We start from the raw sequence: 57,671 nt of genomic DNA on the forward strand, positions 1-57,671 counted from the left end.
CATCATGTAGATCGAGTTGAAGCCCTGGTTCTCCTTTTCGAGGCGGCCCATGAGTGTCTCCGTGATCTGGTTGTTGATACGCGTCCAGATGTCGATAACCTGGTTGTAACGCTCGTTGTCAGTAATCAGACCCATCTGGTAGTTCTGGGTTACCGCTACCACGTCGGCCTGAGCCTGAGCGATAAGGGCATCCTTCTCCTTTGGAATCTGAATATCACCCAGACCCATCGACAAACCACCTTTGTAAGCCGACTGGAAGCCCAGCGTCTTGATGTCATCGAGGAACTGAGCCGTGCGGGCCATGCCCGTACGCTTAAACACGAGCGAGATGATCTGCTGAAGCTTCTTCTTAGTTAGCAGTTCGTCAACGAAGCCCACTTCCTCCGGAACCAGCTGGTTGAACAGAACACGACCGGCTACGGTCTCGATGATCTTGGTGACAAGTTCATCGTTCTCGTTCCGCACTTTCGTACGCACCTTAATAATAGCGTGCTTTGAAAGTTGACCTTCGTTGATAGCAATTACAACTTCTTCGTCCGAGTAGAAGATACGGCCTTCGCCTTGTACCTGCTCTTCATCAGTGCTGCGCTTGCCTTTAGTCACATAATACAAACCGAGTACCATGTCCTGCGACGGTACCGCGATGGGTGCGCCGTTGGCTGGGTTCAGAATGTTATGCGAAGCCAGCATCAGCGTTGAAGCTTCCAGGATAGCAGCCGGTCCGAGCGGAACGTGCACAGCCATCTGGTCACCGTCAAAGTCAGCGTTGAATGCTGTACAAACAAGTGGGTGCAGCTGAATAGCCTTACCCTCGATCAGACGAGGTTGGAATGCCTGGATGCCTAAGCGGTGCAAGGTAGGAGCACGGTTGAGCAGGACTGGATGACCTTTCAGCACGTTCTCCAGAATATCCCACACTACAGCATCCTTACGATCAACGATCTTCTTTGCTGATTTTACCGTCTTCACTATACCGCGCTCAATGAGCTTACGGATAATGAATGGCTTAAACAGCTCAGCTGCCATGTTCTTAGGCAGACCGCACTCATGCAGCTTCAACTCAGGACCAACTACAATAACCGAACGGCCAGAGTAGTCAACACGCTTACCGAGCAAGTTCTGACGGAAGCGGCCCTGCTTGCCTTTCAGCATATCGGACAGCGACTTCAGAGCCCGGTTACCTTCGGCGCGCACCGCATTAACCTTACGCGAGTTGTCGAAGAGCGAGTCCACAGCTTCCTGGAGCATGCGCTTCTCGTTCCGTAGAATCACCTCAGGAGCCTTAATTTCAATTAGGCGCTTGAGGCGGTTGTTACGGATAATAACGCGACGATACAGATCATTCAAGTCAGAGGTAGCAAAACGCCCCCCATCCAATGGAACAAGCGGACGCAGTTCCGGTGGAATCACTGGCACCATACGAATAACCATCCACTCAGGCTTGTTCTCGATACGAGTAGCTGCGTCGCGGAAAGCTTCTACTACCCGCAGACGCTTCAACGCATCAGCTTTACGCTGTTGTGAAGTCTCGTGGGCGGCAGAGTCACGTAGGCTATAGGAAAGCTCGTCGAGGTTAGTACGCTCCAACAGAAGTTGCAGCGCGTCAGCTCCCATACGGGCAATAAACTTATTAGGGTCCTCATTAGGCAACATCTGATTCTCCCGGGGAAGTTTATCGATGATGTCCAAGTACTCATCTTCGGTGAGAAAGTCAAGCTGTTGTACGCCTTCTTCAGCTAATACACCAGGCTGAACTACCACATAGCGCTCGTAGTAGATAATCTGATCAAGCTTCTTGGTAGGCAAGCCCAGCAAGTAACCGATTTTATTGGGCAGGGACTTGAAATACCAGATATGAGCAACAGGTACCACCAGCTCGATGTGACCCATCCGCTCCCGACGCACCTTCTTCTCAGTCACCTCCACGCCGCAACGGTCGCAGATAATGCCCTTGTAACGGATGCGCTTGTATTTGCCGCAGTGGCATTCCCAGTCCTTCACAGGACCGAAAATCCGCTCGCAAAATAGGCCGCCCATTTCAGGCTTGTACGTCCGGTAGTTGATCGTCTCGGGTTTCACTACTTCCCCATTCGACCGCTCCAGAATGGATTCGGGCGAGGCCAGAGAGATAGTGACTTTCGAGAAGTCCTGCACCAGTTTTTTATTCTTTGCAAACGCCATACTGTCGTTTTTCTAAAAACTATGTCAGAAGTAAAATGTGCTTTGCAGCCTATCGTAACACTAGAGCTGGCGCGGCCCGTTCCAATTGCTTGGAAGCGAACCGCGCCTTTTCTAATTAGTCAAGCGTGATTTCCAGTGCCAGACCACGTAGCTCATGAATGAGCACGTTGAATGACTCGGGGATATTTGGCTTGGGTAGCACGTCGCCCTTCACGATGGCTTCGTAAGCTTTGGCCCGGCCGACAACGTCGTCCGACTTCACCGTCAGAATTTCCTGCAGCACGTTCGACGCACCGAAGGCCTCCAACGCCCACACTTCCATTTCGCCGAAGCGCTGACCACCAAATTGCGCTTTACCACCCAGCGGCTGCTGCGTAATGAGCGAGTATGGTCCGATAGAGCGAGCGTGCATCTTATCATCCACTAAGTGACCCAGCTTCAGCATATAGATAACACCCACCGTTACTGGCTGGTCAAACTGTTGGCCAGTCAAACCATCGTGTAAGTAAGAGCGACCGAAGTGCGGCAACCCTGCTTCCGCCAACTCACGTGATACTTCCTCTTCGGTAGCACCATCGAAAATCGGGGTAGCATAGGTGCGACCTAGCTTCAAGCCAGCCCAACCAAGTACAGTCTCATAAATCTGACCGATGTTCATGCGGCTTGGTACACCGAGCGGGTTAAGCACTATGTCCATTGGCGTACCATCAGCCAAGAAAGGCATATCCTCATCGCGCACGATGCGGGCTACCACCCCCTTGTTACCGTGACGACCAGCCATTTTGTCCCCCACCTTCAGCTTACGCTTCTTGGCGATGTATACTTTGGCCAGCTGCACAATACCTGCGGGGAGTTCATCACCTACTTCCAAGGTAAACCGGTCGCGCTTGAAACGAGCCGTGATAGTGTTGCGACGCTTGGCGTAGTTCTTCACCAATTGCAGCAGCATGCTATTCACTTTCTCGTCAGCGGTCCAGTTCTCCAGGATCAGATCCTTGAACATATTTACCTCTTCCGGTACAGCGTAGTTGCTCTCATCCTTATAAGGGTTCTTCTCGGGGAAGAGCGCCTCAGTGACGTTCTTCTTACCAAACTTCACACCTTTAGACAAGATCTCATCGCCAAACTTGTGCTTCACACCCTGTGAGGTTTTGCCCTCCAGAAGCTGCACCAGTTTATCAACCATTACTGCCTTCACGCTACGAAGCTCTTGGGCGTAGCGGTCTTTCAACTCTTCTACTTCCTTCTTCGACTTAGCGCGCAGGTTCTTGTCTTTCTTAGGACGTGAGAATAGCTTAGTGCCAATAACAACACCATTCAAGGATGGCGGCGCCTTAAGCGAGGCGTCTTTCACATCACCAGCTTTGTCACCAAAGATGGCGCGAAGCAGCTTTTCTTCCGGCGTTGGATCAGTTTCGCCCTTAGGGGTAATCTTACCAATGAGGATATCCCCTTCTTTCACCTCTGCGCCCAAACGGATAATACCGTTGTCGTCGAGGTTACGGACAGCTTCTTCACTTACGTTTGGAATTTCAGACGTCAACTCTTCCTCCCCTCGCTTCGTCTCCCGAACTTCTAGCTCGAATTCCTCAATGTGGATAGAGGTGAAAATATCATCACGAACGACACGCTCCGAGATTACGATAGCATCCTCGAAGTTGTAACCCTGCCATGGCATAAAGGCCACCTGCATATTACGGCCGAGAGCTAGCTCACCCTTGTTCGTGCCATAGCCTTCACATAGCGGCTCGCCCTTCGTTACACGCTGGCCTTTCTTAACCAGCGGCGTAAGATTAATGCATGTGTCTTGGTTAGTACGACGGAACTTGATCAGGTCGTATGATACTCGCTCAGCATCGAAGCTTACAAGTACATCTTCAGCAGTCAAATCATAGCGAACGATGATCTTATTAGCGTCTACATAATCAATTTCACCGTCGCCTTCAGCTACAACTAGCGTGCGTGAGTCGATAGCCGTACGACCTTCCAGTCCCGTGCCCACGATAGGAGCCTCTGGGCGGAGCAATGGCACAGCCTGACGTTGCATGTTCGAACCCATCAGTGCACGGTTAGCATCATCGTGCTCCAGGAATGGAATCAACGAAGCAGCTACCGATACAATCTGGTTCGGTGCAACGTCCATGTAAGAGTACTCTGCTGGCTCAACCACTGGGAAGTCACCTTCGAAGCGGCCTTTTACCAATTCTGACAAGAAGTTACCCTTATCATCGATGCGGGCGTTAGCCTGCGCGATGTGGTGAGTATCTTCTTCTTCAGCGGTCAGGTACTTCACTTCATGGCTTACGTCTACTTTACCTTCTTTTACAGCACGGTAAGGCGTTTCGATAAAGCCCATGCCATTCACGCGAGCGTGAACGCACAGCGAAGAAATCAGACCGATGTTGGGTCCTTCCGGAGTTTCGATGGTACACAGACGCCCGTAGTGAGTGTAGTGTACGTCACGTACTTCGAAACCAGCACGCTCACGTGACAGACCTCCTGGCCCCAGTGCCGATACGCGACGCTTGTGCGTCACCTCGGCCAGCGGGTTGGTCTGGTCCATGAACTGAGAAAGCTGGTTGGTGCCGAAGAAGGAGTTGATAACTGACGACAGCGTACGCGCGTTGATCAAATCAACTGGCTTAAAGTCCTCGTTATCGCGCACGTTCATGCGCTCCTTAATCGTACGCGCCATACGAGCCAGACCTACGCCAAACTGAGCGTAAAGCTGTTCCCCTACCGTACGTACCCGACGATTCGATAAGTGGTCAATATCATCGACTACAGCCTTCGAGTTGATAAGACCGATCAGATATTTAACAATTAGAACAATGTCCTCATTAGTCAATACCCGTGCTTCCCAGTTCTTGTCGAGGCCAAGCTTCTTATTGATACGATAGCGACCAACGTCGCCGAGGTCGTAGCGCTTATCAGAGAAGAACAGTTTCTGGATGATGTCGCGAGCAGTTTCCTCGTCAGGAGCTTCCGTATTACGGAGCTGACGATATATTTGCTCCACAGCCTCCTTCTCCGAGTTGGAGTTGTCCTTCTGCAGTGTGTTATAAATAATGGCGAAGTCAGCGATGTTCACATTCTCCTTATGGAGAATGATAGACTTTGGACCCGCATTCAGGATTACATCTATGTCCTCCTCCTGGATAGTCGAGTCACGCTCTAATAGAACTTCGTTACGGTCGATTGAAACAACTTCACCGGTATCCTCGTCCACAAAGTCTTCAGTCCAGGTGCGTAGTACCCGAGCAGCCAACTTACGACCTACTGCTTTCTTTAAGCTCTTCTTCTCAGCCTTCACTTCCTCCGACAAACCGAACAAGTCTAGAATGTCTTTGTCAGTGCCGTAACCGATAGCACGAAGCAAGGTTGTAACTGGGAATTTCTTCTTTCGGTCTATGTAAGCATACATGACGTTGTTCACGTCCGTAGCAAACTCAATCCACGAACCTTTGAAAGGGATAATACGGGCTGAGTATAGCTTGGTACCATTGGTATGCTTGCTCTGAGCAAAGAATACACCTGGCGAACGGTGTAACTGAGATACAATTACACGCTCGGCACCATTGATAACGAAAGAGCCTTTTTCGGTCATGTAAGGGATATTTCCCAAAAACACTTCCTGCTCAATCGTCTCGAAATCCTCATTATCTGTATCGTTGCAGATAAGACGTAGCTTAGCCTTTAACGGTACTGAGTAAGTTAGGCCACGGTCAATGCACTCGTCGACCGAATATTTCGGCGGGTCGACGTGATAATCCATAAACTGCAGCACAAAATTCTCGCGCGAGTCCGATATTGGAAAGTTCTCCGCGAACACCTTGAATAGGCCTTCGTCGGCACGGCTTTCGGCCGCAGTTTCCAACTGAAAGAAATCTTGGAACGACTGCAACTGCACGTCCAAGAAGTCCGGATACTCGATAACTTTTTTAATCTTGGCGAAATTGATTCGCTCAACGGCTTTCTGCAAAGCCTCTGCTTTCGGTGTAGCCAATGCGTTTGGGTCTTAAGAAATGGACACTGAAGCTTACTAACTCTGGTCAACCTGACCATTCCCATCTACGTACCCGTAGGCACGAAAAGCCGCAATGCGGCGCTGGGGGGCATTTTATTAAAACTTATAGCCTACAAACAGGAAAAGACCTGGCTTAGTTGCCAGGCCTATCCAAGTTTATAGGAGAAAAAGCGGGCCGCAGCTTACTTAACTTCTACTTCAGCGCCGGCTTCTTCCAGTTGCTTCTTCAGCGTGTCGGCTTCGTCTTTGGTAACACCTTCTTTCAAAGGCTTAGGAGCACCGTCAACTAGTTCTTTAGCTTCTTTCAAGCCAAGACCAGTCAGGTCTTTTACCAATTTAACTACAGCCAGCTTAGCGCCGCCGGCAGCCTTCAGGATTACGTCGAACGAGGTTTTTTCCTCAGGAGCGTCAGCAGCAGCGCCACCGCCACCACCGGCCATCATTACTGGAGCAGCCGCAGCAGGCTCGATGCCATACTCGTCTTTCAGGATAGTAGCCAGTTCGTTTACTTCTTTCACCGTCAGGCTAACGAGCTGCTCAGCGAATGCTTTCAAATCTGCCATTTCTGTAGATTGTTAAAAAAAGGTTATTGAATCGTTTGGAAATTGAAAGTGAAAAAGATGAGCAGCGGTTAGCCTGCAACCTCTTCTTTTTCGGAAAGTGTCTTAAGGATACCAGCCAGCTTGCTGCCGCCGCTCGATAGGGCAGAGATAACATTCTTGGCAGGCGATTGCAGCAGGCCGACGATTTCGCCGAGGAGTTCCTGCTTGCCTTTAAGTGTGCTGAGCATTTCTAGCTTATCAACGCCAACGTAAACGCCGCTGTCGATAAATGCGCCCTTTAGGGCTGGCTTCGGAACTACAGTTTTAGCGTAGTTCTGCTGCTTGTAGAAATCCTTCAACAATTTGGCCGGTGCATTACCTGACTCTTTCGAGAACAGAATGCCTGATTGGCCTTTTAAAGCCTCATCCATCTCGGTAGTATCACCACCGAGGGTATCGAGAGCTTTACGGATCAACGTGTTCTTGTACACTTTGTACTCCATCCCGCGGTTAAAGCACAGGCGACGGAAATCGTTGATCTTCGCCACGGACATCGTAGATGCATCCGTGATATAGAACGCGTTGTGCGATTGAAACTTTTCGCTCAACTCGTTGACGAGGTCTTGTTTTTCTTCCCGGGTCATAGTTCGTCGTCAGTTAGTTAGGCGGAAGTTACCGTCGTGTCTACCGGAACAGCCGGGCTCATCGTGCTCGAAAGCGTGATGCTCTTGATGTAGGTACCTTTAGCTGACGAAGGCTTCAGACGTGTTAGCGTTTGAATTACTTCGAAAGCATTTTCGGCGAGCTTGTTGTCGTCGAAGGATACTTTGCCTACGCTGCAGTGAATGATACCAGTCTTGTCAACTTTAAAGTCGATTTTACCAGCTTTCACTTCCTGAACAGCTTTGGCTACGTCAGTAGTAACAGTACCCGACTTAGGGTTAGGCATCAGGCCACGGGGACCGAGCACACGACCTAAACGACCTACTTTAGCCATTACGGATGGCATCGTGATAATCACGTCGATGTCAGTCCAGCCCTTCTCGATTTTCGAGATGTAGTCATCAAGGCCAACAAAGTCAGCACCAGCAGCAGTTGCTTCGGCTTCTTTGTCGGGGGTTACTAGAGCTAGTACACGAACAGTTTTGCCGGTACCATGTGGCAACGTAGCTACGCCACGCACCATTTGGTCGGCTTTACGGGGATCAACGCCTAGACGCACGTCGATATCAACAGATGAGTCGAACTTAGTGTAGGTAATGTCCTTCACTATTTTCGCTGCCTCAACCAATGAACGTACTTGCGTCAGGTCGTGCTTGGCAAGGGCTTCCTTGCGTTTCTTGCTAACTTTTGCCATGAGCTTTTCTAGGTTTAAAAGTTAGTTGGCAAAGGGAGAATCGCCCTTGACGGTGATACCCATGCTACGGGCTGTACCAGCCACAAGCTTCATAGCCGACTCAATCTTGAATGCATTGAGGTCAGCCATTTTGGTTTCAGCAATATGGCGCACCTGATCCCAGGTAACAGAACCTACCTTGTTACGGTTAGGCTCCTTCGACCCGCTTTGGATCTTTGCAGCTTCGAGCAGCAATACCGGCGCGGGGGGCGTTTTCACCACAAAGTCAAAAGACTTGTCGGTGTACATGGTGATCAAAACGGGACATACTTGGCCGGCCTTATCCTGGGTGCGAGCATTGAACTGCTTGCAAAACTCCATGATGTTAAGGCCTTTGCTACCAAGTGCAGGTCCAACCGGCGGCGAAGGATTCGCAGCGCCTCCCTTTATCTGCAGTCGCAGATAACCTCTAATTTCTTTGGCCATTGGGGTTAAAAGGCTTCAGGCTTGCAGGTCGTAACACCGTGAGCCCTCAGTTTAAAATTTGCTTCGAAATACTATGTGGAAGCATCACTGGCTCGAAGCGACTAGCCAGCGACGATAAATTCTTACAACTATGATTCTTTCTCTACCTGAGTATAGCTCAACTCCATCGGAGTGCTACGACCGAATATCTTAACGATTACGTTGAGTTTCTTACGCTCTTCAAATACTTCTGAAACAGTACCAGAAAATCCACTAAACGCGCCATCAATCACTTTTACCAGCTCACCAGTAATGAAAGGAGTTTCTAGTGAAGCTGTTTGCTCTTCCTGTTCGTCTACAATACCTAGGATGCGGTTGACTTCCGAAATATGTAATGGAGCAGGTTTGCTAGAGGCTGTTTTGCTATCCTTATCACCTACCCAGCCAATAACTCCTGGGGTACTGGTGATAATATGATCGACTTCACCGTGGGTAAGGTCCGCGTGAATGATGATGTAGCCTGGATACAGATTACGCTCCCGAACGCGCTTCTTTCCATTACGCATCTCGAACACTTTCTCGATTGGAATCAGCACCTGTGGTACCATTTCCGTCAGATTGTGTCGGCCAAGCTCGGTTTCTAAATACTGCTTAGCTTTCTTCTCCTGTCCGCTTACAGAGCGAACTACATACCATTTCAATTCTCCCATTGATCAGCCGATTAACGGAATGAATTGTAAAAAGCCTCCAAGCCTGTATTGAACACTAAGTCCATCAGACCAACAACAGCAGCAAAGATGAGTGAGCCAAGTAGTACCAAACCGGCACTCTTCTGCAGTTCCTCAAAAGATGGCCACGTTACTTTGTAGCGCATCTCCTCAGTAGTCTCGCGGATGTAATTTGTCAGCTTACTCATGTCTGGAGCCAGGTTAGGCTTTAAGATTTGACCGCATAACGGTCCTTTCGCACGGGCGGAGAGATTCGAACTCCCATCAAAGGTTTTGGAGACCTCTATTCTACCCTTGAACTACGCCCGTAAAAAATGCACCCCATGAAACAAAAGCCTCAATTGGGAGTGCAAATGTAAGGTAATATAGGTTCAAAACAAATCCGCCCCCGAAAAATCGGAGGCGGATCGTATTGACTACTAATAATTAGTCGAGGATTTCAGTTACCTGACCAGCTCCTACGGTCCGGCCACCTTCGCGGATAGCGAAACGAAGACCTTTCTCCATAGCTACTTTGCTGATCAACTCCACTTGAATAGTGATGTTGTCGCCGGGCATTACCATTTCTACGCCTTCTGGCAGAGTGATGATACCAGTAACGTCAGTAGTACGCAGATAGAACTGAGGACGGTAGTTGTTGAAGAATGGTGTATGACGACCACCTTCTTCCTTCGACAGAACGTAAACCTCAGCCTTAAACTTCTGGTGAGGAGTTACAGAACCTGGCTTGCAAATAACCATACCGCGACGGATGGCTTCTTTTTCAATACCACGCAGCAACAGACCTACGTTGTCGCCAGCTTCTCCACGGTCAAGGATCTTGCGGAACATCTCCACACCAGTAACCGTCGACTTCAAGCCGGGGGCAGCGCCCATACCGAGGATATCAACCTGCTCACCAGAGTTAATGATACCACGCTCAATACGACCAGTTGCTACCGTACCACGACCTGTGATAGAGAACACGTCCTCTACAGGCATCAGGAAGGGCAGGTCGGTCAGACGAGCAGGAATCGGAATGAAGCTATCAACGGCAGCCATCAATTCCTCAATCTTAGGAACCCAAGCAGCATCACCATTCAGGCCACCCAGAGCAGAACCCTGAATAACTGGAATATTGTCGCCGTCGAAGTCATAGAAAGAGAGCAGCTCGCGGATTTCCATCTCAACGAGTTCGAGCAACTCAGGGTCGTCGACCATGTCGACTTTGTTCATGAACACTACCAACTGAGGTACACCAACCTGGCGAGCCAACAAGATGTGCTCACGGGTCTGAGGCATTGGGCCATCAGTAGCAGCTACAACTAGGATAGCACCGTCCATCTGAGCAGCACCCGTTACCATGTTCTTCACATAGTCAGCGTGACCAGGGCAGTCAACGTGTGCATAGTGACGGTTTTCGGTAGCGTACTCAACGTGAGCCGTGTTGATAGTGATACCACGCTCTTTTTCCTCAGGAGCATTGTCGATTGAGGAGAAGTCACGCTTAGCGGCCAAACCTTTGCCCGCCAATACCGTGGTGATAGCAGCGGTCAGGGTTGTTTTGCCGTGGTCGACGTGCCCGATGGTACCGATGTTCACGTGCGGTTTGGAACGATCAAAATTTTCTTTAGCCATTGTAATGAGATTAGAGAAATGTAGTGGTGATGAGAGGAAAACGCGACTGAGCTAACCTACAAGAAAGCGAAACGCAGCGCTATTTTTAAAGCATCTGCATGTCGCTTTATCTTGCTGACAGATCCAAACGGTGCAGTCGCGCTGCTCCGCCGGTATTAGTATTAGATATTGTGAGCCATTTATGGGATTTGAACCCATGACCTCTTCCTTACCAAGGAAGTGCTCTACCACTGAGCTAAAACGGCTTGGTATAAATGCTTTTCATCTTCCAGGAGACTTACCACAACTAAGCATTGAGGCAAGACTAATAAAGGACAAAGAGCGGGAGACGAGGTTCGAACTCGCGACCTACAGCTTGGAAGGCTGTCGCTCTACCAACTGAGCTACTCCCGCGATATTAAGCTTAGAAATTCGAGAATTGAACTGTTGAGGAAAGTGGCCTAATAGCCACCGTTCTAACAATTCAATTCTCACATTCCTGAACTTACTCTGTGGGGAGAGAAGGATTCGAACCTTCGAAAGCTTACGCTAACAGAGTTACAGTCTGTCCCATTTGGCCGCTCTGGAACCTCCCCAAGTGTATTTTCTCTACCATTTATAGAGAAGATTTTCCCTTTTAAAACAACCATCCTAAGTGGTAGGGTGGCAAAAGGAGTTGCAAAATTAACGGCTTTCTGATGTAAGTCAAGCTCACGAGCGAAAAGCTTTCAATATTTTTTCTTTGTGTGGGGGGCATTTTTCGAATATGCCCCCCACGGCACTGTAGCGTAACAGCTAATTTTAAAGTCAATTGCCTGCCTGAGAGTCACAAAGGATTACCTTCTCTTTATTGAAGCAATGTATACATGGTCTTCAGGTTGGGGTCTTTTTCTTTTGTGCGAATGTCCTGAAGTGTTGTTTTTAGAGCTGGCATGCTGGAAACCATGGTGCTTAATGCCTTGTAGGCACCGAGCCGAACAATGTCACGCGAGTGTGAGCGGGCATAGCTTTCTAAGCGCTGCACTCCTTTATCGCGCTCCACAGGAGGCATTCGCAACATGAAAGTGGCAAAGTTCTGCAAGTAAGATTCGTATAGATCTTCGTCGCTTACTTCGCTCATGCGGCCCAAATACCATTGGTATTGATCAACGCTACCATTGAGGGCGTAGTAATTTGACAAAGCGCCTAATAAGCTGGGGCTGGCTTTTTCCTGAAGCTTGTTTATTTGTGCTCTCGATTCGATTGTGGGGGCCTTGGCAAGAGCGTTGATAGCGGCACTAACCACCAGATTGGAGCTGTCAGCCAGAGCAACAGTGTATACAGACCCAAAATCCTCATTCTGAAAGGAGGATAGGCTTGCTAATGCAGCGGCCCGGACTTGGCTTTTCTTATCTGCAGTTGCTACACGTTGTAATTCCATTCGTACAGCATTTCCTTCCGGTCCTTTGTAGCGCCGGAGCGCTTCTGCTGCGGCTTGGCGCACGGCCCAAAAGCTATCATTCAGGGCGTTGCGCATCATCCCGCTCACCGCTAAGTCCGCGAGCTTTGGGCGCAGCTTTTCAATGGCTTCGTATTTCTGCAAGTAGTTGCGAGCGTGGTAGTACTGATAGAGCAACTCATCTTGCGTTAACTCCTCATCGATATCAGCTAATAATTGCCCCCCAGAATCAAATTTCACCAAGGCAGGACGCTGACTGGCGGGTAAATGAAAGGTTTGGTTGGCTTTCGTGACCACGATTCGATGGTCGGTAGCTTGATTGTTTGCCCACGTTGTGATGGTAATGGGCAAACGGTAGATAGGCGAGAAGGTAGAATCCTGTAATTGCTGAACACGTAACGCAATTTGCCCCCCAGCATAGCTATGGGTAACGCGCAACTCAGGATGGCCCCGTTGTAGAAACCACTGATCGAAGAACCACATTAAGTCTTCGCCGGTCACGTCCTCGAACGCCGTACGCAACTCGGATAGCTCAACAGAAGTGTATTTGTGTTGGGTTAAATAACGATTCAGAGAAGCGAAAAAGGCTTCATCACCGACATGCTTGCGCAACATATGCAGCACCCGCCCGCCCTTATTATAGGAATGACGGTCAAACATATCTTCTTGGCTGGCATACTGATAGCGCACAAGTGGCTCTCGCTTACTTCTTGCTTCGTCTAAATATTGACCTAAGCTCTTCTGCTGTACTAAAGCGGCGGCATCAGCACCATACTTGTGCTCTGCCCACAGAAACTCCGAATAATCTGCAAACGACTCATTAAGCGGCAGATTGGCCCACGACTCGCTCGTGACATAATCGCCGAACCAGTGATGGAACAACTCGTGGGTGATGGTTGACTCGGCGTCGTAAGTCATATCCTGAATGTCGCGGGCCGAGCGCTGCACAATAGACTGTTCGAACGTAACCGCCGTCGTGTTTTCCATTGCTCCCGACACGAAATCATGCACGGCAATCTGGGAATACTTCTCCCACGGAAAGTCTACGCCGAGTTTCTGGGAGTAGAACTCCATCATTTCGGGCGTATTCCCGAATACTGCCTTGGCCGTGCTTTGATACTGTGGATCGACATAATAGTCCACTGTTTTGCCTCTCCAACTGTCGCTCACTACGGCAAAATTGCCGACGGCCATCATGGTCAGGTAAGGAGCTGCGGGCAACGACTGCTTCCATACATCGGTGCGGGTGCCGTCGGAGTTCTTTTTAGAAGAAATCAGCAGACCATTCGAGAGCGTTTTGTATTGCGCCTCTACCGTCATGGCAATTTCCTGCGTCATCCGCTGATTTGGCTTATCGATGGTCGGAAACCAGCATGAATTAGCCTCAGTTTCTCCTTGTGTCCAGATTTGCTTGGGCTTGTTTTTCTCGGTGCCCAGCGGATTCACGAAGTATAAGCCCTTGTCGGAAGTAATGGCTGCGCTGCCATTGGCAGGCAATTCGTTGGGCTTAGCGACGTAGCTGATGCGAATCAGGTACGTCTCAGAGCGCGTGTATTGACGATCCAAATTGATTGTCAGCTTACGCTTGTCGTAGCCATAAGTAAGCGTTTTGTCTTTATTGCCCGTAACCAAACGCACGTTTTTGATATCGAAACCTTTGGCGTCAAGTACAACTTGGTTCTGGGTATAGAAGTGCGGGCGTAGCGTGAGCAAAGCGGTGCCAAGCAACTGTTGTTTGGCCCAATCAAACCGTACATCGAGTTTCGTATCGAGTACGTCGGTGAGGATGGTAGCCGATGGCTGTACGGGGTTACTGGGGGGCAACCAGGAAGGCACTACTAAAGGGGCAACTGGAGCCGATTGGGCAGCTGGTGAGGCAGCAGCAGCAGAAGCTTTTTTGCTTGTAGCAGCCTTATTCGTCGCCGGCTTATTGGATTTCACCGCCTGAGCCGGAGCCCCGAAGTGACATGTAAGGACCAGGCTAAGAGCGCCGAGGACCGAGTATTTCATGCTGGGTGGCAATAAGGAAAGGATGGCTAAAGTTCCGAAATTATTTCAGATTTGGCCTATCTTTAAGCCCCTTTCCGTCTTTTACCGCCCCTCCCCTATGTTGCAAGTACGCACCGGACCCAATCAAGTATGGGACATTGAGTACCAGACCAACGGCTCTATTACCGTAGATAATGCGCCCTTTAATTGGGATGTGGTACCGCTGGGCGCCGGCCGCTACCACATACTATATGAAGGCCGCTCCTACTCTGCCGAGCTAATCACTATTGATTACGCCGCCAAAGCACTTCAGTTAAAGCTGAACAATCGAATCGTTGATTTGCAGGCCAAAGACCGCTTCGACTTGCTGCTCGATAAGCTAGGTATGAGCAATGCCGCGACTAGTAAAGTGCACGAATTAAAAGCGCCGATGCCTGGTCTGATTGTGGATATTCGGGTAGAGACCGGCCAAACGGTACAAAAGGGTGACCCGCTTCTGGTATTGGAAGCAATGAAAATGGAGAACATTCTAAAAGCGCCCAGCGACGTTACGATTGGTGCCATTAAAATAAATCTGCGCGATAACGTGCAGAAGGGACAAGTGCTCGTACAGTTCACATAAAGGCGTTTGGAATGGGTAGTAGAAGCTACCCATTTTTTAAGCATCTCATTCACCAACTTCCACCACTTTGAAGTACAAACGAATTCTGCTCAAGCTAAGCGGTGAGGCGCTGATGGGCCAACAGCAATACGGTATCGACGCCACTCGACTGATGCAGTATGCTGAAGAAATAAAGGCTGTGGCGGCTACGGGCACCCAGCTGGCAGTAGTAATCGGTGGCGGCAATATCTTCCGGGGCGTACAAGCCGAAACCTTTGGTCTCGACCGGGTGCAGGGCGATTATATGGGTATGCTGGCTACGGTCATCAACTCTATGGCCTTGCAGAGCGCCCTCGAAAAGCTTGAGGTGAACACTCGCCTGCTTTCCGGCCTTACTATTCAGCAGGTATGCGAGCCGTACATCCGGCGGCGGGCGCTACGGCACTTAGAAAAAGGCCGCGTAGTTATTTTTGGGGCTGGTATAGGCTCGCCTTACTTTACCACCGATTCGGCCGCTTCATTGCGCGCCATCGAGATTGAGGCCGACGTGGTACTAAAAGGTACGCGGGTAGACGGCATATACTCGGCCGACCCGGAGAAAGATCCTTCCGCTGTGCGCTTCCCCGAAATCTCATTCGATGAGGTGATAGAGAAGAACCTGAACGTGATGGACATGACTGCTTTCACGCTCTGCAAGGAAAATAACCTGCCTATCGTGGTATTTGACATGAACAAAACCGGCAACCTGCAGCGGCTGATCGACGGCGAGAACATCGGTACGCGGGTATCGATGGAAGGCGCTGGGGGGCAAATTCTGGAGGCCAAGCACAGCAGTCTACAGCCTAACCTGAATTTACCCGCGTAATATTCGCACACCTAAAATCATGCGTTCTGAATAGTGGCCACTGGATTAATCAGCAGCCCTCTTCAGCACTCAACTTTTAACTTTCAATATTTCCACAATGGACGAAGAAATTCAGTTTTATCTGAGCGAGGCGGAGGAATCGATGGGGAAGGCCCTGCAACACACCAACTTAGAGCTGAGTCGCATACGGGCTGGAAAGGCTTCACCGGCTATGCTGGAAGGCTTGCGCGTAGACTACTACGGTACGCCTACTCCTATTAGCCAAGTAGCGAATATTTCCGCTCCCGATGCTCGTTCGCTCTATATCAAAGCCTGGGAAAAAAACATTGTAGGTGAGATCGTAAAGGCCATCAAGAACAGTGACTTAGGTCTGAATCCTCAGTCAGATGCGGAAGGTGTTCGCCTGAACATTCCCCCGATGACAGAGGAGCGCCGCCGCGACCTAGTGAAGCAGGTGAAAAACGAATCGGAAGGCGGTAAGGTACGCATCCGGGGTATTCGTAAAGACGTGAACGAGTCGTTGCGTAAGCTACTGAAGGAAGGTGCGGCTGAAGACGCAGTGAAGGATGCCGAAGCTAAAGTTCAGAAAGCCACTGACAGCTACATCACCAAGATTGACGATCTGATGAGTAAGAAGGAAGCCGAGATCATGACAGTTTGATTTTTGTTTTCCTTCATCAAAAAAGCCCCCCAGACTAGTCTGGGGGGCTTTTTTGATGTTACTGCCAATAACCGGCAGTCAGAATTCTTTTCTCTACTGAATCAGGAACTAGGTAGCGAATTGACTTGCCGCCTCGCACACAATCTCGGATAAACGTGGCAGAGATATCAAGCAAGGGAGCCTCTACTACGCGCACGCTGGGATGCGTTTTCAAGTTCGTGGAATCGACGTCGGGCCGGGGATACACATATACCTCGTGCTCGGCCAGAATACGGTCGGCCTGCTTCCAGCGCGGCAAATCAGGCAAATTGTCTTCGCCCATTAGCAGCACAAACCGATGCTGCGGATGAAGACGAACCAGCTCGTCGAGCGTATCGATGGTATAGCTGGGCTTAGGCATGTGCGCCTCAATATCGAGAGCCCGTAGCCGGTCATTGTCGGCAATTGCCAGCTCAACCAGCGCCAGCCGTTCTTCTTCGGGCAGCATTTCCTGGCCCACCTTAAATGGACTTTGGGGCGACACTACCAGCCATACCGCGTCCAGATCGGTGTGGGTAGCCATAAAATGCGCCAAAATGAGGTGGCCAGTATGAATAGGATTGAACGAGCCGAAAAGCAATCCTACCTTTTTATGCTCTCGCTCTGACGACGATGGGCCCGAAATCACAGAATGGCAGGTTCGGCCGTTATAAACTCACGTACCAGCTTTTGCGCTTGAGCCATGGCCTCATCAAGGTCGTCGTTGACGATGGTTACATCAAATCGGTCCTCAAACGTAAGCTCAAAGTTTGCCTTATACAGCCTGGCCGATATGCTGGCCGCTGAGTCGGTGGCACGCGATTTTAGTCGTTCTTCTAATACTTCCAGCGAGGGTGGTTTTACGAATACTGCTAATGCGCGGTCTTTGTAAAACTCTTTGATACTCAATCCACCTTTAACATCAACATCCAGGACGGCGTGCTTACCGCTCTCCCAGATGCGCTCAATTTCAGATTTGAGGGTACCATAAAAAGCCCCCTCATATACCTCTTCCCACTCGACAAACTCATCGTGGCGGATTTTCTCCTGAAATTCTTGAACGGAGATGAAATAATAGTCCTTGCCGTTGGCTTCAGTGCGACCGCGCCGATCGCGGGTGCAAGCCGAAATTGAAAAGCTTAGCTCTGGAACCCGCTCCAGCAGCCGATGGACTATAGTAGTTTTGCCGGCTCCGGAGGGGGCCGAAAACACGATGATTTTACCCTGCATGAAGCGAAATTAGGCCATTTCTGCCTGAACTCTCGCCATAATGGTGTGGGGAAGTGAAGAAGGGGCGCCCTTACGACCTACTTTCTCATTAAGGAAACCAACGAAAACCTGCTGTTTATCAATGCTATCGAAGCAAGGAGAGCAGTCTTCGGCGTGATGGATGAAATATTCTTCATCCTCCTCATTGGGATCCTGCCCCACGATAATTTGGTCGAGAATCGTGTTCACACGTTCGCAATCAGGACCAGAAGCGGCGACTTGCTGGTTGGGGGCTGTGGTAGAGGTAGTTTCCATAAGGGAGCCAGAAATATTGTTATTAATCTTCGTCTGTGAGGAGAGCGTCAGCGTCGTTTTCTTGTTCGTTGCCATAGCCCATTGATTTAGCGTATTTTTCTAATTTTTCTTTCAGGAAGTTACGAGCCCGGTGCAAACGAGAACGCACTGTACCGATAGGAATATCCAGCACCTTGGCCATTTCTTCATAAGTAAACCCTTCCAGATCACAGAGAATAATGACGGTGCGGAAATCTACGGGCAGCGAGTTGAGCGCGCTGGCTACCTCATCACCGATAAGGTCGCGCACAGACTGCTGCCGCATATCCGACGACGTGCTTCCCACGTCGCCCTCGGCTTCTACGTCTTCCGTATTGTAGTAACCCTCAATTTCGCTGTAGTCGACTTTGGCGGGTTGCTTACTCTTTTTTCGGAAGTCGTTGATGAACGAGTTTTTCAGGATGCGAAACAGCCACGCTTTCGCGTTGGTTCCCTGTTCGAAATACTCAAAGAACCGATAGGCCTTCAAATAGGTCTCCTGCACGAGGTCGTTGGCATCGTCTTCGTCGAGAGTAAGGCGGTAGGCAAAGTTGTAGAGCGGGTCGAGCACCGGCATCAGTTCGGCCTGAAACCGCCGGTCTTTTTCTTCCTTGCTCAGCTTGGGTACCCGTTCGGGAGAATCGCTCATGGAGGCTAAAAATTACGGCCGAATATCACCAAAAAAGGACAATCGGCCAAGAAACGTATACTACTATACCCGTTCGCTCAGGGAAGGTTCGCAACAGCCTCTTGGCTGTGTCGCTCACCAGCTACTACAAGAAAACTGTAAAGAAACACGAATAAGTTGAAGCCAATTTGTAGCTCCAACAGTGAATCAACCAGCATTCCGGTGCCCATTACGACCAGGAAATGTATCACGTACGGGTTTCTACGCAAACTAGGTTGCGCCAGCGGTCCAAGCAGAACCAGTAGCCAAAGAAATAATCCGATGACGCCCCCCCCTACTAGGTAGTGTAAGTATTGATTATGAATCATAACGCGGTTAGCGGGCTCCAGCCCGTAGTCGCGCCATTCGTACTGGCGCATCATTTCCACGCGCACATCGGCAAGGCCCACGCCCACCCACGGCCGGAAAGTGGTAATTACACGGGCCGTTTCCCAGGCAGCAAAGCGCTGCGATACCGAAAAATCATTGATATCCTGATCGGCTGAAAACTGGGCTATATCGTAGGCCGTGCCCAGCACCCGGTAGCGGAAAGAGGTGAGAAAATTATAAGTCAGGAATGGCACAATGAACAGGAAGGCCAGCAAAATGCCCCCCAGCAGAAAGCGCCGCTGCCTAACAATGAGCAGCACTCCATTTACCAGTAAAGCGGCATACAGTACCAGCAGCCCCGTTCGATAAGCCAACACGTGCAGCGCAACAGCCGAAGAAATGCCCCCCAGAACCAGCAGCACCCGCGCTACTTTCCCCGCATACTTGCTACCACTCAACAACAGGCCGAAGTAAGCAGCTAAGGCCAGCATCAAGCCGAAATGAATGTGAAAAATGCCCGTTACGGAAGGCGTATTCTGGCCCATCATTATCAGTTCGTTATTAGCTAGCGGATTAAGCAAATAACGAACAACCGTAGCGCCGCCTATAAGTGCTGCCCCAGCCACGAACAAACAACCCACTGCATAGCGCTGACGGCCACTTAGCGGCACAGCCAGGGCAAAGGCCAGCGGCACCCCTATCAGCGGAAGCTGCCGATACATCTGGTGCCGCCAAACTGACCAGTCTTCAGTGTACAAGCTACTTACTACCAACAGCAGGTACAAAAGAGCCAAGCTCCAAGCTGCTTTATTACGTAGCCATTGCGCCAAAACCAGCCGTGCATTGGGGTTGGCTACGGCGGCGGCTACGCCTACCAGCGGGCTCAGGGCTACCAATGCCCGTGAAGCAAAAAGGCCGGATACTCCAGCTACACAAGCCAGCAACAACAGGTATTGCGATATGCGACCTTGTTGCCAGGCTTGACGCAAACTTGGCAATAGGGAAATAGGAGGAGCAGAATGAGAGATTAACGCCAAAATATCAGGATGCAGAAATAGCTAACGGTTGCCACCCCGAAATACGTGCCAACACCTGCGCCGGCTGAATTGCACGCACACAAGTGCACGCCGCGGGCTGCGTCCGGCAATCGGTGCAGTTGGGACGGTCGAACACGATGTACTCAGCATGAGGCCCGAGCGGCGCCCATCGCCCGGGGTCGGTAGGCCGCAGGGGCGGATAAATGCCTAACGCATGTCGGCCCAGCGCGGCGGCCAGATGCAACGGGCCCGTACTGGCCGCTACCAAGCCATCGGAGGCGTGAATGAAAGCTAGAAGCTGAGGCAGAGAGAGTTGTCCGGTTAAGTCTGCGGTCAGAGCGGCGGCATGGGCAGTCAGCCACGGGCGCAGCATTTCGCCGTCGGCAGCCGTTCCGGTAATGAATACGCGATGCCCGGCTTGGTGTAGTAGTTGAGCTAAGCTCCCGAAATGATCGAGGCCCCATTCGCGGGCACTGCCGCGCGAGCTGGGATGCAGGATAACATTGAGCTGCCCGGCTTTACGAGTCTGAAGAAGCTGTCTGAAATTGCCCCCCAATGGTTCTGCGGGCTGTAAATTGCTTAGTGTTGCTACTTCAGCTAAGGGCAAATTGGCTTTAGGCGCACCTAACGGACGCAGCAATTGCAGATTCAGCTGAGCTTCGTGCAAGGGGGAGTGACGGCGGCTCAGTGCTACCAGCCGATTGCAAGTCAGCCAATGAAACCAGCGGTTGCGCGTGCCGATACGTACCGCAATACCTGCTTGCCGGGCTAGCCGGGCCAGTGCTTTATTGGGAAAAACATGAATAATAGCGGCGGCTTCCTCTGCCCTTAGCAACGCAATTTGTGCATTGGGGGGCATTTTCAGCAGCTCATCTACATTGATAAACGCATCAACCTGCGGACAGGCCTCTGCCACGGCTTGTGTGTACGTGCGGCCGATCAGGACTACCCGACAGCCCGGAAATAAGCGCTTCAACTGCCCGCAAACGGGCAAGGTCAACACCACGTCACCAATGGCGTCGGTCCGGCTTACCAGAAAGGTTTTCATTTAGCAGGAGGTATCGATTGGGTGCGCAGCTTGGCGTATTTCAGAAAAACGCCCCCCGCAGAAATGCTGGCAATGCACAGGCCGGCAAAACCATCTAGAAAGCCCAGACGCAGAAAATAACCGTGCACGAACTTCCAGATGGGCTTCAGCAGTAAATGAAAAAGCGTAGCATTTTGCTTACCACGCAGAGTCAGCTCCTCGGCGGCAATGCTGGTGAAACGGTTGAGCTGCGCAATGTGCTGGGTCACCGAGTCGTAGGAGTAATGGAGTAAGTCGCCCGCTAAAATGCCCACATTTTGCCCCTCAGCCACCTCGTAGCGCTCGTGCAGGAGCAAGCCAGTCCAGCGGCCCAGGCGGCGGTCGTAGAGGCGCAGCTTGCGGTCGGGGTACCAGCCGCCGTGGCGCACCCAGGTGCCGCAATAGTTGGTGAGGCGAGCCAGGGTGTAGCCCGCGCCCTGCCAGTTCTGCTTTGCCGCCCGGATACTTTGGCGCAGCTCATCCGTCAGCACTTCGTCGGCATCGAGCTGAAGCACATAATCGAAGCGAGCCTGGGCCGTGGCAAAGTTCTTCTGCTCCACGTAGCCGGCAAAGGCATGCTGAATAACCCGCGCCTGGCGACTCTGGCAGATGCTTACCGTCGCATCAGTCGAGAAAGAGTCGACCACTACTACCTCGTCGGCTATGTCGCCGAGCGCGTCCAGGCAGCGGCCGATGTTGCGCTCTTCATTGAAAGTAATAATGACGACGGACAGGGAAACTGGCATGGGGGGCAAATATCCAGAATTAAGACCAGCTTCTTATTCTGATTTAGTAGCCCAAGTATATTATTGGCCTCAGTTTCGCAACCTATAATTACCACTTCATTTACTCCCTTCCCTATTCCACAGCTTTATCAGATCATGCTCATTACCCAACAGTCGCAGACGCAGCAAGAATACGGCACCGCCAAAGGTTGGCGCCTATTTATGTACATCTTGGCTCCGCCACTCATCATTTTATTTCTATCTCTGCCCTTCTGGATAGGATGGAATGAAAAGCAAATAGGCTTCAGCATTGGGTTTTCTGCTCTCATGATAGCAATGGCTGGCTTATTCATTTACGGTCTACTAGAAACCATCAAAGCCAGACATATTATCACCGCTGACAAGCTCATTTATGCGGGCGTATTCCGACGTAAAGAATTGCCACTAGCTAATATCAAAGGCTATCGGATTGATCAGCACTACATACGCGTCTTTCCAAAAAGTACATCTGATCCAAAGATTCAGATAGGCTATACCAGCGAGAATTATGCGGGGTTGCAGGAATGGTTCGCAGACCATTATCCCGATCTGGATATAGTAGAGCAGGAGCAAGAGGCCGCCCAAGCTTTGGAAGACCACGATTTGGGCCGGACACCAGCCGAGCGGCAAGAAACGCTGGAGAAGGCGCAACGCACGGCCAAATGGCTCAATATTGCTGGTGGCATAGTAGCCGTTTGGCTGCTATTTCGCCCCCAACCCTATCAGTGGGCTATGGCTGCCGGCTTGGTAGTACCCTTATTAGCTATAGTAGCCTCATGGATTCACCAAGGCGCCATAAGAGTTGATGGCAAGGAGAATAGTGTGTATCCTGGGCTAACCACGGCAATCACGGGGCCAGTGCTGATATTATTGGCACGTGTACTACTTGATTTTGAAATTCTGGAGTATGGCCCTCTATGGCCTCAGGCGGGCGGAGTAGCGCTTATTGTTGCGCTTATATTGCTTGTGGGGAGCCGCACTTTTCTCGCCCAGAATGAGTCGCGTATAAGCTTACTGTTTGCGATTCTGTTTATATCTGTCAGCTATGGGTTTGCCGGTACACTCGCTTACAATTGTGCTTTCGATGACGGTCAGGCTACTAAGTATGAGGCGCAGGTTCTCAGCAAACATGTGAGCAGCGGCAAAACCACTACATATTACTTGGAAGTTGCTCCCTGGGGACCGCGCACAACTAACGAAGACGTGACCGTTACTAAGGATTATTATAAGCAAACAGAGGTGGGCGACACCGTTAGTATATATGCTATGCCGGGCCAGCTAAAGGTGCCGTGGTTTACGGTTGATGAATAAAGGCGCAACAATAAAAAAGCCCCCCAGACGATGTCTAAGGGGCTTTTTTATAATAATACCGAATTCTAGTAGCGGTACAGATCCGACTTGAACGGGCCTTCTACATCTACGCCGATGTACTGGGCCTGCTTAGGCTTCAGCTCATCCAGCTCCACACCGATTTTGGCCAGGTGCAGGTAAGCAACTTTCTCGTCGAGGTGTTTAGGCAGCGTATACACTTTGTTCTCGTACTGATCAGAGTGCTGCCACAACTCCAACTGCGCCAAGGTCTGGTTGGTGAACGAGTTCGACATCACAAACGAAGGGTGACCCGTAGCGCAGCCTAGGTTTACCAAGCGACCTTCAGCCAGAATGATAACCTCTTTGCCGTCGATGTTATACAGATCAACCTGCGGCTTCACGGTGTCTTTGGTGTGGCCGTATTTGCCGTTGAGCCAAGCCATATCGATTTCATCATCGAAGTGACCGATGTTGCAGACGATAGCCTTATCCTTCAGCGCGCGGAAATGCTCTTCCGTGATGATGTCGCAGTTGCCGGTAGCAGTTACTACGATGTCGGCCTCTTTGATAGCGTTCGACATTTTCTTCACCGCGTAGCCGTCCATGGCAGCTTGCAGGGCGCAGATCGGGTCAATTTCAGTAACGATAACCCGGGCACCAGCACCGCGCAACGAAGCAGCAGTACCTTTCCCTACGTCGCCGTAGCCAGCTACCACCGCAATTTTGCCGGCCATCATCACGTCAGTAGCCCGACGGATAGCGTCCACTGCTGACTCTTTGCAGCCGTACTTGTTGTCGAATTTCGACTTGGTTACGGAGTCATTGATGTTGAAAGCAGGCATTGGCAAGCTGCCGTTCTTAACCCGATCCAGGAGGCGCAGTACGCCAGTAGTAGTTTCTTCGGAAATACCTTTGATGCCAGCAGCCAGCTCAGGGAAGTTGTTGAGCACCATGTTGGTCAGGTCACCGCCGTCGTCCAGAATCATGTTCAGGGGCTGACGATCTTCACCGAAATACAGCGTCTGCTCGATGCACCAGTTGAATTCCTCCTCATTCATGCCCTTCCAGGCATATACCGGGATACCGGCAGCAGCAATAGCAGCGGCGGCGTGGTCCTGAGTCGAGAAGATATTGCACGATGACCAAGTAACGTCGGCACCAAGCGCGATAAGCGTCTCGATGAGTACGGCAGTCTGGATAGTCATGTGCAGGCAGCCAGCTATGCGGGCACCTTTCAGCGGCTGCGAAGCGCCAAACTCTTCGCGCAAAGCCATCAGGCCCGGCATTTCAGCCTCTGCCAAACGGATCTCCTTGCGGCCCCATTCGGCCAGCGACATGTCTTTTACTTTGTAAGGAACGTAGGTCGTATCAACCATGATATAGTGTTTTTTTGCTATTCAACTACAAAGGTAATCAAATTGTTAGTCGGAGGTAAAAAACAAAGAACCTGCCCCAACCAGGAACAGGTTCTTTTATAGCTAATTGCTAACTGCTGCTGAGCTAGTTATTCTCAATTACTGTTGCTCTGAGCTGCTGAGCTGAGGCTACGCTGGCACTCTTAATACCACGAACTACCACGGTATAAATCTTACCTGCCGTGTACGTTTTGGTACCTGTACCCGAGCCTGATCCATCACCCACAGAAACTTCCGTTGTAGCCGTAGCTCCCGTTCCCGAAGAAACGCCAAAGTTATAAGAGCCCGGCTCTATTTCTATGAAGGGAGAAGCCGTACCGAAAGCAACATTAAGTACAACACCAGTGCGGCTAATAGGACCAGCCAGCGATAAATCAACGAGATTGGGGGCACTTAACCCCAGATGCACCAACCGGATTTTCGCCTTATTAGCAGCCGGAGCAGTCAAATCATCGGAGACCAGTAACAGCGCGGCCGATCCGATGGTAGCAGCAGGTGAATAAGCAAAGAGCGAATAGTTTTTATCCCGCTCGATAGTACCCGCTTGGCTCACTAAGGTTTGATTAGAACTGACATCGTTGATTTTCAGCGTCCGGGCACCAGCGCTCACGTTGGCGTAGGTGCTGTTTCGGCCATATTCAAGCTGGCCAATCTCGGCGTTGTCAGCAACAATTTTTACTGGCACACTGGCAGCCGCAGCGGCATGAATGGCCATTAACCGGCCGTTGCCGGCATTATCATCATCATCGTCGCCGCAGCCGGAGAAGGCTAGCGCGGCGGCAGGCAGTGTAGCCAGCAGGAGGTAACGGCGAAAAGCAGTTGCGAGAGTTATCATAAGCAAATTAAATGTGGAACCTAAGTAAACTGGCCTCAGAACGTAGGTCTTGGCCCTTTTGTTGAGTTGTTAGCTGAAAGTTTCTGTTCTTACTGAACTAATTCCGCCGCCCTGTAGTCCCTTACCTTTACCTATCTATTGCCTCATACTGCTCTTATGAATCTGCGCCACTTCCACCCTATTGCCTTATTGCTCTGCTTCTTACTAACTTTTAGTGTTGCCCAGGCTCAGCAAACCCCCACCATTTTGCGCCTCAGTCCTGAGGACCAAGGCCGGGGTCTGAATGGCTCCCAAAAGAACTTCTATTTTGCCCCCCAGGGCACTAATGAGTATCAGAATGCCGGTTTTTTCGGACAGCGTTTGCGTCCTTATTTGGCCGGCAATACTCAGGCGTTGGAGCACTTAAACAGCTACCGTCGGCAGAAATGGCTGTTTTTGGCGGAGCGCCTGACCTTTGTGGGTGCCTTAGGTTTCTATGGCCAGCAGGTGCTGGCGGACGAAGGTGAGCAGCGCTACTTCAGCAACCCGCAAAAAGTTGCTATAGGTGTAGCGGCGGCTAGCTTGCTGGCTAACGTATTCATCAGCCGTAACACAAATACCCATTTCCAACGGGCAGTAGAAGCCCACAACGCCAGCTGGCCTGCGGCTCGCGGTAGCCTTTTCCAGCGTGTAGCTCCCACTGCTGTAGGCCTTACGGCTGCTCCAACAGGCCAACCTCAGCTCGCTTTGCGCTGGAATTTGCATTAGGTTGCGCTGAAGAGCCCGTTTTTGCGTAAGCATAGCTATGGACTTTCCGCTGCCCGACGCGGCCCGGCAGTACGTTGCCGACCACCTACACCACGACCCCGCCCAACTTGCCCTCCAGGCCCGACGCTTTCCGGGCCTGCCGGTACCCGATCTGGTACGCCAGATTCAGGCGCGCCAGAAGGCCCGCACCAAAATTCCGGCCTGGGCCGATAACCCCGATCTGATTTTTCCCAGCGCAGTGTCTGTCGAGCAGGCTTCTTCGGCCCGCGCGGCGGCTTTTAAAGCAAGCTTGGTGAGCGGACAGCGCCTAGCCGACCTGACTGGTGGCTTTGGCGTTGATACTACGTATTTTGCCAACCGCATACCGGAGGTTCATTACGTAGAGCGCGACCCCAAATTAGTAGCCGTTGTAGAGTATAATCTGGCACAATTGGGGGTTCACAATGTGCAGTGCCATGCCAGCGACGCTGTAAATTTCCTGAAGAACACGCCCGATACGTTTGACTGGATTTACCTCGATCCGGCCCGGCGCGACACGGCTGCCCGCAAGATATTCCGCCTCCATGATTGCGAGCCGGATGTACTTCGCCTGCTGCCTTTGCTACTGCATAAAAGCCGGCGGGTGCTGCTCAAAACGTCGCCTATGCTCGATATTGAGCAGGCTCTTAGTGAGTTGCGCCAGGTTCGTCGCCTGTGGGTGGTAGCCGTTGACAATGAGTGTAAAGAAGTGTTATATGAGCTCGGACCAGAGGCTGCCGTAGATCCGGAGCGCTTTACGGTCAACTTGTTACGGAATGGGCAGCAGCAGGAGTTTCGGCTAAACAGGGCCCGCGAGGCACGCGCCATACCGCGCTACGCTGAGCCCCAACAGTATTTGTACGAGCCTAACGTGGCGGTTCTCAAAGCGGGCGGCTTCAAAAGTATAGGTACTGCCTTTGAGCTGTTGAAGCTTCACCAGCACAGCCACTTATATACCGCCGACACGCTTCGCCCTGACTTTCCAGGCCGTATTTTTCGCATCCGGGCCACTGAGCGCTACGACCGCGACGCCCTCCTCCCCCACCTTGGTCCTGAGGCCCGCGCCCATGTTACGACGCGCAATTTCCCTGACTCCGTAGCCGAGTTTCGTCTGCGCACCGGGATTCGGGAGGGCGGCGACACTTACTTGTTTGCTACCACCGACCTGCGTGGCCGCCTGATGGTGCTGGTGTGCGAGAAAAGCCAAACCGCAGACTTTTCTGACTGGGCAGAATGATCAACTTTTATGATCTGCTCCAAAGTTATTTACTGATATAAAAAAGCCCCCCAGAATAATTCTGGGGAGCTTTTTTATATCAGTAAACCAGAAGAAACCTACTTATTCAAAGCCGGACGACTTAGCCGTAGTCAGGCTTTGCTTACCCAAGGGCTGCCAATAATGCGAAAGCGCCAGGGCAGGTTGGCTGCTTCGTAGCCGGCATAAGCCAGGCCTACGCGTGGGCTGCGCCTTACTTGGTCGTCGGAGATTATTTCGCCATGATCTTCCAGCCAAAGCACATCGCCCTGCAAGTCGGTGCCGGTGAGGGCGGGCGTAATGTTTAAGGCCTGCGTAAGCAAGCCCGGACCAGCCGTCAGCTTAGGCGAGACGGTTGTCTGGCCGCGTCGCTGCAGCATTATTTCTACCCCTTGTAATGGCTCAATGGCCCGAATGAGCACGGTATCGGGTTTATGGGCTTCGTTGGTGCTGATGTTGAACAGGGTATGGCGCTGATACACTTGGTAGAGATAAGCGCGGCCACCCGGCTCCCGTAAAGCTTGAGCGTGGGCTCCGCGCCGCTTAATATGCATTGTAAGTGAGTGGTCGCCGACGTGGGAATACGCTTCGGCTTCTACGATGCGGCCACCCGTTAGCTCACCATTCAGGTTCGAAAACACGTGCTTACCGAGCAGCTCGCGGGCAATCTGCACAGGATCGGGGCGACGGTAGAAGCTGGGGGGCAATTTGGTAGCCATTATCTATGCTAAAAGGTCATTTTACGACTTCTATACGGCTACAGACGAGTTTGTATTTGCTTTGCCCGCTGCTCAGTTGGCCGGTCAGGTGTTGTAGTGAAGCGAATGCCGCTATCTTTGCGCCCGTTATAGGTGGCCAGACCCCGATTGTGGGGCGCGGCTGAAAAGGGAATCCCGTTCAAATCGGGAGCTGTCCCCGCAACTGTACGCTTCATTGGAGGGTGGGCCAATCCCCCGGCCACTGTTTCGTTGAAAGCTTCTGATCCATCAGAAGTTTGAGAAATGGGAAGGCGGCACCACTCGAAGCAAGCCAGGAGACCTGCCTGTACAAGTTTAATGTTCAGCGCTTTCGGAGGAAAGGCGGAGAACGAATGCAGTGGCTGCTTTGTGCGGCCGGTTTCACCTGTTTTCGGCCTCGGCTTCGCGGTAGTTTTCCTGCTTCAGGAGGGCTTTTGCGGGGTTTTGAACTGAATTTTCCTAAACCGAAAATTTAGTTCGGATCATGAGTACACAAAGATTTTGGCGGCGCTGGCTGCTAACGGCCGTTGGATTGCTGGGGGGCTTTTTGAGTGCATTTCCCTGCCAGGCTCAGTCAAACGCCAATGTAGCTTCCCCTCCCGATTCCAGCCAGCTTTCTGCCGTCCAGCTGCTGCCTGATGTGCGGGTGCAAGCCGCGCGCCCCGGCCGGTTTGCGGTAGGCAGCCGCCTTACCACCCTCGATTCGCTGGCCTTAAGCCAATACCGCACGGGCACGCTTACGGATGTATTGGCGGCGCGCACGCCGTTGTATATCAAGAACTACGGGCCTGGGCAGCTTTCTTCCATTACCATTCGGGGTACGTCGGCCCGGCACACGGCGGTGCTGTGGAATGGCTTCAACATCAACCTACCGTCCCTTGGAGAAGCTGATTTTGCCCTTTTGCCTGCCGGGGCCAATACACGCATAGATGTGCAGCACGGTCCGGCCGGTGCCACCTATGGCACCGGCGCCGTGGGCGGTACCGTACTGCTTTCCTCGCCTATCCGATGGGGATCAGGCACCCAGATAAGCGCCCAACTCGATGCGGGCCAGTATGGCTTGGGCGCAGGCAGCTTGGAAGGTCGCTTCAGCAACCAGAAAGTGGCCGTGCGTACGGCGGCATCCTACCGCGAAGCCCGCAACGATTTTCCCTATAACTCACCCGAAATAACGGGCTTGGTGCAGCGGCGGCAGCAGAATGCCGCAGTGCGCCAGTGGAGCCTGAGCCAGGACGCAACCCTACGCATAGGTGAGCGTGCCGAGCTTACAGCGGCCATCTGGCTTACCGATGCCGACCGCCAGCTTCAGCCTGCCATTGGCTCGGGCAACAACCACGCTCAGGAGCGCGACCAAAGCCGCCGCCTGCTGGCTGGCTACCGCCACGTAGCTTCCGGGCACCATGAGTCGGCGGTGCGGGTGGCGTGGTTTGAAGATGTTATTGATTACCAAAACGACGACCTGACGAGTAATTCGCGGGTCCGAACCACGCAGGCACAAGCCGAGCACACGTTCACTTTCAATCCCAAAGCCAGTCTGCGCTTAGGCGGCGAGGCCCAACACTTCGCGGCCGAAGTAGATGGCTACGGACGGGCAGTGTCCGAAAACCGGTTTTCAGGCTTTGGGCTGCTTCGCTTCGATCCTGTGCCTCGCTTGCAGCTCACGGCCAACCTACGGCAGGCGTTCATCTCAGGTAGGCGGCCACCGCTCGCTCCCACGGTTGGGGCCGAGTGGCAGTTTTGGCAAACGCCGGCTCAGCAGCTTTCGCTAAAGGTGAGTGCCTCGCGCAGCTACCGCGCGCCTACTTTAAACGAGCGTTTCTGGCGTACCGGCGACCCCAACCTTCGCCCCGAAAACGGCCTTGGCTACGAAGCTGGCTTGCGGCATCAGTTCACCAAAAATGCCCCCTGGAATCTGCAAACGGAGCTAACAGCCTATCACCAGTTAGTAGACGACTGGGTACAATGGCTGCCCAACACTCAAGGGGATTACACGCCGCGCAACCTGCGCCAGGTGCGCGCTCGTGGCGTAGAAGCCAGCTCGCAGTTCACCGGGCACTGGGGGGCTTATTTGCTCACGGCTCGGGCAGCGTACGGCTTCACGCAGTCGGAAAAGGTGCAGGGCCGGGCGGAAGATCCTGACCCAGCGGGGCGGCAGCTTCCTTATGTGCCGCTGCATTCGTTTGCCTTCACCACCGACCACAGCTGGCACAAGTGGCAGCTTACCACGGGGCTCACCTTCACCGGCTACCGCTACACCGACGCTTCTGCCGTCGATTTTCTGCCGTCTTACACCCTGCTAAACGCCAGCCTGGGCCGGACGGTGGCTATTGCGCCTACCTGGGCGCTGACGGTGCTGGCCCAAGGCTTCAACCTCACCAACCGCGACTACCAAGTGTACGCCTACCGGGCCATGCCACCCCGCAATGCCGCGCTCAGCCTACGCCTCACGTGGCGCTAATCAAGCTTCCTTTCTTTTTTACTCCTTATTATATGTTCCAACTACATTTTTCTTCTTTTCTAACGCGCACCCTGCTCACGGGTATCGGCGCACTTACTCTATTTGGCTGCGACCCGGAAAGTGATGGTCCGCTAACTGGCCCGCCCGCGCCTGCCGGCACTGGCTCCAACGTGTATGTCGTAAACGAGGGCCAGTTTAATACGCCCAATGGCGCTATCAGCTTATTCAGCAAAACGTCGAGGGCTGTTGTCGATAACAACTTGTTTACCAAGGTAAATGGCCGTATTCTGGGCGATGTGGTGCAGTCGATGACAGTAGTTGGCGACCAGGGCTACATTGTGGTGAATGCCACCGGCAAGGTAGAAGTAGTATCGATGGCCGACTTTAAACAGGTAGCCACCATCGACCGGTTGCAGCAGCCGCGCTATTTAGCGGCCGTAAGCTCGTCAAAAGCTTACCTGTCTGAGTGGATTGAACGGGGCAAGCCAGGCCGAGTGGCAGTTATAGATCTGCGCACGAATACCGTAACCAAGTCTATTGCAGTGGGCCGACAGCCCGAGCAGCTGCTGCTAGCTAATGGCCGATTGTACGTCGCAAACTCGGATGAAAACACCATCAGCATTATCAATCCTACTTCCGATGCGGTAGAAGCCACCGTTCAGGTGCAAGATGGACCCAGCAGTTTGGCGCAGGATAAGAACGGCAATATCTGGGTAGGCTGTGGTGGCATCACTCGCTACGATCCAGTCACGTTTGCGGTGCTTTCTTCAACTAACGGCAGCTTGGTTCGCTTTGCCCCAGGCAGCCCCACCAATCAAACTGTACTTCCGTTCGCCAGTGGCGGCCCCAGCAATCTGGTTATTAATGGGGCCAAGGACCAGCTATATTATAGTTATAAGAGCGCCGTATATCAGCTTAGCGCAAGCGCCACAATGCTACCGGCTACGCCTCTTGTGCGACGTAACTTCTACGGCTTAGGCATTGATCCGCAGGACAACACGATTTACGGGTCTATTGCTCCTTTCACGACTACCGGTAAGGTTATCCGCTACCAACCCACGGGCGCGGCCATCGATTCATTTGGCGTAAACATCGGTCCGAACAGCTTTGTGTTTTATTAAATAGTAAAATCCAGCTCTCAGACACAGAAAAGCCCCCCAGACGATGGTCTGGGGGGCTTTTCTGTGCTTTGTCAGTTACTGAGGGCCGGCCTTGCCGTCTACGTTTTCGTCGCGGCGGTCATCAGCTTCGTCATACACCTGCTTGCCGGTTTTTACGGTTGAGGTGTCGGCCGTGGCGCCGTTGGTGGCAGCATCGGAAGTCGTGTAAAGCTTATCGTCCGGGTCGTTGGCATCCGACTTATTTTCGTTTACCTGCTCCTTCGCGGAGCCGCTTTCTACGTTGGTTTCGCCTGGGTCAGTGCCGGTGCTGCAACCGGTGAGCGAAACAGCAAAAATGCCCCCCAGGAGCAAAATTCGAGACAAAAAGGAAGTTTTCATGAGTTGGGTGCAAGGATATACAAGGCAATAAAAGGGGTTAGGCTATGATACGGTAGTTTGGGGTGGTAGTTGGTTTTCGACGCCTACGATACCAAGTCGAACTAGAAAAATTAAATGGATGTATGTACATTAGAATTCGCAAACCGAACCTCAACCCTTCGCTTATGCTCATTTCCTCGGCCCCACTCACTGCTGCGCGTCGCTCTTCTGCGCTCAGGGCCTCAGCAAGGCAACTGGCCAGCGAGCACCGCACATCCGGGCCCGAGCAGTTGCCAGTATTTGCTTATTCAGTTGAGGAATCTGAGGGGCGCACTGACCAGTCTGTCCTTTTTCGTTCGGAATATCCTATCTTGAGGGCTGCCTATCAGTCCGATGGCAAAAACAGCATCCCCGGGCATATTTGTCCGGATGCTACATTTACCGAATTAGGTACCTGGGGCTCATGCCCCGCATCTGCCGAGACTTTATTTTACCGTTTGCAAGCCAGATTTGGCTTGCCTGTCACGCAGCTTGTCAAGCAAACAGATACCTGGTCTGATAACGACCAGGAACAACCCTTACAACACGAGCTACCGGGCTGGGTAGCCGCGTGGAAAGCTCAAAAGTTCTAGAAACAATATCTTTGTCGTTCTGCTTACACTTTTGCAATGCCCGCCAGTCGCTCTGTACTAGTCACTTATCGCCCCTTATTGCGCCGTACGGGCATAATAGCCGGGATAAGTCTATTACTCGCCGTTTTGCTGGTTGTCTACGTATTCGGTGTACAAAATGAATTGTTGGTCCGTGTGTTTGGCGCGTTTTTTTTATTTTTCTGGCTCTTAGCCGTTACCTTTTTAGGTGTTGTCCCCTTCATTAATTGGGCAGCAGCTAACTGGTTCGGTCCGGGTTGGGCAGTAAATCAGCCTAAATCCGATCAGCGTGCGCGTTCTGTTGCAGTTCCTAACTCACCTTCGCGGAAGCCGGCTCGTTCGGCCCCGCGTTCAGACCAAAAACCAAAACCTCGCCCGTGAAAACTACGCTGCTCTACATTAAAAACATGGTTTGCCCACGTTGCATTGAAGCCGTGCACCACGTCCTCGAACAGGCTGGGTATCAACCTACTGAAGTCAAATTGGGCCATGCCCAGCTGAAGCACACCACCCCCGTCGACCCTGCTGCGGTAGCGCCTCTGCTGCGCGAAGCTGGCTTCGACGTGCTGACGGGTCGTGCCGAGCAGCTTACCGAGCAAATAAAAACGTCCTTAGCTGAATATCTGGAGCACCTGCGCACCGCGCGCATGCCGCTCACCACGTCGGCTTTCCTCACCGACCGGTTTTCGGCTACGTATTCGCACTTAAGCAAAGTTTTTTCGCGCACCGCCAACCTCACCATTGAGAAGTACCTGATTCGCCTCAAAATTGAGCGCGTCAAGGAGATGTTGAGTTACGGCGAGCTGACGCTCAGCGAAATAGCTGACCACATGCGCTACAGCAGCGGTCAGCATCTGAGCAATCAGTTTCGGCAGGTAACGGGCCGCTCTGTCAGCGAATTCCGCCGCGACCTGATGCCGAAGCGTATGTCACTGGACGAATTATAGGAAGGCTGGGGGGCTTTTTTGCCCCCCAGCGTCCGCGTTCAGCGGTCCGAAGCCCAGTAATTCGCGCAAAACAAGGATAACATGACGGAACGGATTCGCGCGCTGTCATGGTTCGGTATCTTTATGCCCTTTTCCGTTGTTCTGCCGTCGTGACCAGCCTTCGTATTCTTCTCGTAACCCCGCCGCTTACCCAGCTCAACACGCCATATCCGGCTACTGCTTACCTGAAAGGCTTTCTGAGCGCACGCGGTTACGCCAGCACGCAGGCCGATTTAGGCCTGGAGCTGGTACTGAAGCTTTTTTCGCAGGCCGGGCTACGGCGTGTATTTTCGGCTATCGAAGCTGGCAGCTTTGAGCTTTCGGATAATGCCCGCCGGATGGTGCGGCTGCAACACAGCTATCTGGCTACCATTGAGCCGGTTATTCGGTTTTTGCAGAACAAGGACAACACGCTGGCCCCGCGCATCTGTCACGGTCGGTTTCTGCCCGAAGCCTCTCGCTTCGACAACGTAGCCGACCTTGATACGGCCTTTGGCACCATGGGCCTCACCGATCAGGCGCGCCACTTGGCCACGCTTTATATGGAAGACCTCGCTGACTTAATAAAAGAGACGGTAGGGCCGCAGTTTGGCTTTTCGCGCTACGCCGAAAAACTGGCTATGTCGGCCACCAGCTTCGAGCCGCTGTATGAGGCGCTGCAAGCTCCGCCCAACCTGTTGGATCAGCTGCTGCTGGAATCGTTTGATGACCTTGTAGCCCGCACGGAGCCCGATGTAGTTGGTTTCACGGTGCCGTTTCCGGGCAATCTATATGGAGCGCTACGCTTGGCTGGGCGCCTAAAAGAGCTACGGCCGAACGCCAAAACGCTTATGGGCGGCGGCTACCCCAACACCGAGCTACGTCAGATAAAGGAGCCGCGTTTCTTCGATTACATCGACTATCTCACGCTCGACGATGGCGAAGGTCCGTGGCTACGGCTGCTGGAGTATATCGAGCAAGAGCATATTGACCGTCATGCTGAGCAGAGCGAAGCATCTCGCGTGTTAAGTGGAACTACTACTCTCACATCAGCACGCGAGATACTTTGCGTTGCTCAGCATGTCCGTCCTTCAAACAAAAATTCTTTTCAACGCACCTTCCTGCGCAATGAAGCAGGTGAGGTAGAATACTGTAATAACACCGAAGCTCCGAATATCCCGCACCACGAAGTAGGAACGCCTGACTACAGCGACTTGCCGCTGAGTGAGTACCTGTCGGTGATAGAGGTGCTGAACCCCATGCATCGGCTGTGGAGCGATGGCCGCTGGAATAAGCTCACTGTTGCACATGGCTGCTACTGGAAGCGCTGCTCTTTCTGCGACGTCACGCTCGACTACATTTCCCGGTACGAAACCGCCCCCGCCGCTCTACTCGCCGACCGCATAGAGCAGATTGTGCGGCAAACCGGCCAAACTGGTTTTCACTTCGTGGATGAAGCCGCACCGCCCTTAGCCCTGCGCGATCTGGCGGTGGAGTTGCTGAAGCGTCGGACCAACATTACCTGGTGGGGCAATATTCGATTCGAGAAAACCTTCACTCCGGACCTGTGCCGCTTGCTGGCGGCCTCGGGCTGCATTGCCGTATCGGGTGGCCTGGAAGTAGCGTCTGATAGGCTGCTGGCGCTGATGGAAAAAGGCGTAACCATTGCCCAGGTAGCCCGAGTGACCGATGGATTTACGCAGGCGGGCATCATGGTGCACGCCTATCTGATGTATGGTTTCCCGACCCAAACCGCTCAGGAAACAATTGATTCGCTGGAAGTAGTGCGCCAGCTATTTGCGGCGGGTGTCATTCAATCGGGCTACTGGCACCGCTTTTCCATGACGGCGCATAGCCCCGTGGGGAAGAATCCGGCGAAGTACAAAGTGGTGCCCATTGGTCCGGAGCCCGGCGACTTTGCCTGGAATGACCTTTGGCACGACGACCCCACCGGCGCCGACCACGAGCAGTTTGGGCCCGGCTTGGCGAAAGCGCTCTACAATTATCTGCACGGGGTGAATCTGGCGGAACCGCTCTCCTTCTGGTTCGACTTCAAAGTACCGCGCCCTACGCTACCGCGCCACCTGATTCAGCAGGCCGTGCAGGAAGCACCCAAACCAGATTTTGCCAAGCAGAATCTGCGCTTGTTCTGGCTCGGTAACGCTCCGGAACTTCGGCTGGAATCAGGTAAAAAAGCCCCCCAGGCCGTATTAACTTTTTACGAGCAAGCCGAGGACTTCGAAATAAAGACGACGCCCGCCATTGGCCAATGGCTGCAAACCCTGCTTACCCAGCTCACCACCGACTACGACACAAAAGTGCTGCTAAAAGAGGCGGCCAGCAGTTTCCCAGTAGCCGAGTCGGGCCTTTCCTTCGAGCGTTTCCTGAGTTCAGGCACTTGGCTGAAGCTCCGGGAAAAAGGTTTGCTGCTGTTTTAAGGGCGTATAAGTCTAAAATTGCCCCCCACGCCTTTATTAGCGCTCCAGCCGCTCGCGCAGCCAAGCGGTGAGGTCGTCCACGTAGCCGGGCACCGGGCGCGGCCATTGCCATTTACCATTCTGAGTTCCGGCTGGTAGCAACAGCTGCTGATCGGCGCCAGCGTATACCCGCACCACCGAGCCCCGACGGCGACCCGCATTTCCTCGTAGTCGGTTGGCACTGGCTTGCACGTTGAGGGTCGTATCGGCCCCGCCATACAGGAGCAACACCGGTACGCGCACCTGCTCCCAAACTGCTCTCGGGTCGAAAACCAACTCCTGCCACTTAGGCTGTGTCAATTCATCTTTGCCCGGTACCCAAGTGGGCAGGCCGGTAGTGGCAGCCCACGGCTGGGGGGCAATTTTGCGCAGATTGCGGTGCAGCTTCGTCGTATCACCTCGTCCTTCGCGGCGTACATACTGCTCCAGCTGGGTGCGGGCCAGCGCGACTAGTCGGCGGTCGGCCACGCTGGCATCCTGCTGCCGAAGCTTACGGTCAATCTCTTCGGCCTCTTTGGCCGCGTTGGAAGTTCCGGGCGCGCCAAGCGCCACCACGTATTTTATTAAGCTGTTCTCCTTATCATCTCGGCTGGTTGCCATGGCTAGCGCCGTAGCGCCACTGCCGCTGCCGACCAAGCCAATCTGCGTGGTATCGACGCCCGCAACGCGCTTCAGTGCCCGGGCAGCCGCCAACACATCTGCGGCCAATGAATCAGGACTAACACCCGTGGCAGCCGCAGCCGGGCGGCCAGCTACCAGCATAACGACCACGCCGCGCCGCGCCAACAGATCAGTAAGAATGTGCATAGCCAGCGGCATGCGCTGGGGGGCATTTTGCAGGAGCACCACGGCCGGATGCACCTGTAGCGTATCATCGGGCAGCAGAACAATAGCCGGCAACATCCTTCCGCCACTGCGCACGCGCAACGGCTGTTCGAGATAAGGCAACGGCTCGGCATCTCCGCGGCGCACCATCAGGATTTCAGCCGCCGTGCTGTCAGCCGTAAATTTCCCTTTCAGAAAATCGCCTTCCCGCGTCAGATTGATTGTAAAATCAGAGGTTGCGCCCGTGGCCCAGCGTACCGTGAGGCGCGGATGCTGATAAGTTATCTGCTGGGCAGGTAAGCTTAAGTTCTGACGATCAGCCAGGCGCACCTCGCCTTGCAGCTGGCCCGGCTTTACTTCCCGCAAATCAAGCATAGCGCGCAGCTCGGTGCCTTGGTAGGTAATTGGGCCCTCAAAATGCCCGGTAGGTGGCGGCAGACTCGCCGCTTCACGCCCATCGGTAGAGCAGCCACTGAGTAGAGAAACCAGCAGAAATGGCAGCCACCAATGGCTCAGCTTAGCCGATGAAACAGAATACAAAGAGGTGGCGCGCCGGTCTTTTCGCACAGCAGAAGGGTTGGTGAGCAATACGACAAAGTAACGCAGTTGGCGCGGAAGACGCACTTGCACTTTGTCTACTGGCTTATTGAACTGCTGAGCAAGTATGGTAAATGACCACTTAGATCACGGGCACAGCCAAGCAGTCTGGGGGGCTTTTATAACCCTTTGCGCAGAATCAAATCGTTTTGCACGTCATCCCCCAACTGGAAAGCGTGGCGGCCTATCTCCTTGAAACCAAACCGCTTGTAGAACTCCACTGCCCGGCGGTTATGCTCCCACACACCCAGTACGATGGTGCGGCAGTTGTGCGTTCGCGCTTCTTCTATCGCCCGACGCATGAGCGTAGCCCCTAGTCCGGTGCCAAGCCAATCTTCGCGCACATACAAACGCTCAATTTCCAGACGACCTGTTGCTGGCTTTCCTTCTTCAAGACCCAAAACGGAGTTGAGCGCTAACTTGGTGTACCCCACCAGCTCCTGCTGCATATGGGCCAGCAGAAACGTGGTCTGCGGATTTTGCAGCTCCATCAGTTGCTTTTCCGCAGTAAAGTTTTCGGCTATGTAAGCGGCCATGTCCTCCGGCCGATTGTCGGCGGCGAAAGTAGCCTGGAAGGTTTGGCGCCCTAATTCAGCTAGTTGAGCAGCCACCGGAGCGGTACGTTTGGCCACTGTAATGCGGAGCGGAGAAGACATAGTAAGCCAGGAGTAAAGACGGTGCAAAGCTACACCGTAAGCAGGCAGCAGCTACTAAATCAGGAAATGGAATGGTCGCCAGGCTCGTCGGAAGCCTTGCCATCACGCCGCATTCGCCAGCCAAAACGGATCATGAGCACCGCCACTACCAAGGCTATCACGCTCATCGTGAGGCGAAATGCATCCACGGTTCCACTCTGCCAAGCAGCATAATGGCCCGGCAGACGGATAAGCTGAAGCACAAACAGCGTGACTCCTGCTATCAAATACAAATAGCTACGCGAACGGTTAGCCGGCAAATCAGCCATAGCGGATGCATTCAAAGATAAACGACCAAAAAAAGCCCCCTAAGAGCAATTCAGGAACACAGGCACTGCCCTAACGCATCACCTTCCCTACCCGATACGCGCGGTAGTTGCAAATTGATTTATGCAACGTATTTTTGTTCTACCAATCCCCCGCGAGAGTAGCTCAGTTGGTAGAGCATCAGCTTCCCAAGCTGAGGGTCGCGAGTTCGAACCTCGTTTCTCGCTCATTCACAAAAAAGCCCCCAGTAGCGCTGCTGGGGGGCTTTTTTATTTGGTGATTAGGGAAGCACACTCACTCTTTTCTCCTGACAGTGAACACCTGGTTTCTATCACGGTGAATAACTGGTTGAAAGCGTCGGTTAGGGAGGCTGAGAATGGGTCACGTGCCGACGGGCATGGCAGCATGGGGCAGATGAATGAAAAAGGTTGTGCCCGCGCCGGCCTGGCTGTGCACCTCGACGCGGCCGTCGGCATTCTCCACCATCTTTTTGACCATGTACAGCCCGATGCCCGAGCCCTCCACGTGGTCGTGGAAGCGCTGGAACATCGTAAAGAGCTTGGGTAGGTGGGTGGCCGCAATGCCCAAACCGTTGTCGTGCACCTCCAGCACCGTGAAGCCCGTACGGACGTGGGCCCGTACGTCGATGTGGGGCGTACGATCCGGAGATCTGTATTTGATGGCGTTGCTCAGGAGGTTGTAAACGACCGAACGTAGATTCTTCTCGGGGAAGAGCACCGGCGGAAAATCGGTTACTTCCACCCGTAAGCGGGCCCCACTTGCTTGGATAAGGGGAGCCAAGTCTTGGCGCACATCCTCCACGATCACCGCTAAGTCAACCGCCGTCGTGGCGGGTGCGTGTTCTTTTTGCAGCTTGCTGACCTCGGTCAGGTGCTCGATAGTACGCTTGAAGCGTTCCACCGACTCGCCCATCAGCGCCAGCGTCGGTTCGACATATGCCCCCTGAGCCACGTCGGGCGGCAGGTCGGCGCGCAGCAGCTGTAGCAAGCCCTCGATGTTGGAAATGGGCGCTTTTAGATCATGGGAGGCCGCATAAATGAAGTTATCTAAGTCCACGTTCGTGCGCCGCAGCTGCTCGTTGGCCTGCTTGAGGTCGGTGATGTCGATGGCTGAGCCCACGTAGCCGTAGAGTTCCCCATTTGCCAGGAAACTCGGGGCGCCCTGGGCCAGCAGCCAGCGGTACTGTCCGTCGTGGTGCCGCATGCGATGCTCCAGGATGTATGCCTGCCCCTGCCCGATGGCTTCCGACAACGTGTGCTGGGTCAACTCCAGTTCGTCGGGGTGCAGGTATGGCCCCCAACCTGTACGGATGTACTGCTGCTCATTTTCCAAGCCGACAAAGTCGAGAAAGGCGCGGTTGACGTAGCGAATGGATGAATCCGGGTGCACGGCCCAGACCATATTTGGGGCGGCGTCGGCCATGATGCGGAAGCGGGCCTCGCTTTCCTGCAACGCCGACAGGATGTGCTTTTGCTCCGTGACATCGCGGGCAACCATCAACAGATGGGGTTGGTTTTCCAGCTGTAAGCTGACCGCGCTGATTTCCACGGGATAGATGTGGCCGTCTTTGCGCCGGTGCTGGGTTTCAAATAGCGGGATATGTTCCTGTTGCTGCGCCCGGGCAAATAGCTGGTTGAAGGCTTCCTCCTGGTAAATCGGGTCGATGTCGGGCACGCGCAGGTCCCTCATTTCCTCGGCCGTGTAACCCCACGCTTCCAGAGCCCGTCGGTTGAGATAGGCAAAGGTGGCGTCTGCACGAATAAGGATGAACGGGTCCCGGGCCTGGTCGGCCATAAACTTAAACCGTTTGAGCTCCTCGCGGCTTTCCTCGATGCTCCGGCGGGCCTGTACCTGCTCCGTCACGTCGAAGCCAAAAACCAGTACGCCGTCAATATGACCCTGCTCGTCGTAGCGGGGCTGCAGAACGTAGTTAAAGTAGCGATCCTCCAGCACCCCGTCTTTGATGCGCGCTAAGGGGGTATGCAGAGCCTGCTGCCAGCTGGTTTCGCCTGTTTCGAACACCTGCTGCATGGTGATGTACGTGGCATGATCGACCAGTTCCGGCAAGGCTTCCCGCAAGGGCTTGCCCAGCAGTTCGCGCTCTGGGAAGAATTGCTGATAGATGGGGTTAACCAGTTCGAAGACCAGCTCCGCTCCGCCTAGGATGCAGATGGCCGCTGGAGCCTGCATAAATAGGCGTTCTAGGCGCTGGCCTTGCTCGCGTACCTGCTGGGTGCGTTCCTGCACGCGAGCTTCCAGCTCCCGGTTGAGCTGCTCGGCCTGCAAGCGGGCTCGTACTTGCTCGGTCACGTCGGTTCCGATGGACAGAATGCCGATGATACGACCATCGGGCTCGCGTTCGGGCTCAAACACGAAATTCCAGTACACCACCTCCACTTGCCCGTGGCGGTTGATGGGCGTGGGCAACTCGTGGGCAGTATAGGGCGTGCCGGTGCTGAACACCCGGTCAAAGATGGCCACCACGTTGGGGTCTGCCGCTTCGGGCAAGATCTCGAACACGGGTCGGTGCAGCACGTCGGCGAGCGGGCGGTCCCAGATGGCCAGCGTTGTGGCATTGGCCATCTCCACGCGGTGCTGCGGCCCGCGGTAGACCGCCACCGCCATGGGTGCCTGGGCCATAAAGTCCCGAAACTCGTTGCGCTGATGTTCGGCTTGGACGCGGGCCTCTTGCTCGCGGGCCTGGCTTTCCCGTAGGGCAATTTCGACGGGCGTGCGGGGCTGATCGGCCGTGTCCGTGAAGCTCACCAATAGGCCTTGCCCGGAGCGCCGCGCCGCGAGGCGGTAGTAGTTGTCGTAGCCGTCAGCCTGGTAGTTGATGTTGTATTCGCGCGGCTCGCCGGTGACGAAGGCATCAACGTGAAAAGCAAACGTGCCATGGGCTTCACTCTGGGGCCACTGCTGCTTGTGGGTCACGGTGGGCCGTTCGGGCATCCGCATCATGCGCTGGGCCGCCGGATTGAGGTAGGTGAAGGTGAAATCAGTAATTTCCCCCGCCGCATTGAAGAGGGGAGTATAGAATATGACACCCGTGAGCGAGACAGCCAGCAGGTCGCGGAGCAGATCGTCTGGGGGAGCCAGGGAATTGAAAGCCGCGGGGGGAAGAGAGTTAGCAGAGGTTGGGGTCGTGGGCATAACTTCTGCGCGGGAAAGCGGACGGGTAGGAAGAGAGCTTAAAGCTACGAGAGTTTCGGTAGTCACCGTGCCCAACGAGACTGTAAAATGTCCGCGGGGCAGCACCATCGTCGAGCTTCAACGGGCGCGATGGCAACCGGGATTCCGGTCACTGAATGGCCTTTCTTCCTGGCGCACCATGCGGTAGAAATTCCCGACTACCGGACCGCGTCGTAATTCCTCAGGCCTATAGTCTAAGGCTCCTCCGTTGCACCCTCCTGCCAGCCCCAATACGAAGCCTGCGGCATGGCACTCCTCCTGGCTGTCCGCTCACTTCACATTTCTCGCTCAAACCTAAAAATGCCCCCCAGCGCGCTGGGGGGCATTTTTAGGTTTACTTTCCACTGGGTTATAAGCAAAGGCGGCTTTCCCGTACCGACGGCTTGCAGGTAAGCAACCCCAGACGGCCACCTGATGGTGGAGCAACGAAACAGGACGCCTGTACATGTCAGGAACATGACCGGGCATAATGACTGCTGATCTGCAACGGCAGCCCCTTTAAGCCAGCGCTCGGTGGTGAAGTATAGCTTAAACTAATTCCATAGGGGAAACTTTTGTCGGCAGACCCGGCTTGTCAGGGGTATATTTGTGTTCTATGTCAAAACCTGATTCACTTATTCCAAACAATGATCAGCAGCGACTGATGGCGCTGGCTCCCTACCTAATTTTGGGCACAACGCCGGATGCCGTGTTTGATGAAGTGGTGCGCCTCACAGCCAAGCTGTTCAATACTCCTATTGCATTGGTTTCCTTGGTGGAAGAAGGTAGCGTGTGGTTTAAGGCTAATTTCGGTCTGGACGGCGCTGAGCGGGTTGCTCGCAATGAGAGTGTGTGTTCGGTAGCTATTCTGCAGGGTGAAACCACCATGTATGAAGACTTGCTGCTCGAGCCCTGCCACCTGACCGATCCGGGAGTAGCGGAGGCATTGCAGCTGCGTTTTTATGCCGGCCACCCATTGTTCACCGCTGATGGTCAGGCAATTGGTGCTCTATGCGTGATTGACCGTCAGCCGCGGGCACTTTCTTTCGCTGAGCAAACGCGTCTGCAAGCCTTGGCAGCGGTGGTAATGAAAATGCTGGATTTGCGGCTGGCCTTGAAGCAGCAGCCAGAAAATTCAAGCGCTACGTGGCTGCAGCTTTATCATCACTTAGACGAATCATTAGGACGCCTGAGCACCCTCGGTGAGCTGGCGCAGTGGGAAGAATCGCCTACAACACCCGCCGCCCTCGACTATCAGCGTTCCATTGAAGAAGAAGCCGCGCACGTGATTCAGGTATTGGACATGCAGGTTTCGGACGCATTAGCGACACTAAAAGGCACTGACGCATAGCGCAGCTCATAATCGTTCGGCTTGACTAAGACTAGCCTCTCTATGGGCAGCACAAGCTACAAACCCATCAAAAAAAGCCCCCCAGAATATGTCTGGGGGGCTTTTTTTGATGGGTTTGTGTAAAATGAGCTAAGACTTTTAGCGGCTAACGACTACCCCTGACTGATGGCCGGGCACGTTATTCCAGGCTTCTGCCAATACTTTATCCAGGCCGTAAATGTCGGGCAGCTGACGGAGCTTGTTGCCTTCAGCCTCGCAGGTTTGATAGCGTATTGTTAGGGGCACGGAGGCATAGAGACCGAAGTACCTGGTTTCGCCCTCGTTGAGGCTGTCGCTCATTTTCTCCACCCGACTGCTGCCTGCCTTGCCCGCGTCGCGCTCCACCAGAAAGCGGGCCAGCGCCCACGCATGCTGCACCCGAATGCAGCCGTGGCTCAGCGCGCGGGTATTGGCGTCAAACAACTCCCGATCAGGAGTATCGTGCAGGAATACTTCGTAGGGGTTCGGGAAGCGGAACACCACATTTCCCAGGGCATTGCGTGAAGAAGGCGCCTGCCTGATCTGATACGGAAACTCGCTGGACGTCACTACTTTCCAGTTCACCCGCGAAGCATTCACCCGTTCCCCGGCCCGATCATACAACCTCAGGTTGCGGGAGCTGAGGTAGCGAGGGTCACGCTTCAACCGTGGCAGAACCTCTTTGGTGGCAATGCTATGTGGCATACGCCATTCGGGCGCCGTCTGAAAAAAATTGACCGCGCTATACAGTTCCGGCGTGGGAGTAGCGGCTTTGCCCACCACCACCCGGTGGCTACGCACTACTTGCGGGCCGCGCACTACCTGCAAGCTGTAGGCAGGGATATTGACAACCAAATAGATAGAATCGGCGCGCGGCTCCCAACGTAGCCGCTCCAGGTTGAGAGCCACCGAAAGGCTCATTTTACGGGCCGCCACCGTATCCGACTCCAACAGGCGCTGCCACGTCCACAGCAGTCGCACGTAGCTCCGGCTGTTGGGCTGCGCCAGCAGCATATGTTGCTCAAAATTATTGCTTTGCAGCGCCTGATTAAGGTGAACGGCGACGTTGATGATATCGCTTTCCGTCACCCGCGAAGGCCGGATCGTGCTGTCCTGTATCCGACCGTGGCTCAGATGCTGGGAAAACCGGAGAAGCGCCGCCGTGAGGCGAGTTTCGACCTTCAGGCGCTGCTGAAGTTGGGCTGGAGCTGTCTGTAAGGAATCGAGCAGAAGCTGAAGGGAAGCAGTCTCATAGTCGGCGGCCTTGAGCCCGTACTGCTGAGCTTTTGACAACAGGTTAAGAGCCGTCTGCGCGTTCTCAGTCGGGCCAGCATCGGTGGTCCATACAGGCACAAAATCGACGAGCGTATAAAACAGCTGCACCTGCTCCTGGGTACTGGCTTTCGCAGATGACGCTTTGGTAGCGTAGAGCTGCCGGAGCTGAACGGCGACCTCCGTTGTGGTGTGGCCTCCTCCTGTTGACAGCTCAGCAGCAGCACTTACAGTATAGGCCTCTACAGCAATGCTTTTACACAGCAGTAGCAAAGCAACAGCATACCTGAAGCGTAGGCAAGGAAACATGATCAAGAGCGGTAAATAGTATTATCAATATTTAGATATTAAATATGATTCTGACTAAAGGTACCACTATAGCAGCCTCTACGCTGGCATTTTCTGTCAACGTCGCTTTTAGCTACATGAACACGGAAATTTGCGTTACCAACCAGCATTGGCGCTCCATAATCGGGCCCGCTACGGCTCAGCTTAAACCTGCGTTTATCAAGCTTTTACATGTATTCAATATACCAAACCGTGACCATGATTGAAAGAAGCACACAGGAATAATTCCGTGAAAAGGCTGAAGCATTAATATGCTGCTTATACTGCACTTTGGTACTTTTCTGATGACATACACTGGTAATAGAGCTTCCTTCCTTTAGTCACGCCCTAAAACTCCAGCAGTTGGGCGTTGTTATCCGATTGGAGCGGATCGGTTATCTTTTCCCAGGCCATCACAGTACAATCGCTGTTGAGATGAACGATTGGCTCCCGCGACTGGGCCAGCTGCTGAAATGCGGCTCGCTCACACTGGTTGTTGTTGGTCATCCGGAGCTTAATTACGCCCATCTGCCCATTGTAGCCCGCCGTTTGAAACAGCGGCACCAGCAGCGCCGCGGGCAGCCACAGGCGGCGGTCGGTGAGGCGCTGTGCGCCGGTGCTATACACAAGCCAGCAGATAGAGCAATAGCCCTTGCACAGCCGTTTTGAACAGCGCGCAAGCCAAATAAACGCTGCTAATAGGGTCGATGGAGCGCTGAAGCCACAGCGGAACCGATTTGAGGTAGCCAACCATAGCCGCATGAGCAAAATACCGGTTAGGACCCGCATACACTTCGTTTTTGGCAATTACGGCCCATCCAAACGGGTCTTGCAGCACTTGGCTATACCAGAAGCTAGGCAGCACAATGGGGGCCAGATCGCCCTCCAGCGGTATCTGTTAATTCTGAATGTAGGAGTACCCCAAATCGAATAGAACGAATAGGGCGCAGAGCCACACGACGTACCGTTTGTTCATGCAGAGGTGATAAGAACAGCGGCCAGGCGCTGGGAAAGTAGGCTACGAAAAACCTACCAGAATATAGACGCGCCAAAGGTAAGTAGCTATTGGAGCGTGCATCGTAGTTTGATTGAACAAAAAAGCCCCCCAGATACGCGTCTGGGGGGCTTTTTTGTTTATCAGTTTCAAAACGCAGGCTGTGAATGTTCTCAGCCTGCGTTTTTACGCTTCTGGTTGCTTACCGTGCTAGTTCTGTAGAACTATCCGGGTAAACTTATTCTGCTTACCAGAAGTCAGGCGAACCATATAGATGCCCGCAGCCAAGCGGCCCTTCGTAAACTTGAAGGAGAAGTTTTCACCAGCGCGGCCGGTTCCTTCAGCTACTACACTCACCACGATTCCCTGCATGTTCATTACCTCCAGACGGTAGTTACCAGTCTGCGTCAGGGTGAAGTCTAGGTAGGTTTGCGAGCTGGTTGGGTTAGGAGTAGCCGTTAGCGTCAAAGCTTCTTCGGCCGCTACTTTCTCCTCGGCTACCAAACCCGCGTTAGAGGTCTGCTGGCATTCGCCAAGCGAGTCGCCGTGCTTCAAATGGTCTGATACGGCAGACGCACTAACACACACGGGCCGTCCGTTATGGCATACCAACACCTTATTGTTGCGGAGGAATACAAAGCCGCAGCGTACGTCAACAACCACAATCTTTTTGGTAACCGTGCGACTGCAACCCTCTTTATTCACGGCAGTTACAGTAAGCTCGTACGTACCAGGAGCTCTGGGAGTGAATACAGGATTGGCAACTGATATGTCGCTCAGGCCGGGTACAAATCCCCAGGTATACACAAACGTAGGATCACCGCTAGCTTGCAGCTGAATGCTCTGCGGACCATAGCCTAGGTAAATCGTGCTCTGACCTTCCTCAACGAAGGTACCGCCAATAGCAGTTGCCGTGATAACGGGAGCCGCGCAAGCATATATGGGGGGCAAATCGAAGGCTTCCACCTGGTCGAGGCGGCTGTTGGCCGCACCTTGGCTGGCGCTAAAGCCTACTCCTCTTTTGGCAAATGCTCTCCAGATAAGCTCTTGGTTGGCACCACCGTAGTTTGCTAAGTCGGCGGCCAGAATAGCATTCCGACCATCCACGAAACCAGGGGCACAGGGTTGCATTTTCAAGCCGTCAATTACCAATTGCATGGCCCTGTTGTTGCCACCAGTGCCCTTATACAAGTCGGGGTCGTAGCCGTACCGATCGATCATGTCCCAGGTCATATCCCACAGCGTAGTGGCCCACACAAACCCAATTCCGTGGGGCTGAGAAAGCGCTGTATTGTTGGTCCGGGCGTACGTGTAGTTGTTTACGGCGAAGTCTGTAGTGTAGGGAGCAGGACGAATGCCGTTGCCAGTAATAGGCTGGAGCGACGCATACGTACCGATTCCTCTTGTTGTGGTACGAGTGTCGCCTTCCTTCATCGTCATCATCAACGCAAACCAATCGCTCCAGCCCTCCCCGGCTTGCTCAGCCTGGCCACCTAGGCAGTTTACCAAGCGGCCGCCCGTTAGGCGGGTAGAGATGCCATGGCCGTACTCGTGCACGATGATACCATTGTCGAAATCACCGTCAACCTCAACGCCTGGCTGATTTTTCAAGCTCACTCTTACTTCCTCGCCCGCTGCTAGCCGCTCCCGGATAAGACCGCCCGCCACATCTGTTGTCATGAGTGAGGGAATCGTGATAGGAGCGGGTGCTCCTGCTCCGGCACCCATTGAAATCGGGTTGCCAGCGGCATTGTTGATTACTACTACAGCGATTGCACCAGCTACCTGAGCATTGTATACTTTCAGAATAAAGTCGCAGTTGCCACGGTACAGGACAGCAATGTTGCCCGCAATCTCGGCGGCGTTCGTCAAGGGTCCGCAAGCTTCATTAGGGTTTGTAGATGTCCCCCCGACACCGGTAGCCAGCACCAGCTTGCCAGTAACCGGCGTTGCATTGAGCCGTGGGCCAAAGGCGGCCTGTACAGCGGGATAGCTATTGGCAATGCTGGAAGGCGCAGTTATCCTGAACATATCCGCATCGGCACGACCCGCCCACAAATACATCTGCATGCGGGGCGCACTGGTGCCATTGTCTACCGGAGTCGAGAAGTTGGCATTGTTACGAGTGGTTACGCCAGCCGGAGGATTAGGAATGTTACGGCTATCCTGGGCCTCGGCTCGCACAAAGTCGCCCTGGGCACCGCCCCGGCCAAAGTTGTCAGCCTGGAAGTTGCCGCTGGCCTCATCGAAGCCATACTGGTACCATACGTCGTGGGTGACGTTGTTCCAATAAAACAGGTTCGTGATGGCCGCATCGCGGTACTCTACTGGCTCCTTAGTGAGATCAAGCGGATAATCAAAGTTCAGTTCAGGACCGCCATCAGGGCTGTAATTATTCAGGCTGTTATTGTTATTCGGGTCTTCGTAGGCATAGGCGTTGTTGCCACGGGTGGTAGTGAGCTTACCGTTGGGCGTATAATGCCAGCCTTGGGGCGAAGCGATTGGATCGGCGGCGGAAGTGCTCACCAATACCCGTGGGCCATGGTTAGGGCTCTCGACGGGAATAGGGAAAACGTTGTAAGAATTCGCGGCCGTCAGAGACGTGGTGGAATTAGTCGACTTTGGTTGAGCCACCTGACCGTAAGTAGACGTTCTGCTCAACGGCATGCCACCGGGTCCGTCGTTGTCGAACTCGCACTGGTGCACCATGTTGTCTTTGTCTAGGAACTCACCCGTGGCCGCGTCTACCCGCACGTTCCACCAGTTCTGCGCATCCAGCTCGTAGATGGACACTTCCCAAGCCAACCGCAGGCTACCATCCTCCATGGGCTGATACACCAGCTTAGCCGGAATCGACTCCAGCGAAATGCCCCCCGATGAGAACAGCACCGCTTCGTTTTTGCCGCTGCCCTTCTGCAATACGGACAGGGATTGGCTAACCTTCAGATTCAGGTGCCGAGCTGCTGCGTTTACGGCAGCTGTAGCCGTCATCTTAGACTTCGCAGCCTTGAGTCTTCCGCCAACACCTTTCGCGAAACTACTGGCCAGATTGACGATCTTTTCGTCCTTACCCAGGCTCATGCTGGCAATAGCGTTATGAATCTCAATGCCCTCATACAGCTGTTGCAAATAGACGTGCCGGATGCCCGTCTTTGGCGAGACGGATTCGCTGCTGAGCTTCACGTCTGCAATGTCTTCATCCGTTAGCTTAAGCGCCTGCTTGTTTTTTTTCAGGTATTGAAGCGCTGCCTCAGGTACCAGTTTTTGCTCAGAACTTACTTGGTTCTGACTGAAGGCAGCAGGGCCTCCGAGCAGTAAGGCTCCTATCAATAAAGGCCGCGCTACAAAGTGTAAAAGTCTATTCATATCTATAGTGTGAGGTGAGTATGAAACACTTATCAAAGTATAGTTTTTTATATAGGCATTTTTATACAGAATTTTACTTACCATAATTATATACATTCAGGAAACCTAATAATTACATTCTAAATGTATTTTATAGCCTCCATTAGCCCTTTTGATAAGATATTTTACAAATCCACCTCAGCACCTATTTGATTAAATTTCACTTTGCGGAATGTGAAACATGTAATTTTACCATGGTTAACTTGCACCATAAAAAGCCCCCCAGCAATGTGCTGAGGGGCTTTTTATTTCTGTTCTAAAAAAGAAGGTCATGAATTTTCATGACCTTCTTTGTATGCTACTTGATTATCAATGAGTTAGTCCTGCAGAATTACGCGAGTGAACTTGCTTTGCTTGCCCGAGGTCAAACGAACCATGTACACACCCGTTGCCAAGCGGCCTTTGCTGAACTCGTGCGAGATGCGTTGACCGGCTTCACCCTTTCCTTGGGCTACCACCGATACTACTGCACCCTGCATGTTCATCACCTCCAGGCGGTAAGCACCGCTTTCGGCCAGCGTAAAGGCCAGCGTGGTATTCGCACTAGTTGGGTTAGGCGAAGCCGTCAGGCCGTCGTTTGTAGCAAGTGCATCGCTGGCTTTAGCGCTGGCAACAGTTGCCTTCGCTTTTGGTGCGCAAGCACCCAGCGAGCCGCCAATACGGAGCTGAGTCTCAACCGCATCAGCACTGATGCAGATCTCCTTGCCTTGCTTCTGGCAAACCAGCACCTTATCGTTCTTGTTGCCGCAGCGCACATCAACTACTGTAATCGTAATTGAAGCATACTTGGTGCACTGATCCGCGTTGACGGCCTTCACGGTGAAGGTGTAGGTACCGGCAGCGGTAGGCGTGAAGATTGGGTTAGCAATGGTAGCATCGCTTAAGCCCTCAGCTGGAGTCCAAGTGTACTTGTTGGTTGCATCGCCGCTAGCTTGCAGCATTACAGTCTGCGGACCATAGCCCAAGTAAATCACTTTTGAATCGCCACCGGTGAATACATCCGAAGTAGGTATTGCCGCAACCGTAAGCGGAGTGGTGCACAGGTATGTTGCTGGCAAATCGAATGCCTGTACCTGATCGGTGCGGCTGGTGCTCAAGCCTTGCTTGGCGCTGAAACCCAGGCCACGCTTAGCGAAGGCTCTCCAGATAAGCTCCTGGTTGGCACCGCCGTAGTTGATGCGGTCAGCCAACAGAATAGCATCGCGACCATCCACGAAGCCTGGGTTGCATTTCTGCAGCTTCAAGCCGTCGATTACCAGCTGCATGGCCATATTGTTGCCGCCCGTGCCGTTGTACAGATCTTCGTTGTAGCCATACTTGGCAATCAGATCCCAGGTCATGTCCCACAGCATGGTAGACCACACAAAACCGATGCCGTGAGGCTGGCTGATGGCTGCCGTGTTGTTGGTAGCCGCGTAGGTGAAGTTGTTTACGCTAAAGTCAGTGCTGTAAGGAGCCGGACGAATGCCGCGGCCTGTAGTTGGCTGGCCCGAAGCATAGGTGCCAATACCTCTCACCTTAACACGCGTGTCGCCGGGCTTGATGGTCATCATCAGACCGAACCAGTCGCTCCAGCCTTCACCCATCTGCTCCGCATTCTGAAGGCAGTTGGCCACCGATGGACCACCGGTCAGACGGTTGGAGATACCGTGGCCGTATTCGTGAGCAATAATACCGTTGTCGAAGTCACCGTCAATTTCAGGACCCGAGCCATCATTCTTCAGCGTAACGGTTACCTCGGTGCCCGCATTCAGCGCGCTACGAATACCTGCTCCGTCAGCCTGCCCAATCATAACAGCTGGGATAACAATAGCTGGCTGCGCTACCGTGGGAGCACCACCCATTACGATAGGAGCACCAACAGCATTGTTGATTACGACTACAGCAATAGCACCGGCTTTCTGTGCATTCTGCACTTTATCAGCGAAGCCGCAGCTTCCACGATACACTACTGCAATGTTGCCACTGATTGCGGCCGCATTCGCAAAAGCCCCACATCCTTCCTCAGGCGTACCAGTCGGGGGAATAACGGGAGCTACAGCCAACACTAGTTTACCCGTAATGCGCGTGCTCGTCAAAGGTTTGCTGAACGCAGCCTCCACAGCCTGGTAAGCACCAGCGATGGATGATGGCGTATTTACACGGAACAACTCTCTGTCAGGAATACCGTTCCACAAGTACATCTGCATACGTGGCAGCGAGCCATCCACTGGCGTACCAAAGTTAGCGTTGTTACGCTGCGGGCCCTGGGCCGACGTAATACGGGCATCCTGCGCTTCAGCGCGCACGAAGTCGTTGCCTAAGCCACCTTTGCCGAAGTTATCAAACTGGAAGTTGCCGCTAACTTCATCAAAACCATACTGATACCACACATCGTGAATCAGGTTGTTCCAGTAGAACAGGTTGGTAGTAGCCGCGTCAACATAGGTTGCGGGCTGCTTGGTGAAATCAATCGGAAAGTCGAATTTCAGGCTCGGACCACCGTCAGGGCTGTAGTTATTAACAGTGAAGTTGTTGGCAATAGTAGGGAACGGATTCACACCATTAGGATCCTCGTAGGCATACACGTTGTTGCCCCGGGTAGTGGTCATGTTGCCCACCGGCGTATAATGCCAGCCTTTTGGTGAAGCCGTTTTATCGGCAGCGTCGGTGCTCACGAATACCCGTGGGCCGTGGCTTGGGCTCTCCGTTGTGAGCGGATAAACATTGTAGAAGTTAGCTGCGGGAGCCTCTGCCAGTGTCGTAGCAAAGTTGAACGGCTTAGCTGCTACAGCCTGCTTTTGAACATAGCTATCACTGATGTGTACGCCGTTGGGGCCGTCGTTGTCGAATTCGCAGTGCGTTACCAGGTTATCCTTTTCCAGAAATTCGCCGGTAGCGGCATCTACGCGGACAACCCACCAGTTCAGGCCATCCAGCTCATCTATCGTTACCTCCCAGGCTAGGCGTAGGCTACCATCCTCCATGGGCTGATACACCAGCTTAGCCGGAATCGACTCAAGCGAAATGCCCCCCGTGGAGAATACTACCTCCTGGTCAGGGCCATCCTCTCTCGATTGGACGGAGAGAGGCTCCTTTATCGACGTATTCAGGTGCTTGGCAGCGGCGGCTACGGCAGCCTCAGCCGTCATGCTGGAGCCGCTTTCCTTTACCTTTTTGCCGGCATCCTTCACAAACTGATCACCTACATTCACTACCTCATTATTGGAGGTCATGCTGATGTTGGTAATAGCATTGTGAATCTCAATGCCCTTGTATTGCTGCTTCAGATAAATGTGCTTAACCCCGCTCTTCTTTGAGAAAGTCTCGCTGCTCAACGTGATATTGGCAATGTCCTCGTCAGAAAGCTGAAGCTTCTGCTTGTTCTTTTTCAGGTGCTCAAGAGCCGCTTGCGGAACAGCTTTTTTGCCCGCGTTTCCTTTTCCCTGACTGAAAGAAGTGTAACCTCCTGTTAGCATAATAGCCAGTAGCACCGGCTTCGCTAAGAATGGTAAGAGTTTCCTCATTTGTTATGGTTTTGGATGGTTTGTGTATTGTGTTCTGAAAGTAAGATTATTTATATACCATTTTGAATAAATTATTTCATTTGCCAATATTATGTACATTATTAAAGTTAATTAATACAATTTTAATCATGTATAATAACTCGTATCGCAGTTAAACTCCCAAAAAGTCATACTATTGCCAGTTACCCTGCTATTTTACTGTATGTAAATTCTGACGCCATCAGCTTGAACCAAACCAAGACGAAGACATACAAAAAAGCCCCCCAGCACAATAGCTGGGGGGCTTTTTTAGAGGGTAAGGTCACTACCAGTCTCCTGGTAATGCAGATTTAACTATTTCAACCGTCCTAGATAGCTTCCACTGGTAGTTGGCGCAGCCAGGCCGCCGCCGCGTTTTCGTCATCAAAAAGCCGGTAGGTTAAGGCCGCCTCCCGCGCTTCGTTCATCATCTGACTGACGGAAAGCCGCGCGAATACATCATGCGGCAAGAGCACGGCCCCATAAATCTGGCTTCCCTCGCTGGTGCGCGCTATCCAAAAATCCAGAATCCAATTACGCTCGTCTTCGGTGTAAGGCGACATCAGGCGCTGATCGCCCAACAGCTTGTTCCAGCCCTGTCGGCGCAGCAGCTGGCCTGTGTGCGTCAGAAAGGCCTTCAAATGGTCGAGCTTGCGTGGGCCTTCATTATAAATGACGTACGCATAGCCATTGGGGTGCTCCATAACCCGACCAACCGGGTTTTCAAAATAGACGCGTAATACTGGAGTAGCGGTTAGCATGGCAACAACTCACGTTTGAACAGGATGGTGATCGGGCGGGATGATCACTTGCCCGAAAAACATCAATTTTCTGGCCTGAATCTATGGTCGAGGTTGCAAAAAACTAAAAAAAGCCCCCCAGACGGCTTTCCGGGGAGCTTTTTCAGGAAAATAAAAATGATTCAAAACGCTATATAGTCTGTGGCTAATCTCGCTTCGTCTTTAGCATTTGACGAAGTTGGGCTAATTCATCGCGGTACTTGGCGGCTTGCAGGAAGTCGAGGTCCTTGGCTGCGCCTTCCATTTGCTTCTCCGTTTTCTTGATGACTTTTTCCAGTTCATCACGCTTCATCAGAGCGATAATAGGCTCGGCGGCTAAGGTCAACGTATCGGTATCGGGGCCGGCATACGCGGCGGGCTCGATGCGGCGCATATCTGAGAGCGAGGTTTGACCCATAATCTCATCGTGCGACTTACGCACGGTGCGTGGCGTGATGCCGTGCTCCTCATTATAAGCCAGCTGCACGGCGCGGCGCCGATTGGTCTCGTCGATGGCGCGCTGCATGGAGCCCGTGATGCGGTCGGCGTACATAATCACCTTGCCTTTATCATTTCGGGCGGCGCGGCCCATGGTCTGAATCAGGCTGCGCTGGTCGCGCAGGAAGCCTTCCTTGTCGGCGTCCAGAATAGCGACCAAGCTAACTTCGGGCAAATCAAGACCTTCGCGCAGCAGGTTCACCCCAATCAGCACATCGATTACGCCCAGGCGCAGCTGCCGCAGAATCTCGACGCGGTCCAGGGTTTTCACATCCGAGTGCACGTAGCTTGACTTGATACCCAGGCGCTCCATGTACTTCTGCAATTCCTCAGCCATGCGCTTGGTAAGCGTTGTAACGAGGATGCGGTCACCCATTTTCACGCGGTTGTCTACCTCATCCAGCAAGTCGTCAATCTGGTTGGCACTGGGCCGGATATCGATTTCGGGGTCGAGCAGGCCCGTGGGGCGAATAATCTGCTCGATGATAACGCCGCCGCTGGTTTCCAACTCATAATCGGACGGCGTAGCCGACACGAAGACGACCTGCCGGTACATGCTCTCGAACTCGTTGAAGGTCAGGGGGCGGTTGTCCATGGCCGAGGGCAGACGGAATCCATACTCCACCAGGGCCGTTTTGCGGCTCCGGTCGCCGCCCCACATCGCCCGAATCTGAGGAATGGTGGCGTGGCTTTCGTCGATGACCATCAGATAGTCTTGAGGGAAATAATCGAGCAGGCAGAACGGGCGTGAGCCGGGAGTGCGGCCATCGAAGTAACGCGAGTAGTTCTCAATGCCGGAGCAGTAGCCCAGCTCCCGAATCATTTCCAGATCAAACTCCGTGCGCTCGGTGATGCGCTTGGCTTCCTGGTCGCGGCCCTCCTTCACGAAGTAGCTCTGCTGAGCCATCATATCAAACTGAATCTCCTTGATGGCTTGGTGCAGGGTGTCTTTGCCGGTCACGAAAAGGTTGGCCGGGTACAGCGTTACGCTTTGCTCGTCGGCCAGCTTCTTGCCGCTTTCCGGGTCGATACGGTGGATGGCCTCAATTTCGTCGCCGAAAAAGAAAAGCCGATAGGCAAAGTCGGCGTAAGCCGGGAAGATGTCCACGGTGTCGCCCTTCACCCGGAATGTGCCGCGCGTGAATTCCACTTCCGTCCGCGAGTACAGAATCTGCACAAACTGGTACAGCAGATTATTGCGCGAGTAGCGCAGGCCAGGCGCCATATAAATGACGTTTTTGCTGAACTCCTCGGGGTTGCCGATACCATAAATGCACGACACGGAAGCCACCACAATAACGTCGCGGCGCCCACTGAGCAGCGTGGAGGTGCAGTGCAGCCGCAGCTTCTCAATTTCCTCGTTGATGGCGAGGTCCTTTTCAATAAAAACGTCGGTGCTGGCAATGTAAGCCTCGGGCTGGTAGTAATCGTAGTAGCTGATGTAGTACTCGACGGCATTATTGGGGAAAAACGCCTTAAACTCGCCGTAAAGCTGGGCTGCCAGGGTTTTATTGTGACAGAGCACCAGCGTGGGCTTGCCGGTTTGGGCCACGACGTTGGCCACAGTAAAGGTTTTGCCGGTGCCCGTGGCTCCGAGCAGCACCAGCGCCGGCTCCCCGCTTTCTACGCCAGCCACCAGCTGGGCAATGGCTTTGGGCTGGTCGCCGGTGGGCTTGAACTCGGAAGTAAGTTGATATTCCATGCAGGGAAAGTAGCCAGAAATGATAGCCTATGATAACTCCGGAGCGCCAAGGTAGGTTTCCGCGAAACAAAAAAAGCCCAACTAAATCAGCTGGGCTTTTTTTAAGGTCTGGGGGGCAAATTTTGAAATAAGCAGGCATCCAACTCTCGCCTGCCCGTAAATAAGCTTAGCGCGGGTCGCGCCATACTACGCGGGCATTGGTGGCCTGCGTAGCAAAATCAGGGCATTGCCCGTCGCCCTTGCCGGTTATACCGCCGCTCGGAGCACAAATAACATCTCCGCAGCTATTGTAGAGATAATCAAACTGGTCGCAGCAGTCGCTGGAAACGAGGTAGACGGTCTGGCCTTGAAACTGATATTCCGTGATTTCGGCCGCGGGGTTCTGCTTGGGCTTGGCTTGTAGCTCCGCTACTTTGGTGACAAAAAAGCTGGGACAGGCAGCATTCTCATCTTCGCACTGGGAGGCGCTGAGGAGGCTCGTGAGAAGCAGAAGCGTAAGTAAGCGTTTCATAGAGCAGTTCGATTTACAGTGACTTTAGGAATTCCAAGTTTCCCAAAACAGAATCAACTATCTGGGCATTGAAGTCCAACTTCCATCAAAAAAGTAGATGGTTGTGCCATCACTATCATTGATCACCGCCTCCGGATATTCTTCACCTTTAGGCTTCACATGCCAGGCCAATATAGTCCTGATAGGCGTTTCATTCCCTCGAAGCGTATAGTACCCTAACTCCGCAGTCAAGCATTTATCCTTAAAATCTTCTGCTTTGTAACTGGTAGACTGTTTGTTATAATCCACAAACTCCTGAAAAAACAATGCCCTGACCTGAGCTAGCGTCAACGCTGGCTTCGTGTCAGCCGCCGCTATAAAATCATTATCGGAACGATGAACATATTTACCATTCCTGAAATTATAAATAGCTCTGTTGAGTAGAAAAGGCAACCCATTAGCGAAACGGGCAGCCTTTACGTGTACATGATGATTGGTTATGCCCTCCACGACCAAGTCTTCTTCGATGAATTGGGTAAAGCGAAGGTCGCTTAAGCTGAGGGCATTCTGCTGAAAAAGGCGAACGGCGGTTGCCTGCTCCGACTTGCGTATTTCGTGGTCACCGGGCCCTGGAGCGTTGGTAACCCGCTTGATACAGCCTTTACCATCCAAGACCACTTCATCGAGGTCATTCTTCGTACACGCACACAAGCTTAGTAGGGCAGCAAATAAATAGTACTGAATCTTCATAGTTGTACTGTTAAATTATTTGCTGTTAACGGACCACGGTAGCCGCTTTTTGGCCCCCAAACTCCACACTGGCCTCCAGACCAACCGAATATGGCCGGGAGCGTTGGAAGAAAGAGCCGCCAGGGTCCTGATTAAGCGTATTCAAACCGGCTTCGGCTACTGGACCTAAGGACAAGCTCCATGCCGCGGCGGCTGGTGCATAGCGCACGCCCCCACCCCCACGCACCGATGCCAGCACCTTGCGATAAGGCGACTCAGAAGAAGCCAGCGTGTAGTCGCGGGCGGCAGCGGCGTTGCCATCTACTTCCGTGCTGCTCTTGATAAGCAGGTTCACGGCGGCGCCTACTTTGGCGTAGAGCGACCAGCCCGTTTTGGCCGAGCCGTAGCGCATGGCTACCGGTACGCCTATTGTGCTGTATCTAAACTCCGTGCCGCGCTGGCCGGCATAAAACTGGTTACTGCTGGAGTCGGATGCTGCCTGCCCGGCGAAGGCCGTTCTCGAATTGTTCAGATTTAACGAGGTTTTGGATGAAGCCCGCTGTTGAGAAGTTTCTATGCCAGTCAGTAGCGTCAATTTATTGTTCAATGCATACGCCGCGGCTATTGCAATACGCTGAGCAGGACCAGCTTCCAGATTGTCGCGGTATTCGCTGGCGCCATACTGATACGCCGACCGGGCATTGTAGACAGGAAGCGCTGAGTTGTTGGAGGGAACCGCGCCAAAGTCGAGGGCTGCATTCGCTGTCGCGCTGGAGCTAAAGTCAATATTCGGGTTGTAAGAGCTGG

The 57,671-nt window shown here is 53.1% G+C and carries 47 protein-coding genes, 5 tRNA genes and 1 riboswitch (2 of these 53 cut by a window edge); of the genes, 13 read left to right on the forward strand and 39 right to left on the reverse strand.

From position 1 onward, the window contains the following. From rpoC to IEW06_RS02495, 14 genes are all read right to left on the reverse strand, one after another. Positions 1-2,181, reverse strand: partial view of a DNA-directed RNA polymerase subunit beta' gene (gene rpoC, locus IEW06_RS02430; protein ID WP_187734062.1) — the 5' portion only. Its footprint begins 2,169 nt before the window's first position; 2,181 of the gene's 4,350 nt are visible here — the first part of the coding sequence; the start codon lies at positions 2,179-2,181; its stop codon lies beyond the left edge, outside the window. 115 nt (positions 2,182-2,296) lie between these two features. Further along, positions 2,297-6,187, reverse strand: a complete 3,891-nt coding sequence (rpoB, locus tag IEW06_RS02435) for a DNA-directed RNA polymerase subunit beta (RefSeq protein ID WP_373285324.1) — start codon at positions 6,185-6,187, stop codon at positions 2,297-2,299. Positions 6,188-6,390: 203 nt separating this feature from the next. Next, on the reverse strand, positions 6,391-6,771 hold the full coding sequence (rplL, locus tag IEW06_RS02440; RefSeq protein WP_187734061.1) for a 50S ribosomal protein L7/L12: 381 nt from the start codon (positions 6,769-6,771) through the stop codon (positions 6,391-6,393). A 68-nt stretch (positions 6,772-6,839) separates the two neighbouring features. Next, a complete protein-coding gene (rplJ, locus tag IEW06_RS02445; protein WP_187734060.1) occupies positions 6,840-7,394 on the reverse strand; it encodes a 50S ribosomal protein L10 in 555 nt (184 codons plus the stop codon). A gap of 17 nt (positions 7,395-7,411) precedes the next feature. Next, on the reverse strand, positions 7,412-8,107 hold the full coding sequence (gene rplA / locus IEW06_RS02450; protein ID WP_133271648.1) for a 50S ribosomal protein L1: 696 nt from the start codon (positions 8,105-8,107) through the stop codon (positions 7,412-7,414). Between the two features lie 21 nt (positions 8,108-8,128). Next, a complete protein-coding gene (gene rplK / locus IEW06_RS02455) occupies positions 8,129-8,572 on the reverse strand; it encodes a 50S ribosomal protein L11 (protein WP_188547352.1) in 444 nt (147 codons plus the stop codon). A gap of 128 nt (positions 8,573-8,700) precedes the next feature. Beyond that, positions 8,701-9,261, reverse strand: a complete 561-nt coding sequence (gene nusG, locus IEW06_RS02460; RefSeq protein WP_133271646.1) for a transcription termination/antitermination protein NusG — start codon at positions 9,259-9,261, stop codon at positions 8,701-8,703. Between the two features lie 11 nt (positions 9,262-9,272). Next, positions 9,273-9,467, reverse strand: a complete 195-nt coding sequence (gene secE / locus IEW06_RS02465; protein ID WP_133271645.1) for a preprotein translocase subunit SecE — start codon at positions 9,465-9,467, stop codon at positions 9,273-9,275. Between the two features lie 50 nt (positions 9,468-9,517). Beyond that, positions 9,518-9,588 (reverse strand) — tRNA-Trp (locus IEW06_RS02470). Positions 9,589-9,705: 117 nt separating this feature from the next. After that, positions 9,706-10,896 carry an elongation factor Tu gene (tuf, locus tag IEW06_RS02475; RefSeq protein ID WP_187309859.1) on the reverse strand — a complete coding sequence of 397 codons (1,191 nt, stop codon included), beginning with the start codon at positions 10,894-10,896 and terminating at the stop codon, positions 9,706-9,708. Between the two features lie 173 nt (positions 10,897-11,069). Continuing rightward, positions 11,070-11,141: transfer RNA gene (locus IEW06_RS02480), tRNA-Thr, on the reverse strand. Positions 11,142-11,216: 75 nt separating this feature from the next. After that, positions 11,217-11,289, reverse strand: a tRNA-Gly gene (locus IEW06_RS02485). Positions 11,290-11,388: 99 nt separating this feature from the next. Further along, positions 11,389-11,471, reverse strand: a tRNA-Tyr gene (locus IEW06_RS02490). A 251-nt stretch (positions 11,472-11,722) separates the two neighbouring features. After that, positions 11,723-14,323: a M1 family metallopeptidase gene (locus tag IEW06_RS02495; protein ID WP_188547354.1), complete on the reverse strand. Its 2,601-nt coding sequence runs from the start codon at positions 14,321-14,323 to the stop codon at positions 11,723-11,725. Positions 14,324-14,420: 97 nt separating this feature from the next. Between IEW06_RS02495 and IEW06_RS02500 the strand changes: the two genes are divergently transcribed. From IEW06_RS02500 to frr, 3 genes are all read left to right on the forward strand, one after another. Continuing rightward, positions 14,421-14,924, forward strand: coding sequence for an acyl-CoA carboxylase biotin carboxyl carrier protein subunit (locus tag IEW06_RS02500; RefSeq protein ID WP_187734056.1), 504 nt, complete (start codon positions 14,421-14,423; stop codon positions 14,922-14,924). 67 nt (positions 14,925-14,991) lie between these two features. After that, on the forward strand, positions 14,992-15,768 hold the full coding sequence (pyrH, locus tag IEW06_RS02505) for a UMP kinase (RefSeq protein WP_187734055.1): 777 nt from the start codon (positions 14,992-14,994) through the stop codon (positions 15,766-15,768). A gap of 97 nt (positions 15,769-15,865) precedes the next feature. After that, positions 15,866-16,429, forward strand: coding sequence for a ribosome recycling factor (gene frr / locus IEW06_RS02510; RefSeq protein ID WP_187734054.1), 564 nt, complete (start codon positions 15,866-15,868; stop codon positions 16,427-16,429). 58 nt (positions 16,430-16,487) lie between these two features. On the opposite strand, the gene nadD is transcribed toward frr, so the two are convergent. The 7 genes from nadD to IEW06_RS02545 all read right to left on the reverse strand — a co-directional run bounded on the left by nadD (position 16,488) and on the right by IEW06_RS02545 (position 21,835). After that, positions 16,488-17,093 carry a nicotinate (nicotinamide) nucleotide adenylyltransferase gene (gene nadD, locus IEW06_RS02515; RefSeq protein WP_187734238.1) on the reverse strand — a complete coding sequence of 202 codons (606 nt, stop codon included), beginning with the start codon at positions 17,091-17,093 and terminating at the stop codon, positions 16,488-16,490. After that, complete coding sequence (gene gmk, locus IEW06_RS02520; RefSeq protein WP_187734053.1) at positions 17,093-17,677, reverse strand: guanylate kinase; 585 nt, start codon at positions 17,675-17,677, stop codon at positions 17,093-17,095. Before gmk ends, nadD begins: the two co-directional genes overlap by 1 nt. Before the next feature lie 9 nt (positions 17,678-17,686). After that, positions 17,687-17,971, reverse strand: coding sequence for a hypothetical protein (locus tag IEW06_RS02525; RefSeq protein WP_187734052.1), 285 nt, complete (start codon positions 17,969-17,971; stop codon positions 17,687-17,689). A gap of 22 nt (positions 17,972-17,993) precedes the next feature. After that, positions 17,994-18,638: a sigma-70 family RNA polymerase sigma factor gene (locus IEW06_RS02530; protein WP_166073307.1), complete on the reverse strand. Its 645-nt coding sequence runs from the start codon at positions 18,636-18,638 to the stop codon at positions 17,994-17,996. Positions 18,639-18,715: 77 nt separating this feature from the next. Then, positions 18,716-19,975: an O-antigen ligase family protein gene (locus IEW06_RS02535; protein ID WP_188547356.1), complete on the reverse strand. Its 1,260-nt coding sequence runs from the start codon at positions 19,973-19,975 to the stop codon at positions 18,716-18,718. Positions 19,976-20,027: 52 nt separating this feature from the next. Then, positions 20,028-21,071: a glycosyltransferase family 9 protein gene (locus IEW06_RS02540; RefSeq protein ID WP_187734050.1), complete on the reverse strand. Its 1,044-nt coding sequence runs from the start codon at positions 21,069-21,071 to the stop codon at positions 20,028-20,030. Beyond that, a complete protein-coding gene (locus IEW06_RS02545) occupies positions 21,068-21,835 on the reverse strand; it encodes a glycosyltransferase family 2 protein (protein ID WP_187734049.1) in 768 nt (255 codons plus the stop codon). The genes IEW06_RS02540 and IEW06_RS02545 overlap by 4 nt, the downstream gene beginning before the upstream one ends. Positions 21,836-21,970: 135 nt before the next feature. Here IEW06_RS02545 and IEW06_RS02550 point away from each other — a divergent pair, with 135 nt between their 5' ends. Further along, positions 21,971-23,164, forward strand: a complete 1,194-nt coding sequence (locus tag IEW06_RS02550; protein ID WP_187734048.1) for a hypothetical protein — start codon at positions 21,971-21,973, stop codon at positions 23,162-23,164. 65 nt (positions 23,165-23,229) lie between these two features. Here the strand turns inward: IEW06_RS02550 and ahcY are convergent, their stop codons facing one another. Together ahcY and IEW06_RS02560 are read right to left on the reverse strand one after the other, a co-directional pair. Next, positions 23,230-24,540: an adenosylhomocysteinase gene (gene ahcY, locus IEW06_RS02555; RefSeq protein WP_187734047.1), complete on the reverse strand. Its 1,311-nt coding sequence runs from the start codon at positions 24,538-24,540 to the stop codon at positions 23,230-23,232. 124 nt (positions 24,541-24,664) lie between these two features. Beyond that, entirely contained in the window at positions 24,665-25,414 is a 750-nt protein-coding gene (locus tag IEW06_RS02560) for a DUF4397 domain-containing protein (protein ID WP_187734046.1), read from the reverse strand. 156 nt (positions 25,415-25,570) lie between these two features. Between IEW06_RS02560 and IEW06_RS02565 the strand changes: the two genes are divergently transcribed. Further along, on the forward strand, positions 25,571-26,161 hold the full coding sequence (locus tag IEW06_RS02565) for a hypothetical protein (protein WP_188547358.1): 591 nt from the start codon (positions 25,571-25,573) through the stop codon (positions 26,159-26,161). Positions 26,162-26,198: 37 nt separating this feature from the next. Beyond that, positions 26,199-27,416, forward strand: a complete 1,218-nt coding sequence (locus tag IEW06_RS02570; RefSeq protein WP_187734044.1) for a class I SAM-dependent methyltransferase — start codon at positions 26,199-26,201, stop codon at positions 27,414-27,416. Positions 27,417-27,547: 131 nt separating this feature from the next. Here the strand turns inward: IEW06_RS02570 and IEW06_RS02575 are convergent, their stop codons facing one another. Then, the gene (locus tag IEW06_RS02575; protein WP_187734043.1) at positions 27,548-28,153 is read right to left on the reverse strand and encodes a DNA-3-methyladenine glycosylase; all 606 of its coding nucleotides are present in this window, start codon (positions 28,151-28,153) and stop codon (positions 27,548-27,550) included. A gap of 113 nt (positions 28,154-28,266) precedes the next feature. Beyond that, positions 28,267-28,494, forward strand: a riboswitch (cobalamin riboswitch). Positions 28,495-28,655: 161 nt separating this feature from the next. Between IEW06_RS02575 and IEW06_RS02580 the strand changes: the two genes are divergently transcribed. Then, positions 28,656-30,629, forward strand: a complete 1,974-nt coding sequence (locus IEW06_RS02580) for a TonB-dependent receptor plug domain-containing protein (protein ID WP_187734042.1) — start codon at positions 28,656-28,658, stop codon at positions 30,627-30,629. A gap of 32 nt (positions 30,630-30,661) precedes the next feature. Beyond that, positions 30,662-31,750 carry a DUF5074 domain-containing protein gene (locus IEW06_RS02585; RefSeq protein WP_187734041.1) on the forward strand — a complete coding sequence of 363 codons (1,089 nt, stop codon included), beginning with the start codon at positions 30,662-30,664 and terminating at the stop codon, positions 31,748-31,750. A 75-nt stretch (positions 31,751-31,825) separates the two neighbouring features. On the opposite strand, the gene IEW06_RS02590 is transcribed toward IEW06_RS02585, so the two are convergent. Beyond that, positions 31,826-32,128 (reverse strand): hypothetical protein, encoded by a 303-nt coding sequence (locus IEW06_RS02590; RefSeq protein WP_187734040.1) that lies wholly within the window; start codon positions 32,126-32,128, stop codon positions 31,826-31,828. Between the two features lie 164 nt (positions 32,129-32,292). On the opposite strand from IEW06_RS02590, the gene IEW06_RS02595 reads away from it, so the two are divergent. From IEW06_RS02595 to IEW06_RS02605, 3 genes are all read left to right on the forward strand, one after another. Beyond that, positions 32,293-32,739: a thioredoxin family protein gene (locus IEW06_RS02595; RefSeq protein WP_187734039.1), complete on the forward strand. Its 447-nt coding sequence runs from the start codon at positions 32,293-32,295 to the stop codon at positions 32,737-32,739. A 395-nt stretch (positions 32,740-33,134) separates the two neighbouring features. Next, positions 33,135-33,704 (forward strand): helix-turn-helix domain-containing protein, encoded by a 570-nt coding sequence (locus IEW06_RS02600; protein ID WP_187734038.1) that lies wholly within the window; start codon positions 33,135-33,137, stop codon positions 33,702-33,704. Positions 33,705-33,811: 107 nt separating this feature from the next. Then, positions 33,812-36,160 carry a B12-binding domain-containing radical SAM protein gene (locus IEW06_RS02605; protein ID WP_187734037.1) on the forward strand — a complete coding sequence of 783 codons (2,349 nt, stop codon included), beginning with the start codon at positions 33,812-33,814 and terminating at the stop codon, positions 36,158-36,160. Between the two features lie 36 nt (positions 36,161-36,196). Here the strand turns inward: IEW06_RS02605 and IEW06_RS02610 are convergent, their stop codons facing one another. From IEW06_RS02610 to IEW06_RS02620, 3 genes are all read right to left on the reverse strand, one after another. Beyond that, complete coding sequence (locus tag IEW06_RS02610; RefSeq protein WP_187734036.1) at positions 36,197-37,654, reverse strand: alpha/beta hydrolase family protein; 1,458 nt, start codon at positions 37,652-37,654, stop codon at positions 36,197-36,199. A gap of 86 nt (positions 37,655-37,740) precedes the next feature. Beyond that, on the reverse strand, positions 37,741-38,277 hold the full coding sequence (locus tag IEW06_RS02615) for a GNAT family N-acetyltransferase (protein ID WP_187734035.1): 537 nt from the start codon (positions 38,275-38,277) through the stop codon (positions 37,741-37,743). Positions 38,278-38,336: 59 nt separating this feature from the next. Further along, positions 38,337-38,600: a hypothetical protein gene (locus IEW06_RS02620; protein WP_188547360.1), complete on the reverse strand. Its 264-nt coding sequence runs from the start codon at positions 38,598-38,600 to the stop codon at positions 38,337-38,339. 137 nt (positions 38,601-38,737) lie between these two features. Here IEW06_RS02620 and IEW06_RS02625 point away from each other — a divergent pair. Further along, a tRNA-Gly gene (locus tag IEW06_RS02625) sits at positions 38,738-38,810 on the forward strand. A 154-nt stretch (positions 38,811-38,964) separates the two neighbouring features. Here the strand turns inward: IEW06_RS02625 and IEW06_RS02630 are convergent. Beyond that, entirely contained in the window at positions 38,965-41,757 is a 2,793-nt protein-coding gene (locus IEW06_RS02630; protein ID WP_187734034.1) for a PAS domain-containing sensor histidine kinase, read from the reverse strand. Between the two features lie 634 nt (positions 41,758-42,391). On the opposite strand from IEW06_RS02630, the gene IEW06_RS02635 reads away from it, so the two are divergent. Beyond that, the gene (locus tag IEW06_RS02635) at positions 42,392-43,126 is read left to right on the forward strand and encodes a GAF domain-containing protein (protein WP_187734033.1); all 735 of its coding nucleotides are present in this window, start codon (positions 42,392-42,394) and stop codon (positions 43,124-43,126) included. Between the two features lie 138 nt (positions 43,127-43,264). Here the strand turns inward: IEW06_RS02635 and IEW06_RS02640 are convergent, their stop codons facing one another. The 10 genes from IEW06_RS02640 to IEW06_RS02685 form a co-directional block, all read right to left on the reverse strand. Next, complete coding sequence (locus IEW06_RS02640) at positions 43,265-44,689, reverse strand: L,D-transpeptidase family protein (protein WP_187734032.1); 1,425 nt, start codon at positions 44,687-44,689, stop codon at positions 43,265-43,267. Between the two features lie 402 nt (positions 44,690-45,091). Further along, complete coding sequence (locus IEW06_RS02645) at positions 45,092-45,370, reverse strand: hypothetical protein (protein ID WP_187734031.1); 279 nt, start codon at positions 45,368-45,370, stop codon at positions 45,092-45,094. Beyond that, entirely contained in the window at positions 45,363-45,608 is a 246-nt protein-coding gene (locus tag IEW06_RS02650) for a hypothetical protein (RefSeq protein WP_187734030.1), read from the reverse strand. Before IEW06_RS02650 ends, IEW06_RS02645 begins: the two co-directional genes overlap by 8 nt. 339 nt (positions 45,609-45,947) lie before the next feature. Continuing rightward, entirely contained in the window at positions 45,948-49,103 is a 3,156-nt protein-coding gene (locus tag IEW06_RS02655) for a T9SS-dependent M36 family metallopeptidase (RefSeq protein ID WP_188547364.1), read from the reverse strand. 356 nt (positions 49,104-49,459) lie between these two features. Continuing rightward, on the reverse strand, positions 49,460-52,648 hold the full coding sequence (locus tag IEW06_RS02660) for a T9SS-dependent M36 family metallopeptidase (protein ID WP_188547366.1): 3,189 nt from the start codon (positions 52,646-52,648) through the stop codon (positions 49,460-49,462). Between the two features lie 347 nt (positions 52,649-52,995). Then, positions 52,996-53,427, reverse strand: a complete 432-nt coding sequence (locus IEW06_RS02665) for a hypothetical protein (RefSeq protein ID WP_187734029.1) — start codon at positions 53,425-53,427, stop codon at positions 52,996-52,998. A gap of 184 nt (positions 53,428-53,611) precedes the next feature. Beyond that, positions 53,612-55,645, reverse strand: a complete 2,034-nt coding sequence (uvrB, locus tag IEW06_RS02670; protein WP_187734028.1) for an excinuclease ABC subunit UvrB — start codon at positions 55,643-55,645, stop codon at positions 53,612-53,614. 166 nt (positions 55,646-55,811) lie between these two features. Further along, positions 55,812-56,156, reverse strand: a complete 345-nt coding sequence (locus IEW06_RS02675; RefSeq protein ID WP_187734027.1) for a DUF6970 domain-containing protein — start codon at positions 56,154-56,156, stop codon at positions 55,812-55,814. A 57-nt stretch (positions 56,157-56,213) separates the two neighbouring features. After that, a complete protein-coding gene (locus IEW06_RS02680; RefSeq protein WP_187734026.1) occupies positions 56,214-56,885 on the reverse strand; it encodes a hypothetical protein in 672 nt (223 codons plus the stop codon). Between the two features lie 25 nt (positions 56,886-56,910). Beyond that, positions 56,911-57,671, reverse strand: the end of a protein-coding gene (locus tag IEW06_RS02685; RefSeq protein ID WP_188547368.1) for a hypothetical protein. It continues 913 nt past the right edge of the window; only the last 761 of its 1,674 coding nucleotides appear in the window; its start codon lies off the right edge, out of view; its stop codon occupies positions 56,911-56,913.

Source organism: Hymenobacter qilianensis (genome assembly GCF_014638675.1).
In the GTDB taxonomy this organism is placed as follows: domain Bacteria; phylum Bacteroidota; class Bacteroidia; order Cytophagales; family Hymenobacteraceae; genus Hymenobacter; species Hymenobacter qilianensis.

What these genes read in the sequence shown, in the direction of transcription:
- IEW06_RS02500 (WP_187734056.1), top strand. Translation starts at nt 14,421, where the DNA reads ATGTTGCAAGTACGCACCGGACCCAATCAAGTATGGGACATTGAGTAC.
- IEW06_RS02560 (WP_187734046.1), bottom strand. Translation starts at nt 25,414, where the DNA reads ATGATAACTCTCGCAACTGCTTTTCGCCGTTACCTCCTGCTGGCTACA.
- IEW06_RS02570 (WP_187734044.1), top strand. Translation starts at nt 26,199, where the DNA reads ATGGACTTTCCGCTGCCCGACGCGGCCCGGCAGTACGTTGCCGACCAC.
- IEW06_RS02595 (WP_187734039.1), top strand. Translation starts at nt 32,293, where the DNA reads ATGCTCATTTCCTCGGCCCCACTCACTGCTGCGCGTCGCTCTTCTGCG.
- tuf (WP_187309859.1), bottom strand. Translation starts at nt 10,896, where the DNA reads ATGGCTAAAGAAAATTTTGATCGTTCCAAACCGCACGTGAACATCGGT.
- secE (WP_133271645.1), bottom strand. Translation starts at nt 9,467, where the DNA reads ATGAGTAAGCTGACAAATTACATCCGCGAGACTACTGAGGAGATGCGC.
- uvrB (WP_187734028.1), bottom strand. Translation starts at nt 55,645, where the DNA reads ATGGAATATCAACTTACTTCCGAGTTCAAGCCCACCGGCGACCAGCCC.
- rplL (WP_187734061.1), bottom strand. Translation starts at nt 6,771, where the DNA reads ATGGCAGATTTGAAAGCATTCGCTGAGCAGCTCGTTAGCCTGACGGTG.
- nusG (WP_133271646.1), bottom strand. Translation starts at nt 9,261, where the DNA reads ATGGGAGAATTGAAATGGTATGTAGTTCGCTCTGTAAGCGGACAGGAG.
- IEW06_RS02635 (WP_187734033.1), top strand. Translation starts at nt 42,392, where the DNA reads ATGTCAAAACCTGATTCACTTATTCCAAACAATGATCAGCAGCGACTG.
- IEW06_RS02575 (WP_187734043.1), bottom strand. Translation starts at nt 28,153, where the DNA reads ATGGCTACCAAATTGCCCCCCAGCTTCTACCGTCGCCCCGATCCTGTG.
- rplA (WP_133271648.1), bottom strand. Translation starts at nt 8,107, where the DNA reads ATGGCAAAAGTTAGCAAGAAACGCAAGGAAGCCCTTGCCAAGCACGAC.
- IEW06_RS02665 (WP_187734029.1), bottom strand. Translation starts at nt 53,427, where the DNA reads ATGCTAACCGCTACTCCAGTATTACGCGTCTATTTTGAAAACCCGGTT.
- IEW06_RS02630 (WP_187734034.1), bottom strand. Translation starts at nt 41,757, where the DNA reads ATGCCCACGACCCCAACCTCTGCTAACTCTCTTCCCCCCGCGGCTTTC.
- IEW06_RS02675 (WP_187734027.1), bottom strand. Translation starts at nt 56,156, where the DNA reads ATGAAACGCTTACTTACGCTTCTGCTTCTCACGAGCCTCCTCAGCGCC.
- IEW06_RS02660 (WP_188547366.1), bottom strand. Translation starts at nt 52,648, where the DNA reads ATGAGGAAACTCTTACCATTCTTAGCGAAGCCGGTGCTACTGGCTATT.
- IEW06_RS02550 (WP_187734048.1), top strand. Translation starts at nt 21,971, where the DNA reads ATGCTCATTACCCAACAGTCGCAGACGCAGCAAGAATACGGCACCGCC.
- IEW06_RS02495 (WP_188547354.1), bottom strand. Translation starts at nt 14,323, where the DNA reads ATGAAATACTCGGTCCTCGGCGCTCTTAGCCTGGTCCTTACATGTCAC.
- IEW06_RS02615 (WP_187734035.1), bottom strand. Translation starts at nt 38,277, where the DNA reads ATGTCTTCTCCGCTCCGCATTACAGTGGCCAAACGTACCGCTCCGGTG.
- IEW06_RS02585 (WP_187734041.1), top strand. Translation starts at nt 30,662, where the DNA reads ATGTTCCAACTACATTTTTCTTCTTTTCTAACGCGCACCCTGCTCACG.
- IEW06_RS02525 (WP_187734052.1), bottom strand. Translation starts at nt 17,971, where the DNA reads ATGGAAACTACCTCTACCACAGCCCCCAACCAGCAAGTCGCCGCTTCT.
- gmk (WP_187734053.1), bottom strand. Translation starts at nt 17,677, where the DNA reads ATGCAGGGTAAAATCATCGTGTTTTCGGCCCCCTCCGGAGCCGGCAAA.
- ahcY (WP_187734047.1), bottom strand. Translation starts at nt 24,540, where the DNA reads ATGGTTGATACGACCTACGTTCCTTACAAAGTAAAAGACATGTCGCTG.
- IEW06_RS02545 (WP_187734049.1), bottom strand. Translation starts at nt 21,835, where the DNA reads ATGCCAGTTTCCCTGTCCGTCGTCATTATTACTTTCAATGAAGAGCGC.
- IEW06_RS02540 (WP_187734050.1), bottom strand. Translation starts at nt 21,071, where the DNA reads ATGAAAACCTTTCTGGTAAGCCGGACCGACGCCATTGGTGACGTGGTG.
- IEW06_RS02655 (WP_188547364.1), bottom strand. Translation starts at nt 49,103, where the DNA reads ATGAATAGACTTTTACACTTTGTAGCGCGGCCTTTATTGATAGGAGCC.
- IEW06_RS02680 (WP_187734026.1), bottom strand. Translation starts at nt 56,885, where the DNA reads ATGAAGATTCAGTACTATTTATTTGCTGCCCTACTAAGCTTGTGTGCG.
- IEW06_RS02580 (WP_187734042.1), top strand. Translation starts at nt 28,656, where the DNA reads ATGAGTACACAAAGATTTTGGCGGCGCTGGCTGCTAACGGCCGTTGGA.
- rplK (WP_188547352.1), bottom strand. Translation starts at nt 8,572, where the DNA reads ATGGCCAAAGAAATTAGAGGTTATCTGCGACTGCAGATAAAGGGAGGC.
- IEW06_RS02530 (WP_166073307.1), bottom strand. Translation starts at nt 18,638, where the DNA reads ATGAGCGATTCTCCCGAACGGGTACCCAAGCTGAGCAAGGAAGAAAAA.
- rplJ (WP_187734060.1), bottom strand. Translation starts at nt 7,394, where the DNA reads ATGACCCGGGAAGAAAAACAAGACCTCGTCAACGAGTTGAGCGAAAAG.
- IEW06_RS02565 (WP_188547358.1), top strand. Translation starts at nt 25,571, where the DNA reads ATGAATCTGCGCCACTTCCACCCTATTGCCTTATTGCTCTGCTTCTTA.
- IEW06_RS02590 (WP_187734040.1), bottom strand. Translation starts at nt 32,128, where the DNA reads ATGAAAACTTCCTTTTTGTCTCGAATTTTGCTCCTGGGGGGCATTTTT.
- frr (WP_187734054.1), top strand. Translation starts at nt 15,866, where the DNA reads ATGGACGAAGAAATTCAGTTTTATCTGAGCGAGGCGGAGGAATCGATG.
- IEW06_RS02605 (WP_187734037.1), top strand. Translation starts at nt 33,812, where the DNA reads ATGGTTCGGTATCTTTATGCCCTTTTCCGTTGTTCTGCCGTCGTGACC.